Here is a 43,472-nt window from a genome sequence, read left to right on the forward strand (position 1 = left end):
ACTTCAGCAACTGCGGCGCCAGCAAAGGCAACCAGAGCAGTTGTTGTAAGAAGGATGCTTTTCATTGGATAATTCCCTCGTGTTTTTTGCATTCCCAAGAATGCCAGATGTTCTAGCATTGGAGACTAATTGCGCCCTAGCGCCCGCACACTCAAGATAAATGGGCCGGGCATGGGCGTCTTGCTGAAACATGATGCATCAAGGTCACACCCGGTTTTGCCCCATGACATCGCCGGAAATCCTTTGTATTTCATCGTTAATGTTGAATCCCCCCAATTAAAAAAGGACCTTCCATGCCCTTGGTTGACATTCAGGACCGTATCGCCGCCGCTTGTGCCAAAGCGGGCCGCGCCCCGGACGACGTCACCCTGATCGCGGTGTCCAAGGTCCAGCCTGACGCCCGTGTTGCCGCCGTACTGGATCAGGGCCACCGAGTCTTTGGCGAAAACAAGGTGCAGGAGGCGGCGGGCAAATGGCCCCGATTCCGCGAATCCTATGACGGGGTCGCCCTGCACCTGATCGGCCCGTTGCAGACCAACAAGGCGCGGCAGGCGATGGAACTGGCGCAGGCGATCCATACGCTCGACCGCCCCAAGCTGGCCCAGACCATCGCAAGGCTGGCGCAGGAAACGGGGCAATGCCCCGATCTGTTCATTCAGGTGAACACCGGCGAGGAAGAGCAAAAGGCAGGCGTGATGCCCGCCGGTGTCGATGATTTCGTGGCAGAGGCCCGCGCGCTGGACCTGCCCATTGTGGGCCTGATGTGCATTCCCCCGGTGGATGAAGAACCATCGCTGCATTTCGCCCTGCTGGCCAAGATGGCGGCGCGCAACGGCCTGACAGGTCTGTCGATGGGGATGAGCGCGGATTTCGAAAGCGCGATTGCGCTGGGGGCGACGCATATCCGTGTCGGCTCGGCGATATTCGGGGATCGGGTGGCGCCGTGACGGTGTATGATCCGCCGCAAGGCCCGCTGGTGATCCTGCATTCCGATCATCAGGTCCTGTTGGTGGATAAACCCGCCGGGCTGCTGTCGGTGCCGGGCAAGGGGCCGGACTTGACAGATTGCCTGATCGCCCGCGTGCAGGCAGTGTTCCCCGATGCGTTGCTGGTGCATCGACTGGACCGCGACACATCCGGCGTGATGATCTTTGCCATGGCCCCGCATGCGCAGCGCCATCTGGGCCTGCAATTCGAGAACCGACAGACCAAGAAAACCTATGTCGCCCGTGTCTGGGGTGAGATCGCCGAAAAGACCGGCACCGTCGATCTGCCGCTGATCGTGGATTGGCCGAACCGGCCCTTGCAGATGGTCGATCATGAAAATGGCCGTTCTGCCGTGACCGACTGGCGCGTGGTGCGCAAGGGCGGCGGCGAAACCCGTGTGCGGCTGATGCCCAAGACCGGGCGGTCGCATCAATTACGTGTGCATATGCTGGCGCTGGGTCATCCTATATTGGGCGACCCGTTCTATGCCACCGGGCAGGCGCGGGATCATCCGCGCCTGATGCTGCATTCCGAAACGCTGCAATTCCGCCACCCCGACGGTGGCCAGGGGATGCGGATCAGCGCGAAGTGTCCGTTCTAGGACAGGAACTGCTGTACGGCGGCAATCTCGCTTTGTGCGATGCCGTGGCCGCCGCTGTGCCAGTGCATCGTCACATCGGCACCTTGTTCGGTCAGATAGGTGACGAGTTGCTGTGTCAGATCCGGCGGGCAGATCGGATCGTTTTCGCCCGCTGTGATCAACGCACGCCGCCCCTTGAGGCAGCGTTGTGGTGTCGGCGTGAACGGGATCAGCGGATGCATCAGGATCAGGTCATCGACCAGATCACCCTGCATCATCGCGACCGAGGCGAGGATATTGGCCCCATTGGAATAGCCCAGCCCGATCACGCGGGTGGCGTGGGTCTGCGCCACTTCTCCTGCGATGAAATCGGCCATGGCATGGGTCCGCTCGCCCAGATCCTCCATGTCATAGACGCCTTCCGCCGCGCGTTTGAAATAGCGCGCCGCGCCATTTTCCGACACATCCCCACGGGGCGAGGTGACATGCGCGCCGGGGATCAGTTGTTCGGCGAAAGAATGAAACTGATCCTCTGACCCGCCGGTGCCGTGAAAGGTCAGGAACAGCGGTGCGCCCGCTGTCCCGGTCGTGCGTTTAACAATGTAACTCATATCATCCTTCCAATGGTTCCAGCAGGTGTTCCAGCTGCACACGCAGATGTTCATGCTGGCTGGGCAGCTTCAGCGCCTGTCCCAGATGTTCAGTATCTTCGTCACGGGCAAAACCCGGTTCATTCGTCGCGACCTCGAACAGCACGCCACCGGGGGTGCGAAAGTAGATAGCGTAGAAATAATCGCGGTCAATCACCGGGGTCACCTGATATCCGGTGTCCAGCAATGCCTCGCGCACTTCCAACTGCCGCGCACGGTTATCCACAGCAAAGGCGATGTGATGCACGGACCCCGCACCCTGCGCCGCGCGCGGGGCAGAGGAGGTGACTTCGATATCGATCGTGTTGGCGTCATTACCGCCGGGCACGATGAACCGGGTCACGTCGTTTTCGCTGTCCAGCTTTTCATAGCCCATGAAGCCCAGCAATTCTGCGCTGGCATCGCCGTCTTTCAGCCGCATGTCAGCGGAGTGGAAGCCCCGGATCGCGATGCTTTCGGTTACGCCGTTGCCGGTCCATGGGCTGCGGTCATCGTCGCGTTCGACCAGCGCGAACTGATCACCGTCGGGGCCGTTGAACAAGACGCGCTTTTCGCCAAATCGCGTGTCCTGCGACAGGGCGTCGGTGTCGAATGTCGCCAGCCGGTCCAGCCATGCCCCCGACGTTCCGGTAGGAATGCTGAAGGATGTGCGCCCGACTTCACCCGCGCCGGGACGACCGCGCCCGGCATTGGGAAAGGGAAAGTAGGTCATCACTGTGCCTGCCGACCCGGTCTCATCCCCATAGTAAAGGTGGTAAACATCGGGCGCGTCAAAGTTGACCGTCTGTTTCACCCGGCGCAGGCCCAGCACATTTGTGAAAAACGCATTGTTTTCGCGGGCAGAGCTAGCCAGCGATGTGACGTGGTGCAGTCCTTTGATTTGCTTGATCATGGCTTCTCTCCTAATCCATTGGATATTAGATAAAGAAAAACGCCGCGCACTAAATAGCAGCGGGCGCACCTGATTGGTGCGCCCTTGCACATGGGTTATTCAGCAGCCCAGTCAGAGATCGATTTGACCTCCAGAAATTCCTCGATTCCCCAGATGCCACCTTCGCGTGCGCGTCCGGACATCTTGACCCCGCCGAACGGTGCACCATCGCCGCGCGATTTGCCGTTCATCTCGATCATGCCGGCGCGCAGGGCCAGCGCCATGCGGTTGCGTTTGGCACCATCCTGCGACTGAACGTAATTGGTCAGGCCATAGGGTGTGTCATTGGCGATCTTGATCGCGTCTTCTTCATCCTCGAACGGAATGATCGACAGCACGGGGCCGAAGATTTCCTCGCGCGCGATCCGCATCTGGTTGCTCACATCGGCAAAGACGGTAGGGCGGACATAAAAACCACGGTTCATTCCTTCGGGCAGGCCGGGGCCACCGGCGACAAGGCGCGCGCCTTCGTCGATGCCGACCTGGATCATCTTTTGAATCTGGTCCCATTGTTTGCGGTTCACGACCGGGCCGATATGACGGCCCTCTTCCGACGCTGGACCTACGGCGATATTCTGGGCCACTTCGGCTGCGGTCTCGACGGCCTGATCATAGATCGACCGCTCCACCAGCATCCGTGTCGGCGCATTGCAGGACTGGCCCGAATTGTTCATGCAGCTCAGCACGCCGCGTTTCACCGCCTTGTCGTCCGCATCGGCAAAGATCACATTGGCCCCCTTGCCGCCCAGCTCCAGTGTCACCCGCTTCAGCGTTTCCGCAGCGGCCAGAGAGATGGCCTTGCCCGCACGGGTCGACCCGGTAAAGCTGATCATCTGCACATCTTCGTGGCGGGACAATTGGCTACCGACACCCATGCCGTCGCCGTTCACGAGGTTGAAAACACCCGCAGGCACGCCCGCATCATGGATGAATTCGGCAAATAGCAGCGATGACAGTGGGGCCTCTTCGGACGGTTTCAGCACCACGGTGCAACCAGCCAGCAGGGCAGGGATCACCTTGAGCGTGACCTGATTCATTGGCCAGTTCCACGGTGTGATCAGGCCAACAACGCCAATCGGTTCCATCGCGATCATGGCACCGGGGGCGTGGTCGCCCAAGGGCCTGATCCATTCGACCTGATCGAAGGCGTTCAGGAAATCATTCAGATGTTCAGGCAGGCAAGGGGCCTGTGATCTGCGTGCCAGATCAATCGGCGCGCCCATCTCAAGGCTGATCGCCTGCGCCATTTCCTCGGCGCGGGCCTCGTATTGGGCCAGAATGCCTTTGACATAGTCCGCACGTTTCGCCGGATCAGTCGCGGCCCAGGCCGGAAAGGCCGCGTTCGCCGCAGCGACAGCCGCGTCGGTATCGGCATGATCGCCCAAAGAAATGACGGCACAAACTTCCTCGGTCGAGGGGTTGATCACATCGTGATCGCGGGGCTTTGCGGGGGCGACCCATGCGCCGTTGATATAAAAATTGCGATGTTCGATCATGGTATTTCTCCTGCACTTTGGCAAAGGTGTGGCATCTGCCCCGCCACAGCGCAAGCGGCAGTGGCACAAGCGCCTGACCCTTCCTATGTAGGGCAGGTAACCCCGATATGAAGGAGCACCAAATGGGACTGCGTATCAACGACACTATTCCTGATCTGACGGTCGAAACGGATCAGGGCACGCTGGGCCTGCATGACTGGATCGGCGACAGCTGGGCGATCCTGTTTTCCCATCCCAAGGATTTCACGCCCGTCTGCACCACCGAATTCGGCGCTGTCGCGCAATTGGCCGATGAATGGGAAAAGCGTGGCACAAAGGTGATCGGCATCAGCATCGATGGTGTCGAAGACCACAAGAAATGGAAAACCGACATCGAAAGTTTCGCCAAGGCCAAGGCCGGTTTCCCCATTATTGCAGATGCCGATCTGGTCGTCGCCAAAGCCTTTGATATGCTGCCTGCCGACGCCTATCTTCCTGACGGTCGCACGCCAAATGACAGTGCCACAGTGCGGGCGGTGTTCATCATCGGGCCAGATAAAAAGCTGAAACTGTCGATGACCTATCCGATGAACGTGGGCCGCAACTTTGCCGAAGTGCTGCGCGCGCTCGACGGGTTGCAGACAGCGGCGGGCAATGGCGTGGCGACGCCGGCCAACTGGAACGTGGGCGATGACGTGATCATCCCGGCGACGGTCAGCAACGATGACGCCAAGGCGAAGTTTGGTGATTTCACCACTGTGCTGCCCTATCTGCGGACGACCAAGCTGTAACCAGACGAAAAGGCCCCGGACGTGATCCGGGGCCTTTTGCAGAACGGGCTGGGCTAGTAGGAATAGCTGATCGCGAACCCGATATAGGGGAAGACAGGAATATCGGACAGATCATCGTTGGCATCATTAATGCTGGCCCGCACGTCAGGATCGGTTTCATCCGACGAAACTTCCAGCGAGGATACGATCACACCGACGTCGCCGGAAAACGACCAGCCAGTGCCAAACGGATAGCTGAACCCTGTGGTGATCATCGGCGCGATGTCATTCTTGAAGCCGATCTCGCCGTCGTAGACTTCGCCTTCGTCGGTGAAAGTCCCTGTCAGCTCGGTATTGGAAAAGAAGACGCCGCCGGACACGCGCCACGGGTTTCCGAACGGATAGAAATCCGCCAATATCGCGAAGCCTCCCAGCTTGAGTGTGCCGTCCACGCTGAAATCATCTTCGTCGTAGGTGTCGTCGATCTTGACGCCGCCCATGACCATCGCACGCAGGCTCAGGTTCGGCTGAATTTCATATTCCCCATGCAGCGAATAGCCAAAGCTGGTCACACCCAGACCAAATGAGACATCGCTGAGATCCTGAGCTTGCGCAGTGGCAGCAATCGCACTTGCGGCGGCGGCCGCGAAAGTAACCTTTATACTCATTCTATACCCTCACAAAAAACTATGCTGACGCAGCGTCAGGCACGTCTTCAACCTAAGGATATTGTTGTGCGGATGTGTAGTGCGCAGGGTTGTGCCATGACGTTTCACGACGCGATGTCGTTTTCCGACAACACCCCCCAGACAACAACCTTGGAATGCAAACACCCGACCACAAGGGCCGGGTGTGAGTGGGCAGGTCCCGCAGGACCCGCCGCAGATGGCAGGGATTATTCCTCTGCCGCGTCTTCTTTGGCCATTTCCTGACCGGTGGCCTGATCGACCATCTTCATCGCCAGACGGACCTTGCCGCGGTCATCAAAGCCCAGCAGCTTGACCCAGACTTCCTGACCTTCTTTCAACACGTCCGAAGGATGGTTCAGGCGCTTGTTCTCGATCTGGGACACATGGACCAGACCGTCACGCTTGCCAAAGAAGTTCACGAAAGCGCCGAAATCAACCAGTTTGACCACAGTACCTTTGTAGATCTTGTTTTCTTCCGGCTCTGCCACGATCGAATAGATCATGTCATAGGCGCGTTTGATCGCCTCGGCATCGTTGGAGGCCAGCTTGATCACGCCGTCGTCGTTGATATCGACCTTGGCACCCGATGTTTCCACGATCTCGCGGATGACCTTGCCGCCGGACCCGATGACTTCACGGATCTTGTCGACAGGGATCTGCATGGTTTCGATCTTGGGGGCGTGGACGCTGAATTCCTGCGCGCCGGTCAGGGCTTTGCCCATCTCGTTCAGGATGTGCAGACGGCCAGCCTTGGCCTGATCCAACGCCTTGGACATGATTTCAGGCGTGATGCCTGCAATCTTGATATCCATCTGCAAGGATGTGATCCCGTTCTCGGTACCTGCAACCTTGAAATCCATATCGCCAAGGTGGTCTTCGTCACCCAGAATATCGGACAGGATTGCATAAGACCCGTCGTCTTCCATCACCAGACCCATGGCCACACCAGCGACAGGCGCCTTTAGCGGTACACCGGCATCCATCATGGACAACGAACCGCCGCAGACCGACGCCATCGAGGACGAGCCGTTGGATTCCGTAATCTCTGACACGATACGGATCGTGTAAGGGAAATCGGTCGGCGCAGGCAGCACCGCCTGCAACGCACGCCATGCCAGCTTGCCATGACCAATCTCGCGACGGCCGGGGCCTGCGACGCGGCCAACCTCGCCCACCGAATAGGGTGGGAAGTTGTAATGCAGCATGAAATTCGTCTTATACATGCCGGTCAGTGAATCGATCATCTGCTCGTCATCGCCGGTGCCAAGGGTGGTCACGACCAGACCCTGGGTTTCGCCGCGGGTGAACAGCGCCGACCCGTGGGTGCGCGGCAGTATACCGGTTTCCGACACGATCGGGCGGATCTGGTCAAGCGCACGGCCATCAATACGGCGGCCCTGTTTGACCACGTCACCGCGCAACACGGCAGATTCCAACTTTTTCAGCGCGGGGCCAAGGTTGCCATCAGCTTGCTGATCTTCGGTCAGGGCCGCGATGATATCGGCCTTGGCTGCGGAAACGGCGCTTGTGCGTTCCTGCTTGTCGGTGATCGCATAGGCGGCGCGCATCTTGTCTTCGCCTGCGGATTTGACGGCAGCGTAAAGATCGGAATAATCCTCTGACTGGAAATCAAAGGGTTCCTTGGCGCAATTTTCGGCCAGATCGATGATCAGGTCGATCACCGGCTGGATCTGCTCGTGTGCAAAGGTCACGGCACCCAGCATTTCTTCTTCGGTCAGCTCGTAGGCTTCGGATTCGACCATCATCACGGCGTCTTTGGTGCCGGCGACAACCAGATCAAGGCGCTGTTCCGGCTTCATGCGCAGGTTGTGCATGTCGTCGATTTCGGGGTTCAGGATGTATTCGCCATCCACAAAGCCCACGCGACAGGCGGCAATCGGACCCATGAACGGCGCGCCGGAAATCGTCAGCGCGGCGGAGGCTGCGATCATCGCGATCATGTCGGGGTCGTTGACGCCGTCAAAGCTCAGCACGGTACACATGACCAGCACTTCATTCTTGAAGCCGGGGACGAACAATGGGCGGATCGGGCGGTCAATCAGGCGGGATGTCAGCGTCTCTTTTTCGGTAGGACGCGCTTCGCGCTTGAAAAAGCCACCGGGCACTTTGCCGGCGGCATAATATTTTTCCTGGTAATGCACAGTCAGCGGGAAGAAGTCCTGCCCCGGCTTTTGTGCCTTTGCAAAGGTCACGTTGGCCATCACGCTGGTTTCGCCCAGCGTGGCAATGACCGATCCGTCAGCCTGACGGGCAACCTTGCCGGTTTCGAGTGTGAGCGTCTCTTCGCCCCACTGCATTGATTTTTTCACTTCGTTAAACATCATCATGTCCTAGTCGGGCCGCGGCCCATTTTGCGTAGGGGGCGTATTCCCCCTCATCCCTGTATCTTCTTTGTATCGGCGCTGGGATGCGGGCGCCGGGCTTCTCAAAGATGCTTGGGGCTTAACGGATATTGGCCTGTTTGGGAAGAGGGGCTAGGTTTCACCCCAGTTCAATCGCAGATCGGACCGAAAATGTTGAAGAAGATCGCCAAGGGCATCGGCGGCCTGATCATCGTCCTGGTGGCAATCGTCGGTTGCCAGCAAGTGCGCAATTCCGGCAGCGACCCAGTGCCGGATGCCGCGCCAGCCACGCTGCGACTGGCCACTTACAACGTGCATTACATCATTCTGGGGCGCGCAACCGGGCCATGGTCCATCGGGGATTGGGACAGGCGCAAGGGGCCGCTGGATATGGCGTTCAAGGCGGTGGATGCCGATATCATGGCATTTCAGGAAATGGAAAGCTTTGGCGGCAGGTCAGACAGCGACGTGAATCTGACGCTGGATTGGTTGTTGGACAACAACCCCGGTTATGCCGCCGCTGCGACAGGGCCGGTGGACCTGTTTCCGTCAACGCAACCGATCCTTTACCGCAATGGCAGGGTCGAGGTTCTGGATCAAGGCTGGTTCTTCTTTTCCGACACCCCTGATGTGATTTATGCGCGCACCTTCAACGGGTCTTACCCGGCCTTCGCATCCTGGGCGCAGTTCCGCGACCTGACCACTGGCGCGGTGTTTCGGGTGGTCAACCTGCACACCGATTACGCCAGCCTGTCGAACCGCCAGCGATCCATCGCGCTGGTCGCCGAAAGGATCGCGCCATGGGTCGCGGCGGGCGAGGCGTTATTCGTCGCGGGTGATTTCAACGCGCGGCTGGGGTCGCCGATCCAGCAGATATTGGGCGATCTGGGCGTGGAATATGCGCCGGTGCAAGGATCGACCTTCCATTTCAATCGTGGCTTCAACCTGTTCGGCGCCATCGACCATATCGGCTATGTCGGTGGGCCACGCCTTGCTGCTGGGCCTTTCGTGCTGCGCGAAAAGTTCGATGGCGAATGGCCGACGGATCACTATCCGGTGGCGGCGGATTTCACGTTCTGATCCGGGACATTTTTAGCGGCCCGCGCCGGTTAGTCGAGGAACGGTAGATCCGGAGGCAAGTCATCGTAGTCGTCGGTCACATCGGCAGCTTCCAGCGTGCGCCACACATCCTGTGCAAGCTCCGGGAAATGATTGACAGGAACAGGGGTACTGTCTGGTAAGGGGCTGATAAAAAGAAGGTTTGTATAAATGTCGTTGTAGCCAACGTGGATCTTGCAAATTCCGCGAAGTTGGTATGGGTAACTTACCATTTCTGTACATTCAAACATGTGAGACGGCAGCGTCGTCGATCCTCCATCAGGGTCGGGAAGATAAACATACATTGGACGACCGATCATACCGTCAGGACCAAGAAATCTATAGACCCCATAATTGGCTGAACCGATCCGTTCTTCACCTGTAAGTCGGTAAGAATTGGATATTCGCGCAACGCGACCTTCCCAACTAACCAAACTGTTAACGATGAGTCCCGACATCACCTTCACGCTCGACAGTCCCTCGACGCGTTTGGGGTTGTAGAAGAATCGCATAACTCTTCGCTCGGGTGTAGAACTCGGCGGCGCAGGTTGACAAACACGAAGAAGATATGGCCCGACCTGCGTAACAGCACCGTTTGGTTGATAAGTTTCAAGCCCTGGCGTGTATGGTAATCCCTCTGTGCACCAATCTGCACTAGGATCATAAGCCGTTGCCGCATCGTGAGGGTCTGCCATTGCCTGCGGTGCAACCGCCGCTAGGAATGCCGTTGCGAACATAGTCCGTATTGCACGCATGAGGCGCAGCTCTCCCGATCTCATCAACCAATGGATAGCGCCCAACAGAATGCGAACCAATAAAAAACGCCCACCAGATGGCGGGCGTTTTTGCTGTCACAGGCGTTTGCGCGGATTACCGGCGCAGGCCGAGGCGCTGGATCAGGTTCTGATAGCGCGCTTCGTCCTTGGATTTGGTGTAATCCAGCAACTTACGGCGCAAAGCGACCATTTTCAGCAGACCACGGCGACCGTGGTTATCTTTTTTGTGGGTTTTGAAATGCTCTGTCAGCGTCGCGATGCGGCTGGACAGGATCGCAACTTGCACTTCGGGCGAACCGGTGTCGCCTTCTTTGGTTGCGAATTCTTTCATGATCCGTGTTTTGTCTTCGGCAGTAATCGACATCGGGGTCTCCTTGTCTAAGGGGTGAATGGCACAAGCCGGGATGTCGTCCAGCAAGGCCCGTGGAGGTGCCGCCCGGAAAGATTACCGCGCGGATGGCTGCGCATAAGAGGATTCTGCCCAAAAGAAAAGCGATTTATACGCGCAGATAGGTAATCGCCGCCAGATCGGGCTGGGCAAAGTTGGTCAGTTTGGCAATCACTTCCCCATCGGCCAGCAGCAGGGTGCCTTCGTCGGAATGTTGCGTGGTCAGCACCGGCCTTTCGCCGGAATATTCAATTTCGATGATATCTTCGGCTGGATCGAAATCCTCGATATAAACATCCGTGCCGGGACGCAGGTTGAATGTATCAGCCTCGGTCCCCCCGTTGAGCACATCACCCGCGCCGCCCGACAGATAATCATCGCCCGCGCCGCCATTCAGATAATCACGGTCAGAATCGTCACGGTCGATCAGGATATCAGCGCCCGCCCCGCCAAACAGCGTGTCAGCCCCCGCGCCACCAACCAGCAGATCGTTGCCCAGCCCGCCCATCAGGCTGTCATCGCCTGTCCCGCCGAATAACTGGTCATCCCCGTCACCGCCGACCAGCAGATCATCGCCCGGCCCACCATAAAGAACGTCATCGTCGGTATGACCGTAAAGTTCGTCATCGCCATCGCCACCGTAAAGGATGTCATCCCCGCGGCCGCCATGCAGAATATCATCGCCCGCTGCGCCATGGATAATGTCGTCGCCGTCCCCGCCGTGGATATAATCGTCCCCGGCGCCGGTGCGGATCACATCGTCGTCGTCGCCCGCAAAGATCACGGTGTTGTCGTCGCTGATGTCGATCAGATCGGCGAGCGGGGCCTTTTCAGCCTCCGGCCTGTCCGGTTCATCCTCGGGCGTTGTGGGCGTGGCGGCGTTCACGGGCGTGTCGTCGCCCAACAAGGCCGCGCCCAGCGCAAATCCCATCAATCCCAAAATCGCCAACATCGTCGCACCCAACCAAACGTGAATCGTTCCCACATCCGTACTTGGCGGATGATACCATGGGCCGTTCCCGATCCGTTCCGAAAACGTAACGGCTGGTTAATTTGCGCTGAAGTAGGGCAGGAAGCTGTCGATCACGGCCTGCGGGTTTTCCTCCATCGCGAAATGGCCGGATATGCAGGAGGCGTCGCTTAACTGATCGACCCAAGGCTGCCAGAGCGCGGCGGGATTACCCGTCTGCGCCGGAAACCCACCTTGCGCCCAGAGAAAGTGCAACGGCACCGCGATCCTGCGCCCCGCCGCCTTGTCGGTATCGTCCAGCGCCCGGTCAAAACTGGCCCCGGCGCGGTAATCGGCGCACATCGCATGCAGATGCGCGGGATCAGCCGCCTGCGCGCGATAGCTGGCCAGCGCGGTATCGCTGAACACCGCCAGCGATTTGTCCAGGGTCCAGGATTGCAGGGTCCAGTCGATATAACTTGCAGGATCGGCCCCGATCATCCGTTCGGGCAGGGGGGCGGGCTGGGCCAAAAAGGTCCAGTGATAAGCCTTCAGCGCCAGATCGGCAGACCAATTGGCCCAGAAATCGCCAGTCGGGACGATCTCGATAATCCCCAGCCGGATGATCCGGTCGGGGTGGTCCAGAGCAAACCGATAGGCGACGCGCCCGCCGCGGTCATGGCCAAGGATATGCGCCCGTTTCAATCCAAGCTGATCCATCAGCGCCGCGATATCCGCCGCCATCTGCCGTTTGGAATAAGTGCTGTGATCCGCATCATCGGCGGGTGCATCGCTGTCGCCATAGCCGCGCAGGTCGGGGACGATGACGTCGAAATGGTCGGCAAAGGCGGGGGCGACCTTTTCCCAGCAATGATGGTTCTGCGGATAGCCATGCAGCAGGATCAGCGGCGTGCCTTTGCCTGCGCGATGCACCGACAGGGTGACATCACCACAGGTGACAAAAGATTGGATGAAATTGGCGATCATGCGGGGCTCCATATCTCGGGGCGCTGGGAATAGCTGACATAGAGAGGATGTCGCGGATGCCCGTCCTTGGTCAAGCCAAGCGTCAGCAGCGGCGTGCCGGTTCGACGCAACAGATCTGCCACCCAGCGCCCGCGCGCCAGATGTGCGCCATGCGTGCCCCAGGCCGCGATGATCTGGTCGGCCCAAGCGGCGGCGGCGATCAGCGTGGTATCGTTGGCAGGGCCGACAGGGTCCGCGGCACGGCGCATCGCGCGCGGATCGGTGTCGCGCCAGGCAAAGATATTGGTGACCCGAAACGCCCCGAACCCCAATGCGCGGGCGCGCCTTTCGCAGCGTTCGACGGTGGGGTCGTTCTGCAGCTCGGTCGCCTTGGACGGGTTCAGCATGACGAAGGTCAGGCGCTGGCCGCCGCTGTCCCAGATCCGGGTCAGATCATAGCGGTAGTTTTCGCAATCCGAGTATGTCGCGGTAGAGGCCGCCTGATCGCTGATATGCTGACGGATGATCATCGCGCTGACAGGTAAGGTGTATTCACATCCACCTTACGCGACAAACACACGGGTCGGGTGCAGTTCGCCGCCACGATAGCTGCCGATGGCGATGGCCTTGCCGTCATGGCTGGCCCAGACTTCCTCGCCATATTCGACCCCGCTCGCAATCACATTCGCCGGGTTGCCATTGCGCAGCTTTGCCACGCTTTCGGCCGGACAGCGGACCTCGACCAGATCGGCCAGACCCACCTCCAGCGGCAACAGATGCGCATCCAGTTCCGGGGTGCGCGCAATCGCATCCATCTGATCCAGCGTGATCCCGTCCGTTGCCTGAAACGGCCCCGACCAGATCCGGCGCAGCGACCGGACATGGGCCTTGCAGCCCAGCGCCTCGCCGAGATCGCGCGCGATGGACCGGACATAGCCGCCCTTGCCGCAGGTCATTTCCAGCACGACATGATCCGCATCGGGCCGGTCCGCCAGCAGCAATTCCTCGACCCACAAGGGCCGCGCCGCCAGTTCCATTTCCTCACCGGCGCGGGCCTTGGCATAGGCGCGCTGGCCATCGACCTTGACGGCGGAAAACTGCGGCGGGACCTGCATGATATCACCGACGAAGGCAGACAGCGCCGCCTTGACCGTTGCATCGTCAGGGCGCAGATCGCTGGTGGCGATAATTTCACCTTCGGCATCATCGGTATTGGTGGCCTGACCCAGACGGATGGTGAATTCATAGGCCTTCAGCGCATCCGTGATATAGGGGACGGTCTTTGTCGCCTCGCCCAAAGCCACGGCCAGCACGCCTGTTGCCTCTGGATCAAGCGTGCCTGCATGGCCTGCCTTGTTCGCCTCGAACGCCCAACGCACGCGGTTGACCACCGTGGTCGAGGTGATGCCCGCCGGTTTATCCACCACCAGCCAGCCTGAAATATCGCGTCCCTTGCGTCTGCGCGCCATGATCTGCCCCTTCATCTGCTGGCGGCTAGCTATGCGGACGGGCAGCACTGGTCAAGCGGATGCGGATCGCGCAAGGTGGCTGAACCGAAACGATGCAGGATCATCCGATGACGCCGACCAAAGACCCGCAGCCTTTGCTGATCATTGGTTGGTTGGAATGCATCAGCCTGCCCGCACTTGGCCTGCAGGATTTCGCGGTTAAGGTGGATACCGGGGCGAAAACCACGGCGCTGCATGCAGATGACATCGAAACCTTCCAGCGCGCAGGCATCAAATGGGTGCGGTTCCGCAGCCCCGACATTCCGGGCACGCCACCGCGCATCTGTGAATTCCCCGTCTTCACAAAGCGTGATATCACCAATACCAGCGGCACGCCGGAAACCCGGATCGTGATCCGGACCCCGATGATTCTTGCCGGACGCAAGTGGAAGATCGACATATCCCTGACTGACAGGGGCACGATGCGGTTTCCCCTGATCCTGGGGCGTCGGGCGCTTCGTCATAAAAACATCGCTGTTCATGCCAGACAATCCTATCTGGTCAGTGACAAGCCGCAATTTGAAAGCCCAGCTTCATGAAAATCGCCATGCTCGCCCGCAATGCCGAACTTTATACTCATCGGCGTTTGAAAGAGGCCGCCGAACAGCGTGGCCACACGCTTGATATCATCAACACCCTGCGGTGTTACATGAACATCGCCTCGCGCAGGCCAGAGGTGTATTATAACGGCGAAAAGCTGGTGGGCTATGACGCCGTGATCCCCCGGATCGGCGCGTCGGTCACGTTCTACGGCATGGCCGTTCTGCGCCAGTTTGAAATGCAGGGCGTGTTCCCGCTGAACGAAAGCGTGGGCATCGGGCGGTCGCGAGATAAACTGCGGTCGATGCAATTGCTGGCGCGCGACGGGATCGGCCTGCCTGTCACCACCTTCGCCCATGACCCGCGCCAGACCGAAGAAGTGTTGAAACTGGCCGGTGGCGCACCTGTCGTGATCAAGCTGCTGGAAGGCACCCAAGGGATCGGCGTGGTGCTGGCCGATACTGACCGTTCGGCAAAGTCGGTGGTCGAGGCGTTCCGCGGTGCGGGCGTCAACATCCTGCTACAAGAATTCATCAAAGAGGCGGGCGGCACCGACATCCGCGCCATCGTCGTGGGCGGCAAGGTCGTCGCCGCGATGAAACGCACCGGGGCAGAGGGCGAATTCCGGTCCAACCTGCATCGTGGCGGATCGGCGCAGGTGATCAAACTGTCGCCCGAGGAGCGGTCCACCGCGATCCGGTCGGCCAAGGCAATGGGGCTGAATGTCTGCGGCGTTGATATGCTGCGCGCCAATCACGGGCCGGTGGTGATGGAGGTGAATTCGTCGCCGGGCCTTGAAGGCGTCGAAAAGGCGACCGGGCTGGATATCGCCGGCAAGATCATCGAATATATCGAAAAGAACGCCAAACCCAACGCCACGAAGACCAAAGGCAAAGGATGAAGTCACGCCCTCCGTTTACGATTGCCGGCGAAGATGTTCCCGCCGGAACCCGCAAGACTGTCAATATCCCCGTCAGCACATTGTCGGATTACACGCCCGTCACCCTGTCCGCCCATGTGATCCACGGGCGCAGTGACGGGCCAGTCGTTTTCGTCAGCGCGGGCATCCACGGGGATGAGGTGATCGGCGTTGAGATCGTGCGCCGCCTGTTGCGCACCGGCACGCTGAAAAACGTGGCGGGGACGCTGATCGTGGTGCCGATCGTGAACACCTTTGGTTTTCTGAACCATTCGCGTTACCTGCCTGACCGGCGCGACCTGAACCGCTGTTTTCCCGGTTCGCCGCATGGGTCGCTCGCGTCGCGGCTGGCGCATATTTTCATGACCGAGATTGTGGAACGCTGTGTGCTGGGGATCGATCTGCATTCCGCCGCGATCCACCGCACGAATCTGCCGCAGGTCCGCGTGTCGGGCAGCAATGCCGAAACCATGCGCCTTGCGCGCGTGTTTGGCGCGCCGGTGATCCTGACCAGCGCGCTGCGCGATGGCAGCCTGCGGCTGGAGGCCAAGAAGAAAGGTGTCGACGTCCTGCTTTATGAAGCGGGCGAGGGGATGCGGTTTGACGAAATGTCCGTCCGCGCGGGGCTGGCGGGTATACTGCGGGTGCTGAAAGATGTCGGTCTCTTGCCCAAGGCGGGGATCGGTGCCGCCAAGGCGCAGCCCTTGGTTTGTTCCAACAGCCATTGGGTGCGCGCGCCCGCCGGTGGGCTTTTGCGGATGTTCAAGGCCGAAGGCGATGTCGTGGCGCTGGATGATCTGGTTGCGGCGATCTCTGATCCGTTCGGCGGCGGCGAGGTCGAGGTGCGCACCGCCTATGCGGGGATCATCGTGGGCCGCGCGGTGATGCCGATCGTGCATGAAGGTGACGCCTTGTTCCATGTTGCTGCCGTAAAATCCGCCGATGCGGCCGAGGCGGCAGTGGGTGATCTGGCCGCGCAGCTGGAAGAAGCGCCGCTTTTCGACGAGGATGAAATTATCTGACCAACCGCCCAAGATTTTTCTGGCAAAAAATCTTTTCCTGACCAAGAAAATTCGACCAAAATTTCTTGGCCTTCGCTCTTTGCGCGTTACCGGGCTTTAGCCGTCGTTGCCTTCCAGCACCTCCAGAAACGCGTCGCCGAAACGTTCTGCATGGCGGTCCCCGATCAGCCGGGTCAGATTGTCGATATCGGCGTTGCGCAATTGCGCGACCTTGGCCAGCATCGAGGCGGAGCAGGTCATTGGTTTATCCGCCCCATGCGGGCCGCGGATCAGCGTGTTTTGGGCGGCAAGCAAGCGGTCATAGATCAGCCCTTCATCGCGGCCAGCCAGTTTGCGGCGGCTGGGGTGCAGGTTTTCCGCCTCGCCTGCGATCACCTCCAGAAACGCCCTGCCATAGCTTTCCAGTTTCTTCGCGCCGACCCCACCGATATGGGCCATGTCATCGAGCGTCGCCGGGCGGCGTTCGGCCATTTCGATCAATGTCTTGTCGTTGAAGATGATATAGGCGGGGACACCGGCCTGTTCGGCCAGAAACCGGCGTTTGGCCTTGAGTGCGGAAAGAAGCGGCGCGTCATCTTCGCTGACCAACGTGTGGACCTTGGGACCAGAACCCTTGGCCGCGGTGATCGTGTCGCGGCGCAGCATGATCTGCGCTTCGCCGCGCAGGATCGGGCGGGCGTGGTCGGTCATGCGCAGCGCGCCATGCCGGTCGCGGTCCGGGCGCAGCAGGTCGTGGCCCATCATCTGCCGGAAAATCGCCTGCCATTGGCGGCGGTCGTAATCCTTGCCCACGCCATAGGTTGGCAGGCTGTCATGGCCGCGTGCCTTGATCTTGTCCGTGGGCTGGCCCAGCAGGATGTCGATCAGATGACCTGCGCCGAAATATTCATCTGTGCGCAAGGCGGCGGATAAGGCCATGCGCACGGGTGTCGTGGCGTCGAACACCTCTGCCGGTTTGTCGCACAGGTCGCAATTGCCGCAAGGCCCGGTCGTTTCGCCGAAGTAGGATAGCAGCGTCTGGCGGCGGCAATGCAGCGCCTCTGCCAGACCCAGCAGCGCGTTCAGGCGGCCATGGTCGGCAGCGCGCCTGTCGGCGGGGGCGAGCCCTTCGTCGATCTGCTGGCGACGATAGCGGATGTCGTCGGGGCCGAACAGGGTTAGCGTTTCGGCAGGCGCGCCGTCGCGCCCGGCACGGCCGATTTCCTGATAATAGCTTTCAATGGATTTGGGCAGATCGGCATGGGCGACCCAGCGGATATCGGGTTTGTCGATCCCCATCCCGAATGCGACCGTGGCGCAGACGATCAATCCGTCTTCCTGCTGGAACCGGCGTTCGACGATGCGCCTGTCCTCTGCCTCCATCCCGCCGTGGTAATGGCAGGCCGTATGCCCCGTCTCGCGCAACGCCTGCGCCAGCGTTTCAGTCTTGGCGCGGGTACCGGTATAGACGATGCCCGACTGCCCCTTGCGCGCAGCGGCAAAGGCCAGGATCTGCTGGCGCGGGCTGGCCTTGGCGGCAAAGGCCAGGTGGATGTTCGGCCGGTCGAACCCGTGCAGAAAGGTCGCGGGCTGCTGGCCTGCGAAGAGTTTCTGCACAATCTCGGCCTGGGTTTCGGCATCGGCGGTGGCGGTGAAGGCCGCCAATGGCACATCCAGCGCCTCGCGCAATTCACCGATACGCAGGTAATCGGGGCGGAAATCATGGCCCCATTGGCTGACGCAATGTGCTTCGTCCACGGCGATCAGGCTGACACCGGCGCGGTGCAGCATCTGGGTCGTGCCGCTGGCAGAAAGCCGCTCGGGTGCCATGTAAAGCAGCTTCAGTGTGCCCGCCTCCAGCGCGGCCCAGACGGCGTCTGTTTCCTCTTCGGTGTTGCCGGATGTCAGGGCACCGGCGCTGACCCCTGCCTCGCGCAGGCCGCGGACCTGATCGCGCATCAGGGCAATCAACGGGGAAATCACCACCGTCACCCCGTGGCGCATCAGCGCGGGCAGTTGGAAACACAGCGATTTGCCGCCGCCCGTGGGCATGATGGCCAACGTGTTCCGGCCGGATGCCACCGCCTCGACGATCTCTTGCTGGCCGGGTCGGAAGGCATCAAAGCCAAAGACATCGCGCAAAAGACTGGCAGCGGGCATGAAGCGGACCTGTATCTGGTTTTTATGATTGCCGGTATCAATCCCATAACCGGAATCGCTGAACAACCCGTTGCTTGGCAGAAACATGCAAAAGGCCGCCTTTGCGAACAAAGGCGGCCCAGCATGACAGGGAGACGTCAGAGTTTACCGGCCGATACGATAGGTTTCGGTGGCGACAACTTCGCCGTCGATCTTGAGCAGCGCGATCACGTCACGGCGGACCGGCGCGCCTGTATTGACGCGCACGTCGGCATTGGCGCCTTCGGACACATTCTGTGTGCCAAGCAGCGCGCCCTGCGTGCCGGTGTGATAGTCGTAAATCTCGACAACACCGTTTCCGGCTGCGCGGACGATACCCAGATCGATGGCACTGGTCGGCGTCTGGGCGCGTGGCAGTTCAAAATAGCTGTTGGCCGAAGCGACAGAGGCGGTGGATGCGAGTGTGACTGCGGCGATAGCGAATGCTTTGATAGACATATTACTGTTTCCTATTCAATTGGTTAACGGCGTATGAGACGCCGAAGGGACTGCGTGACAGCGTGTTGTTTCGCTGTCGGTGAAACAGAGATCGGCCCTTTCTGCGCATTCGGAAAGGGGGAACACGATCACGAAAAAGAGGCCAAATGTGATCGCTTTTCGTGCTTGTATTTAGGAGGTTCGTCCTATCTCGCCATTTATGTGCGATGACGCACTGAAATGCCACATGTTCTGTGCAGGTCGGGCAGGATCAAAACCGTGGATTTGGCGAGTTTCACTTCACCCGTTCACAAGTTAAAAATTCACCCAAGGCGATAATTTGCGATTATTTCAGTCCATTCGCGCCCGCGTGATCAAAAGCGGCCCAAACCGCCACCGCGCGCGCCGTTGTCATCGCCCGCAACTGCCCTTAACCCTGTCGTGAAACAGGAGAATCCGATGGGTGAAATCATTCTGGTCCGGCACGGGCAGGCCAATTCAGCCGCCAAGGACGAAGACAGCTATGACAAGCTGTCCGATCTGGGTCATCAGCAGGCCCGCTGGCTGGGTGATTATCTGCGCGACCGAGAAGGCCCATTTGACAAGGTGATCAGCGGCAGCCTGCGCCGCCACCGCGAAACCGCCGCCGGGATCGGTTACGCCGATCCGGTGATCGATCCGCGCCTGAACGAAATGGATTACTTCACCCTTGGCCGCGCCTTGCAGGATGTGCATGGCGTGCCGATCCCCGGCCCGGATGAATTTGCCGCCCATGTGCCGCAGGTCATGCAGGCCTGGCACCGCGCGGAAATCATGGGCGTGGAAACCTTTGCATCCTTTGAAACCCGCGTGACCGGCGTGCTGGCAGAGGCCGCGCGACCCGGTGTGCGCGTGCTTTGCGTGACCTCGGGGGGGGTGATCGGGATGATCATCCGCCATCTGCTGAACCTTGATCCGATGCGGATGGCGCATATCCTGCTGCCAATCATGAATTCTTCCGTCCACCGGGTGCAGGTCATCCCGCAAGGGCCTATTCTGGCCAGCTTCAACGCCGTACCGCATCTGGACATGCCCGACCGTGTCCATGCGGTGACGCATTATTAAAGGACCCCGGTCATGTTCACCCTGCATTACAGCCCCAACACCATATCAGTCGCCGTCGCCATCGCGTTGGAAGAATGCGCTATCCCGTATACTCCCGTCCTTGTGGACTTCGCCAAGGCGGCCCAGACGACGCCCGCCTTTTTGCAGGTGAATCCCAAGGGCCGGGTGCCGGTGCTCGAAACACCCGATGGCATCCTGACCGAGACCGGGGCGATCTTGGAATATATCGCGCCTGGTCTGGTGCCTGCCGATCCCTTGGCGGCGGCGCGGATGCGCGAAATTATGTATTATATCTGCGGCACGATGCATGTGAACCACGCCCATGGCCGACGCGGCGCGCGCTGGGCCGACGATGCCGCCAGCCATGCCGATATGAAACGCAAGGTGCCTGAAACAATGGCGGTGAGCTGCGCGCATCTGGAACAACTCTGGCATTTGCGGCCTGATGGCCTGACCATTGCTGATTTCTATCTCTATGTCGTTTTGACATGGCTCAATGGCGATGGGGTGGAGATTGAAAATTACCCGCAGCTTGCTGATTTCGCAAATCGGATGCGGGCGCGCCCGTCGGTGCAGGCGGTCCATGACAAGGGCATGCTTTGATGCCGCATCTCTGGGTTCGCGCGGAAAGCCGTCCACATGAAGAACGCGTCGGACTGACTCCGCAAGGGGCGGCCAAGCTGATCGCGGCGGGGTTCCGGGTGACGGTCGAGGAAAGCCACCAGCGGATCATCCCCGTCGCGGATTACGTCGTTGCGGGCTGCGACATCGCGCCGGAATTCGGTTGGCCCGATGCGCCTGTGAATGCGATCATCTTTGGCCTGAAGGAACTGCCCGACGATGGCGCCCCCTTGCGCCACCGCCACATCATGTTCGGCCATGCATATAAAGGTCAGCCAGCCGGGCAGGTGCTGCTGCACCGGTTCCGTGCCGGGGGCGGCACGTTGCTTGATCTTGAATATCTGACCGATGACGGCGGGCGTCGCGTCGCTGCCTTTGGCTATTGGGCGGGCTATGCGGGGGCGGCTGTGGCGCTGCTGTGCTGGATGGCGCAGCAACGCGGGCAGGTCGCCGGCCCCGTGCGCGCCTGCCCGTCTGCGGCGCATCTGCTGGGTGATCTGCAGGAAAGGCTGGTCGCGTTGGGCACAGCACGGCCCACTGCGCTGATCATCGGGGCGCTGGGCCGCGTGGGGACAGGGGCCGCGGATCTGTGTCAGGCGATGGGCGTGCCTGTCACCGGATGGGACATGGCCGAAACTGCGCATGGCGGGCCGTTCCCCGAAGTGCTGGCGCATGATATATTCCTCAACTGTATCCTTGCCCGTCCGGGCACGCCGGTTTTCGTGCCCATCAGTGCAAAAGTGGCGGCGCGGCGCCTGTCTGTGATCGGCGATATCGCCTGCGACCCCGACAGCGATTTTTCCCCGATCAAGGTTTATGACCGGACGACCGGCTGGGATGCGCCTGCCTTGCGGGTGCATGACACCCCTGTGCTGGATGTGACGGCGATCGACAACCTTCCGTCCATGCTGCCCGCCGAAAGCAGTGAAGATTTCTCGGGTCAGTTACTGCCCTATCTTCTGACGCTGGACGATCTGCAATCCGGTGTCTGGGGCCGCGCGCAGGACTGGTGCGACCGGGCCATGGTTTAGATCCGGCGATAAAGCGCATCCTCGACCGCGCTGCTGTCGATGCCCAATGCCTCCAGCCCGCTTTCCAGATGGTCGGCCAGATGCGGGGACCGTTTGAGGTAATTGGCCGTGGGCGTATCCGCTTGCAGCAGCGCGGTGCGGAAAGCCTCTGCCAGATCATCCGGTTCGAATGTGCCGCGCCCGATCCAGAAGACAGCAACAAGCCCGGCCTGTTCGTCTTCGTTCAGGCGGTCAACGAAACCGTCAAACTCATTTTCGGCGCGGTCGAGTTCACGGGCGAGGATGATAACCTCGGCGACCTTGTCAGATGAAATCGGCAGCATGTCGGATCTCCTTTGCACCAGCCTTGTCGTATCATAGCACGAAAGGACTTGATCTGGCGCAAGGGTTTGCGGCTATTTTGCGCCGAACAGGCGGTAATACATCCAGTCGGGCATGAATTGCGACAGACGGAACACCCATGAAAACATCATCGGGAAACTTTTCTTGAACACATCGGTGGTCATGTGTTCGAACACTTCTTTCGCGGCTTCCTGCGGTTCCATGATGAAAGGCATCTTGAAATCGTTCTTGTCGGTCAGCCGTGTCTTAATGAAACCGGGGTTGACCAACTGGACCTGCACGCCGGTATTGCGCAGATCGGCCTGCATGGATTCTGCCAGCGCCATCATCCCGGCCTTGGACGCGCTATAGCCGATGGCACCCGGCAGGCCCCGGAACCCCGAGAGAGAGCCGACCAGCACGATATGCCCGGCATCGCGCGCGATCATATCCCTGATCACCGATCCCACGACACGGGACGCACCAAGGAAATTCACCTCGCCCATCATATCGGCTTTTTCATTGTCCCAGTCCTGCGATTTCATCGGCCAGTAAACGCCCGCCAGATAAACCACGCCGTCGATCTGCCCGACCTCAAGCGCGGCTTTTTCAACTGCCGCCCGGTCAGTCACGTCGACGGTGACATAGCTCGCCTTGCCAGGTAAATCCTCGATCAGGTCTTGCAGACGATCCTCGGACCTGGCGGAAACGACCAATTCTGCCCCTGCACGGCTGAGGCAAAAGGCAACTTCACGCCCCAACCCTTCGCTTGCGCCGACAATCCAATATCGTTTTCCCTGCCAGTCTTTCACGTCATTCTCCTGCATAGGCCCGGTCGCGGGGCCGCATTGTGGCGACCAGTTCCGCCACCTTGATCCCGCATTTGCGGAACTGGCTGCGGTTCATGATCGATCCGTTTGATGTCAGATACATCCAGTCTGTAACATCAAGCGCGTGACCACCAGCCTCTTTGGGCAGTTTTATCCGGTAGTGCAGCACTACGGCAGACCCCTGCTGCTGGCCCGAACCCGTGCCGATGACATCGGGCGCCTCGGCCTTGATCGTGCCGTCACTGGACAGCGTCAGGGTCCAGCAACGTTCCTGTCGCAGCCCGCTGTCATAGCGGAATTTTTCGGTCATCGTGCCGACATCGCCGTGCCACGACGCCTCGAAATCGGCAACGAACCGCGACACGACCTTGCCGGTGGGGCCATACATCACGCCTTCACAGATCAGCGGGCCGTTAAATTTTTCGCGGATGTCAAAGCATGGCCCGTCAGCGTAATCGCCCGGCCTTTGCGCGATAAAGGATGCCAGACGCGTCCGGGCGATCACGGCCAGCAGCACCAGCAGCGCCCCGATCACCATCCAACCAAGAACCGACATCCCTTATTCCTTCAGCTTGGTCCCGATCAGCAAGCCAATCGCCACCAGTTTCAACAGCGACGGCACCAGCGCGTAAAGCAGCGTCAGCGTGGTCAGCGCCTGATCGGGCAGGTCCGTCGCACCTGCGGCAAAGCCTGACCTTTCCAGCAGCGGCAACAACACCACGGCGGCAAAGGCCAAGGTGAATTTATTCACCAGTGACCAAAGCCCGAAACCCTGCCCGCCATTGGGTGAAATGACCGCCATGCGTTTGGCGAACATCGCAGGCATCAACGTCAGGTCCGCCCCGATCGTTCCGCCACTTAATACGCAGATGATCGCGAAGGGGATCACATCGCCTGTCGATAAACTCAGTGTATAGCCAAAGGACGCTACGGCCAGCACCATCGCCGCCAGCAGAACGGGTTTTTCCCCGAAACGGCGCGCCAGTGCGGACCACAGCGGTGATGACAGGGCTGCGGCAAGGAAGAACAGCACGAGCAGCGCGCCTTCCCACCCCGGCGCGCCCAGTCTGCTTTCGACGTAGAACAGGAACAGGGTGGATGACACGGCAAGTGGCGTGGCATTGACCAGCGCGAGGATCAGCAAACGCCGCGCAATTGGGTCAGCAATGATGTCGCGAATATGCGATGGGTCCTGCGTGACCCGGCCTTTCCATTCCGGCCACATGAAAAATGCGGCGATCAGCGTAACGATGGCAAAGCCATAGGCGAAGATCGCAAAAGGATTGCCGGTCACATCCATCAGCAGCGTGGGGATCACCGCAGCGATACAGACCCCCAGCAAGGCCCCGCTTTCGCGCCACGCGGCCAGCCGCACATGCCCGCCTTCGGCATGGCCCACCTTGCTGATGCCCTGCGCATAGAAATTGATCGTCAGGAAACTGAACGCGGTGAACAGCCCGGTGATCGTCAGCCCGAACCACCAGATCGGCGCGATGGGTGGGGCCACGGCGAACAGGCCCAGCATTGACAGGGCCAGCGCCAGGGCGGTCAGTGAGATCGCCAGCTTCTTGGCTGCGCGCAATCTTTCGCTGATCCAGCCCAGCACGGGGTCCTGCACCACGTCGAACAGGCGCAGGCCGAACAGCACGGCCCCCAATGCGGTCAGGCTGACGCCATAGGTATCGGCGTAATATTTCGGGGCATAGATATAGATCGGCAGGCCCGCGCCTGACAGCACCGCAGCGAACAGGCTATAGGCGGGCAACCTTTCGGTCAGGGCTTTCACCGGCTGACCTCGTCGCGCGGTGGGGCGGGTTGCGACCGGAAAGTCGCGCCTTTCCACCACAGTTTGACCGCCTGCCAGTGGATCAACGCAAGCACCCGGCGCGACCCGAACGGACGGCGGAACACGGCGCGGATGATACTGCCATTGCTGATCGGGCGCCGTGCGCCGGTCAGCGTGGCGATCAACCCGCCGTTGCCACGGCTGTAGTCGATCCAGATACCAATGCTGCGGGGCTGGATATCGAAACGGAAAACATAGCCGCCCTCTATCGGCTGAAAGGGCGACACATGCATAAGCTTGGTCGCCGCAAGCGTTTCCGCCTTTGTGATCGCCCGTCCGTCCGCGCGGCGGCACAGATAGGAATGGCGGTCCCCGAACGTATTGCTGACCTCCGCAATGATCGTGGTCAGCCCGTCCGCGTCGTAACACAGCCAGAACGATACCGGGTTGAACACATGGCCCAGCACACGCGGCTGCGCCAAAAGCATGATCCTGTCAGGCGGCGGCACATCATGCGTCTGCAGCACGTCACGCACCCACGCAGCCCCGCGCCCCTGTTTGGGTGGTCCGCCATGGTCGCTGTCATGCAGTGACATCAGATTGCTTGAATTGCGACCGAACAGGCGCGGCGTGGCCAGATCGGCCTCTGCATCCAGCAGCACGTAATCGATGGAATAGCGAAAGGCGTTCTTCGTCGCCCCGCGCCGCCCGTGATAGGTTTCACCCGCGATATGATGGACCTGCGCAGTCACTCTGCCGCGATCGCCATGCGGTCCGGCGCGTTCAGCCTGCCGACCACGTCAAGCGCGCTGGACAATCCATCCTCGTGAAAGCCGTTCTTCATCCATGCGCCACAGAACCACGTCCGGTTGGTGCCGTTCATCGCAACCGCGGCTTTCTGCGCGGCCAGCGCGGCAAGGTCATAGACCGGATGATGCAAAGTCACCTCGTCCCAGATCAATTCCTCGCTGATCTGGCGGCGGGTGTTGAGCGTGACCATCAGGTCATCGGCCTTCAGCCAGGGTTGCAGCGAATTCATCCAATAGGTCAGATCGATCTCGCCGCCCTGATGATCCACGTCTTCTGAATAGACCCAGGATGACCAGACCTGACGGCGCTTTGGCATGATCGATGTGTCGGAATGCAGCACCACCCGGTTCGGCTGATAGCGGACCGCGCCCAGCATCTTGCGCTCTGGCTCTGACGCGTCGGTCAGCATGGCGAGAGTCTGATCGGAATGGCTGGCAAAGATTACCTCGTCGAAATGTTCCCAATCGCCGCCCTTTGCTTTCACCTCGACCCCGCCCGGATTGCGGCGCACACCATTGACAGCGGCACCAAGGCGCAGTTCCACGCCGCGCTTTTCCATATCCGCGCCAAGGCGGGACACATAGGCCTGCGATCCGCCATCCACCGTGTACCATTGATGCTGGCCGGTCGCGCCCAACAAAGCGTGATTGTCGAAAAACGTCATCATCGCATGGGCGGGAAAATCAAGAATCTTTTGTTTGGGCGTCGACCAGATCGCGCCGGAAAACGGCAGCAGATAATGATCGCGGAAATAATCCGACAGACGCAATTTCCGCAGTAACCCGCCGATGGTCAGGCTCTGATCCTGACTGGCAGCCAGCCCGTGCTTGTTGAAATGCAAGATATCGCGGACCATCCGCAGGAACCGCGGATTGCCCGCATTGCGGCGCTGCGCGAAAAGGGCGTCCAGACTGGCCAGACCATATTCCATCCGCCCGCCACCGAAAGATGCGCCAAAGCTCATGTTGCTTTTGACGACCGGCACGGCGAGATGATCGAACAGCGCCGTCAGATGCGGATAATTGGCGTAGTTGAACACGATAAACCCGGTATCGACCTGCTGATCGCCGTTTTTGCCCGCCATCCGTGTGCGGGCATGGCCGCCAAGCCGGGTCTCGGCCTCGTACAGAACCACATGATGATCGGTGGCCAAAGCATGGGCTGCCCCCATACCCGAAATGCCTGCGCCGATGACGGCGATCTTTTGCGGCACACAGGCCCCGGGTCGTAAAAATGTCACTGGCTACTCCTGCTGCCTCATGCGGTTCTTCTTAGACACGTTACGTAGCGCGAAATATGTCGGATCACGCAAAAATCTTTTGCGGCCCTGATCCAGCGCCAGACGGGCGGCGTAATAAACACATGTTGAACGAAACACTTACCTTTGCGAAAGCTGATGCAGTTGTGGTGATGCCTGTCTATGCTAGGGCAAGCACAACGCGAAAGCGGAGCATGGGGGCAAGGCAAGTGACGTCAGAGGCAACGACCAAACGGATGGCTTGGGTGAATCAGGTCGCCGCCGTACGGGATCGTCAGGACAAGGCGGCTTTTGCCGAATTATTCGCCTATTTCGCCCCGCGGGTGAAATCGTTCCTCATGAAATCGGGGGCCAGCCCGGATCTGGCCGAAGAATGCGCGCAAGAGGTGATGGTCACCCTTTGGAACAAGGCCCATCTGTTCGACCCGTCCAAGGCGAGTGTGTCCACTTGGATATTCACCATCGCCCGGAACCGCCGGATCGACATCCTGCGCAAACAAAAGCGGCCCGAGCCGGAAGATTTGCCCTGGGGCCCCGAAGCAGAGCCTGATCAGGCCGACGCGATGGGCCTCCAACAGGAAACGGAACAATTGGGGCAGGCGCTTGCCGCTTTGCCCGCGGAACAAAGAGCACTGATCCAGCGCGCCTATTTCGGCGAGTTGAGCCATAGCGAAATTGCCGCCGAAACCGGTCTGCCGCTGGGCACGATCAAATCAAGGATACGGCTGGCGTTGGAACGCTTGCGCCACACAATGAAGTGATATGACGATGAACAAGATCAAACACCATCTGACAGATGCCCTTTTGATGGGCTATGCCGCCGGCACCCTGCCGGAAGCCTTCAATCTGGTGGTAGCGACCCATATTTCGATGTGCGACACCTGCCGCGCTGCCCTTGCCGAATTTGACGCCGTGGGCGGCGAGGTGATGGTGGACACCGATCCTGTCGATATGGCCGAGGATGCTCTGGCCCAGGCGATGGCCCGGATTGGCACCGGCGCGCCTTTGCACAAGCCGCAGACCAAATCCGTTACGGGGCTGTTTCCCGCGCCCCTGCGGGACTATGTTGGCGGCGATCTGGAACATGTGACATGGCGCCGCGTCGGTGGCGGTGTCAGCCAGATGGTGCTGCCAACGGCGTCGGGTGCCAGCGTGCGCCTGCTGCGTATTCCTGCGGGCACGGCGGTGCCGGATCACGGGCATCGTGGGCTGGAACTGACGCTGGTTCTGCAGGGGGCATTCGTTGATGAAACCGACCGTTTCGCCGCAGGTGACATCGAAGTCGCGAACGAGGATCTGAACCACAAACCTGTGGCAGAGGCGGGGATGGATTGCATCTGTCTTGCTGCAACCGACGCGCCCCTGCGGTTCAACGGTCTGGTGCCGCGTCTGGCGCAACGGTTCATCGGGATTTGACAGGTAAGGTGGGTCTTGACCCACCCTAGGTCTGCGGCGGGGTGATCGGCAGTGGAGCCTCTTCGGGGGCAATCTCGGCAAAGTCGAAATTATCCAACCTGTTGGCGCGTTTTCCGGCTTTTTCGGCAGATATCTTGATATCTTCCAGGTCCTTCGCCGCCTGGCCGAAATGCCGGTCCAGATTGCCGACGCGGGTGACCAGCCGGTCCACATCCCCGCCCAGCAGCGACAATTCCTTACGGATCGCCCCCGCCTGTTCGCGCATCCGCGCATCTTTCAGGATCGCGCGCATCGTGTTCAGCGTCGCCATGCAGGTCGTGGGCGATACGATCCAGACGCGGGCATCGAAACCGGCGCGCACCACCTCTGGCAGGCGGGCGTGCAATTCGGCGTAAACCGCCTCTGACGGCAGGAACATGATCGCGCCATCGGCGGTTTCGCCTTCGATGATATAGCGGTCCGAGATATCCTTGATATGCTTGCGCACCGCATTCCCCAAATCACGCAGGGCGATTTTCTGCAAATCCTGCGTTTCGGCACGCGCCAGCGCCTCATAGGATTCAAACGGGAATTTCGCGTCGATCACGATTGGGCCGGGCGGATTGGGCAGATGCACCAGACAATCCGCGCGCTTGCCATTCGACAGCGTGGCCTGCAGGGTAAAACTATCAGTGGGCAGGGCCTTGGACACGATATCGATCAGTTGGATTTCCCCGAACAACCCGCGCCTTTGCTTGTTCGACAGGATATCCTGCAAGGACAAGACATCACCTGACAGCTTTTCGATATTGGTCTGTGCGCGATCGATGGTGGCCAGACGTTCCTGCAATTCCGTCAGGCTTTTGGTGGTCTTCTCGGAACTCCCCGTCAGGGTTTCCTTCAGCCGTTCATTCATTTCCGCCAGCGAATGCGCCGATTTCAGCGCGTTGTCGGCCAGCCGTTCGGCGACCTGCGCCTGTACCTGCGCGAGCCGCGTTTCCATCGTCTGGATCACGCGGACCTGCGCATTGGCCTGCGCATCGCTGACGGTCTGGATATTACCTGCGAGCTGGTTCTGCCCCTGCGCCAGCCCGATCATATCCTGCGACAGCCGCCCGACCTGATGGGCGACATAATCCACCGCCTCGCCCGATTTGCCGGCGCGCCGCAGCGTCGTGATCAGCAGGATCACGATCAGCAACAGCGCCGCCATTGCGCTCAGCACCATCAGCACGACAGGGTCGCTGAACGCGTAAATGTTTTCACCAATCTGGATCATGTGCGGCCAAACAGCCTTTCAATATCGGAGAGTTTCAGTTCCACATAGGTCGGTCGTCCGTGGTTGCATTGCCCCGAATGCGGCGTCGCTTCCATTTCACGCAAAAGCGCATTCATTTCCGCCGCCTGCATCCGCCGCCCCGTGCGGATCGATCCATGGCAGGCCACCCGGCTCAGGATCGCCTCGATCCGCGCCTGCACGCCGGCGCTGTCGCCCTGATCGGCCAGTTCGTCCAGAATATCGCGCAGCATGGCGCTCGCGTTGACCTCGCCCAGAATCGCAGGCGTTTCGCGCACGGCGATGGCATTGCCGCCAAAGGGTTCAATCGTCAGGCCCAGCCGGGCCAGATCATCCGCTATATCCAGCAGCGCTGCCGTTTCATGGTCCGACAATTCCACGATCTCGGGGATCAGCAGCGCCTGTGCGGCGACCCCATTGGCGGCCATCTGCGCCTTGAGCTTTTCATAAACCAGTCTTTCATGCGCAGCATGACCATCGACAATCACGATGCCGGTGGCGGTCTGGGCGATGATGTAATTTTCATGCAGCTGCGCGCGGGCGGCCCCCAGCGGCAGATCGGCGCTGTTGTCATCCATCGGCGGCTCGACCCGGCCTGACGGCAGTTCTGCAAATCCCGGTGCCTGCGCCTGAAACGTCATCGACCGGGCGCTGAAACTTGGGCGATCCATCTGATAGACGCGCGGTGTGGTGGTCTGCGGCTGCATCGCACCCAGCGTCGCATCGCCCACAGTGGACGAAGCCCGATGCCCGGCCCCCGCCAAAGCATGCCGCAACCCAGACACGATCAGCCCGCGCACCACGCCGGGATCGCGAAACCGCACCTCTGATTTCGCGGGATGCACGTTCACATCGACCAGCGTGGGATCGCAATCCACGAACAGGGCCGCAACAGGATGCCGGTCGCGCGACAGCACATCCATATAGGCGGCGCGCAAAGCGCCCAGCAGCATCTTGTCACGTACAGGCCTGCCGTTCACAAACAGGAATTGCGCCACCGCCGCCCCGCGCGAATAGGTCGGCAAGGCGGCATAGCCGGTCAGGTGAAACCCGTCGCGTTCGGCGTCAATCCGCAAGGCATTTTCGGCAAAATCGCGCCCCAACACAGTTTGCAACCGTCCGTGCAACGCATCGAACATATCGCCGGTCTGCGCGTCGGCGCGGAACACGACGCGGTTATCCCCGCCGGATGCATCACGCAGGATGAAGGTCACGAAAGGTTCCGCCATCGCCAGCCGCTTGACAACATCTGCCACCGCCTGCGCTTCTGCCCGGTCGGTGCGCAGGAATTTCAGCCGGGCGGGCGTGGCGTAGAACATATCGCGCAATTCCACGACTGTGCCGCCGCTCAACGCGGCAGGGCGCACATCGCTGACGCGACCACCGGACACGGCGATGCTGTGCGCAGCGTCTCCCGCCGTGCGGCTGGTGATCAGCAAACGCCCGACAGCACCGAGCGAGGCCAAAGCCTCGCCCCGGAACCCGAATGATGTGATATTCAGCAGGTCAGACCCATCGATCTTGGACGTCGCATGGCGCGACAGGGCCAGCGGCAGATCATCCGCCGCCATCCCGCACCCATCGTCGCTGACGCGGATCAGGGTCTTGCCGCCATCGGCGATCACCACCTCGACCCGTGTCGCGCCCGCATCAACGCTGTTTTCCACCAATTCCTTGACGGCAGAGGCGGGGCGTTCCAGCACTTCGCCTGCCGCGATCCGGTTGATCGCGGCTTCGTCCAACTGCCGGATCACCGGACGGGGCTGTATCTGGGGGGCGGGTGTATTCATCCCACAAGCTATAGCAGATTGCTGCGATTCTGCGAGAGGGTTTAAGGCGTCGCCTCCAACCCCTCGGGCCGCCCCACGACCACGAAATGCAGGTCGTCGGGTTGCAGCAGTTCACCTGCGACGCGGTTCACCTCTTCCAGCGTGACAGCCTCGATATAATCGTTCCGGTTGATCACATAGTCTGGCGGCAGGTCGATCATCTGCATGCCGACCATGATCGTCGCAATCGCGGCATTGCCGTCGAAGCGCAACGGATATTCGCCGGTCAGATAGGTCTTGGCGGCGGCCAGTTCGTTTTCGGTCAGGCCTTCCTCCGCCATCCGCGCCCATTCATCGCGTGTGACCTCAATCGCCTCGGCGATGGTCGCGTTGGAGGACGCGACGCTGCCCAGGACCATTTCCGCATGGAACATCGGCGCCAGATAGCTGCCGATGCCATAGGTCAGGCCGCGCTTTTCACGCACCTCTGTCATCAGGCGGGACTGGAATCCGCCCGCGCCCAGCACATGGTTCATGATATAGGCGGCAAAGAAATCAGGATCGTCGCGTTTGATGCCTTCATGGCCGAACAGGGCAAAGGATTGCGGATTGTCGAAATCGATCACCGTGACGCCACCGGGCAGGCCGAAATCCACATCCTGAGGCAGGGGTGGCCCCTCGGCTGGCAGATTGCCCAGCAGGGCATCCAGCATTGGGCCGACCTGTTCCAATGTCACATCACCCACGACCGACACATAAAGCCGGTCGCGCGTCAGCGTGTTGCGATGTGCTGTGATCAGGTCCTGCTGCGTCAGGGCGCGCACACTGTCCGCCGTGCCATCCAGCGGCGTGCCGTAGGGATGATCCCCAAAAGCCGCCGCATTCAGCGCCGCATTGGCAATGCTGCGCGGGTTCAGCGCATCGCTGGCGATGCTGGCCAGAACCTGCGCGCGGACGCGGTCCAGCGCGGGCTGGTCAAAGCGGGGATTGATCAGCGCCTGTTCCAGCAGGGCCAAGGCCTCCTCCTGATTTTCGGTCAGGAATTGTGCGGAAATGCTGATTGTGTCGTCGCTGGCGCGAAAACTGTATCTGGCGGCCAAAGCCTCGCGCGCGGTCTGAAATTCCTGCGCGTCCAGATCACCGGCCCCTTCTTCCAGCAGCGCAGCCATCAGGTTGATCGCGCCGCGTTTGCCGGACTCATCAAGCGAGGCCCCACCGCGAAACCGGATTTCCAGCGCGACAAAGGGGATACTGGGTTCCTCAACCACCCAGGCATTGATCCCGCCGGGGGATGTGATTTCCTGAATTTCAATCTCGGCATGTGCGGCGCTGGCCAGCAAGGCAAACCACAGGGCTGTCAGAATACGCAGCATCAGCGTGCCTCCTCTTGGTTGGCGACGACCCAGCCGGTCACAGCCTGATTGCGGTTGAACAATTGCGCTGCCGCATCCTTGATCTGTTCGGGGGTGACCGATTGCATGATATCGGGCCATTGCTGCACGTCCTCCACCGTCAAGCCAGAGGACAGGGCCGCCCCATAGCGCCGCGCCAGCCCTTGTGTGCTGTCCAGCGCATAGATTTCAGAGGCGCGCAATTGGGTGCGGATCGCGTCCATGCGGGCAGGATCAATCTCGTTCTCCATAAAAGCGGTGATGACATCGTCCATCGCCGCCTCGGCCTCTGACAGTGTCACACCATCGCTGGGGACCACCGCCAGTGAAAACGTGGTCTGATCCAGCGACATGCCCGAATAGGACGCGCTGGTCTGGATCGCGGTCTGGCTGTCGAATTGCAAGGCACGCCCGAGATCAGAGGTAAAGGGCGAACCGCCCAGCAGCTCTGCCAGATAGACCAGCGCCGCCGCCTGTTCCTGCGCGCCGCTGTCGCGTGGCGGGGCCAGATAGCTGCGCACCAGATAGGGCTGGCTGACGCGCGGGTCAGTATAGGTGATACGCCGCTCGGCGCGCTGGGGCGGTTCAATCGGGCGGATGCGGTCGGGCAGATCCGCCCTTGCGGGGATCGGCCCGTAATATTGCTGCGCCAATGCCAGCACCTCGCCCGGGTCCACATCACCGGCGACGACCAGCACGCCATTATTGGGGGCGTAATGCTGTGCGTAGAAATCCAGCAATTCGGTCATATCAAGCTGTTCAATCTCATGCTGCCAGCCGATGATCGGGATGCCATAGCGGTGGTTCTGATATTGCGCCGCCATGAATTGTTCGCGCGCCACGGCGCCGGGGTTGCTTTCGGTGACCTGATTGCGTTCTTCGAGCACCACGCGGCGTTCAAAAGTGATGTCATCCTCGGTCAGGGCAAGATTGTTCATCCGGTTGGATTCCATCTGCATCATCAGTTCCAGCCGGTCCGACGCAATCCGCTGGAAATAGGCGGTATAGTCGAAACTGGTAAAGGCGTTGTCATTGCCGCCATTCGCCGCGACGACCTGCGAAAATTCGCCGGGGGCCAGCACATCGGTGCCTTTGAACATCAGGTGTTCCAGAAAATGCGCGATCCCGGATTGGCCTGCCGGTTCATCGGCGGACCCGACCTTGTACCACATCATATGCACCACCACCGGGGCGCGGCGGTCTTCGATCACCACGACCTCCAGACCATTGTCGAGCGTTTGGGTCGTCACCTGATCGGCCTTGGCAGTCATTGCCAGCGCAATCAGGAAAAAAGCGGCGAAAAAGCGTGTCATGGGACCCCGGCGGTTTGATTGATCAAGCGACAAGCTACGCCCCTCGCGCCGATGTTCAAGCCGCCATACGCGGTTGTGACACAGTGGCTATTGCGGCGCAGCGATCCGGCGGGGGCGCGGGTTCGCAAGATTGGTCTGACCGGGGGTCGGCGGCGGCAAATCCAGCGTGGGCGGCGTCTGCAGCGGGTTCGCGGTGACAAGTGACAGTTCTGCCGGGCCGACAGTCGCCGTGCCAAAGTCACGGACTGATCCGTCATTCCTGCTACAGGCCGCCAGCAAAGCAAGGGCAATGATACAAGTAAGAAAGGCGCGCATGCGATATCCTCTTCGCTTTGTCCCAGATGATTACCGCATGCACCGCCTTAGGTCACGCGCGTTTCTTGCCATCATCCGCCAGAAAGGCCAACCCGATGGCCCCTGCGAAAATCGCCACATCGGCAACATTGAACGCATAGGGGTTGTTGATCCCGCAGCACGACATGTTCAGAAAATCCGCCACTGCGCCATAGATAAACCGGTCAACGACATTGCCAAGTGCCCCGCCGATCAGGAAACCCCCGGCGATATAGGTCCATTTCGACCCGCCGGTGCGGTTCAGCCACCAGATCACACCCGCGCTGATCAAAAGCGCGACGGCGATCAGCGCCCAACGCATGTCATAATCGGCGAACAGGCCGAAATTTACGCCCCGGTTCCACGCCATGCGGAATTCGATGAAGGGTGGCCAGACCTCGATGATCCCGCTTTGCGTGTTGATCAGGCCCAGCCAATGGACGACGAAATACTTGCTGATCTGGTCGATCAGAAAGACCCAGAAACCGGTCCAGAACATCAGGCGCATCGTGGTCCCCTCAATGCCGGAAATGGCGCATGCCGGTAAAGACCATGGCAATGCCAGCCTCATCCGCTGCGGCGATCACTTCGTCGTCGCGCATCGAACCGCCGGGCTGGATTACGCAGGTGGCACCGGCGGCCGCCGCTTCCATCAACCCGTCGGCGAAGGGAAAGAACGCGTCTGACGCCACGGCAGACCCGATGGTCAGCGGCGCATCCAGCCCCATCGCCTCGGCCATGCGTTCGGCCTTTTTCGCGGCGATCAGGGCAGAATCCAGTCGTGACATCTGGCCCGCGCCCACACCCACGGTGGCGGCATCCTTGACATAGATGATGGCGTTGGACTTCACATGTTTGGCGACTTTCCACGCGAACAGCAGGTCCTTCATCTGCGCATCGGTGGGCGCGACCTTGGTCACGACCTTCAGGTCATCCACGCCGACATAGCCGGTGTCCTTGTCCTGCACCAACATACCGCCCGCGACCTGACGATAGGTGGTGATCGGCGCTTTTACATCGGGCAGACCGTCGGTGGTCAGCAGCCGCAGGTTTTTCTTGGCGGCAAAGATCGCCTTGGCCGCATCAGACGCTCCCGGTGCGATCACGACTTCGGTGAAAATCTCGACGATGGCCTTGGCCGTCGCTTCGTCCAGCGGCTGGTTCAGCGCGACGATCCCGCCAAAGGCAGACGTCCGGTCGCAGTCAAAGGCGTGTCGATACGCCTCCAGCAACGTCGCGCCGCGTGCGACACCGCAGGGATTGGCATGTTTGATGATCGCCACGGCCGGGCCATCCGCGGGATCGAATTCCGCGACCAGTTCAAAGGCGGCATCCGTGTCGTTGATGTTGTTATAGGACAATGCCTTGCCCTGATGCTGCAGGGCGGTCGCGACGCCGGGACGGTTCGTGCCATCGGTGTAAAACGCCGCGCGCTGGTGGCTGTTTTCACCATAACGCATGGTTTGCTTGAATGTGCCGCTGAACGACCGGCGGCGCGGGGTGTCGGTGTTGATCGCCCCGGCCATCCAGGTGCTGACCGCAGTGTCATAGGCCGCCGTGCGGGCATACGCCGTCTGCGCCAGCCGCTGCCGCAGTGCCAAAGTGGTCTGCCCATCATTGGCATCCATTTCCGCCAGCAGCGCCTCATAATCCTGTACATCGGTGACGACCGCGACAAAGGCGTGATTTTTCGCGGCAGACCGGATCATCGCCGGGCCGCCGATATCGATATTCTCGATACAGGTGTCGAAATCGGCACCTTTGGCGACGGTTTCCTCGAACGGATACAGGTTCACGACCAGCAGGTCGATCGGCCCGATATTATGTTCCACCATCGCGTCGCGGTGGCTTTCCAGATCACGCCGCGCGAGCAAGCCGCCATGCACGACCGGATGCAGCGTCTTGACACGGCCATCCATCATTTCCGGAAAACCGGTGAAATCGGACACATCGCGCACCTCAAGCCCCGCGTCGCGCAGGGCCTTGGCGGTGCCGCCGGTGGACAGCAATTCGACCCCGCGTGCGGCCAACGCATGGCCGAGGTCAATCAACCCGGTCTTGTCTGAAACAGAAAGCAGCGCACGGCGCAGGGGGGCATGGTCGGTCATCGCATTCCTCTAGGTCTGATAAGCCTTGTCCAGCGGGTCGGCGCGGGCCAGATCCCGCACGGCAAGCGGGGTATCCTCGGCCTTTGCCAGCGACCACCTGACGCGCGTCGCATAGGCCAAAGCGCTGCCGGATAAAACCACCTGTTGCGCACTGCGCGGCTTTAATTGCCCGTTTTCAAGATAAACCGACGGGCTGACCGTCATCTGCGCCGCCCCGTCATGGTGAAACATCCAGATCTCACCGGATTTCAGCCACAGTGATACGGCGCTGTTGTCACGGGTCAGCGCACAGGTCACGTCAGGATGCAGATGGAACCGGATCGAGAAACCGATGCCAGCGCGCAGGGTGCGGTCAAAGACGCGGTCGAACTGCGCCTCGTCCTGCGGGCCAAGTGTGGTCAGCAGATCCTCTCCGGTCAGGGCGCGGCCATCGGCGGACAGGTTCAGCATGCGCGCATGGGTCAGGCCGTGACTGCGCTGATAGCCGTTATGCGACAGATCAAGCCTGCGCCCGGTGGGGTCCGCCGACACCTCGGCGCGGACGGTGCCGGGCACGTCGCTTAGCCATTCTTCCCGCGTCTGGCCCAGATTGGACGAAGACACGCCGTCCAGCCCCAGTGTCGAATGGCTTGGCGTGGCGCGGCTGGCGCGCCGCCATTCATCGCCGAACCGCGCGCCCGATCCGCAATTCACGATCAGCGGCCGCCGGCCCGATGTCAGTTCCAGCCCCAGGGTGCTGGCATGGGCATCGACGGATGCCACACCCATCGGCGGCGCTGCGGCATCGACGATCACGCTGCTGCGCGCGGCGATCAGTCTGGCATAGCCCATCGGTGTCACATGCGTGGCCGGGGTCTTGACCCCGGATGCGGCCAGCGCCGCGTCCAACTGGCCATCCCCACCGCGCCCGCCGCCATGAAACCGCGCGAGGCCACCATCTACATGGCGCAACCCGCGCAGGACAGGCACGATGCGCGCGATCGTGTCCGATATCCGCGCTGGCACCGGGCGCCCTGCGGCGGTCAGCATCTGCTGGCTGGTCGTCAGATCGCCCAGAATCGCCAGCAAGGTCGCGGGATTGCGCGTGGGGATACCGCCTGTCGCATCAATCTGGCTCTGACAGGCCACGGCCAGGGCCTTGACCGCCCCATCGACCGGCGCGGCCATGCCATCCAGCATCAACCCCGCATGGATCACCCCTGTGAGCGTCGCGATGTCATCCCCGCCGCGCTGCCAGCGCCGACCAAGGAAACGCGCCTGCCGCGCAAGGCTCTGCATGAAAGCGTCGACCGTCCGCTTATCCTGCCCGCGCAGCAGAAAATCGCTATGGCTGATCCATGCGCCCAGCCGCTTCGCGGTGATCCGGGCCTGCCAGCCGGGGCCATCGCCCGCGCCATAACGCTTGATCCAGTCAAAGACCCAACCCTGCGCCCTTGCACGCGCGGGTTCGGTGCCAAGGGCTGCCAGATCATCCAGCCAGTCGCAGCCATGCGCCGTTGCGGCGATGACGGCATCATTGGGGGCGATATCCCAGACCGACAGGGCAGGGTGGCTGAACCGCCGCCCGGAAAACAGGAACTCTCCCGCGATCAATTGCTGCCCCTTGACCACCAGCCCGATGCGCCGCGGCTCTGGCGGCATGGTAAACGCGGTCGTCACTCTGGCGCGCCCCGCGCGGCGCGCATGGTGACGATCAAGATAGGCGGCCAGTCGGTCCCGCCATGTGGTGGATTGTGCCATTGGCTGCGGCCTTGGGGTTGTGGGCGGGCTGCCCGGATTCCGGCAGACCATAGAAAAGCAATCCGGTGCTGTCACGCGGCCTTTGTCAGAACGGCGATATAGAACCCATCCATGCCACCCAGCTCAGCCCAGTGATCCGGGCGCAGGCGCAGACCGCCTTCGTCGGTGGCCCATGCGGGATCAAGGCCGGACAGGGTGACAGGGGTGATTTTCAGCCATTTATGGCGGGCCAAAGCCTCTTCTACCTGCACCTCGCCTTCGTCGGGCAGCAGCGAACAGGTGCAATAGACCAGCCGCCCGCCGGGGCGCAGCAGCGTCAGGGCATGGTCAATCAGCGCCTCTTGCTGCGCGATCAGCGCGCCGAAGTCGGACCCGTCCTTGGCATAAGGCAGATCCGGGTGCCGCCTGATCGTGCCGGTCGCCGAACAGGGCGCATCCAGCAGGACCGCATCAAAGCCCCCCTGCGTATAGTCAAACGCATCGCTGACGACAGTCCGGGCGGTCAGCCCGGTGCGGGCCAGATTCTCGCCCAGCTTGACCATCCGCTTTTCCGACAGATCAACGGCGGTGACATCGGCCCCGCCAGCGGCCAGTTGCAGGGTCTTGCCCCCCGGCGCGGCGCAAAGATCCAGCACACGCAGCCCGGCAACATCGCCCAGCAGTTTGACCGGCACGGCGGCCGCGGCATCCTGCACCCACCAGCCCCCGGCATCATACCCCGGCAGGCCGGACACCTGCCCCGCCTGCGCCAGACGGACCGATCCGGTCGGCAGCACCACACCGCCCAGCGCATCAGCCAGCGCCTGCGGATCACCCTTTGCGGTCAGATCCAGCGGTGCACCGGCGAAATGCGCGGCCTCCATCCCCGTCACCGCGTCGCGCCCCCAGGCGGCGACCAGCGGCTGGCGCAGCCAACCGGGTGTCAATGGCACGGCGCGTTTCGCCCAGGCGTCGGGCCCTTCATCGGCGATCCGGCGCAGCACGGCATTGGTCAGGCCCTTCATCGTCTGGCTGCGCTTGTGGCGGGCGACAAGCTCGACATAGGCATTGACCACGCCATGCGCAGCCTCGCCCTGCACCAGTTCGATCACGCCCAGCCGCAGCGCGTTCATCACATGATCGGTGGGGGGTTTTTTCAGATATGGTTTCAGCATCCGGTCGGCGCGGTCCAGCCCGCGCAACGCATCCGTCGCCAGCCGCTGCGCGCGGGCGCGATCATCCGGCGCAAGCTGCGCCAGCGCACCGCCTGCGATCAATTCGGGCATCAGGCGGCCCTCGGTCGTGATCTGCATCAGCAGATGATGGGCGCTGCGGCGCGGCAGCAAGCCGGTTTGGTCCATGGGGTCACTCTTGAAGCTGGGTCCCAGCGGCGTATATGAATCCATGACCGCCGACAAGGAGAGCGCCATGAGCGATGATCACCCCGCCGACCTGCCCCCCGCCGCCAAACGCGCCTTGGCCGAGGCAGAAGCGCGGCGCAAGATCGCCAAACCCGATCTGCCGCGCGAATTGGGTGGGCGCGACGGGCCTGAACCCGTGCGATACGGCGATTGGGAGAAAAAGGGCATCGCCATAGATTTCTGACGCGGTCCCCGGCCTGTGAACCACATTATGTTGCGGCCACACCACGTTGCTTATGATAAGTTTTTTGCGCAGTTGCTCTGCACAGCCGGTTCAGCCTTACTGCGATCAAAACAAAACGTTTGAGCGCAAGGGTTGAGCAGTGTGATGGTGAACAAAATTGTGGCCTTGGTGGCCTGTCTAGCGCTGGCCGGATGTGGTTTGCCGCGCGGTGCCGGTTTCCAGTCGGAAGTACTGGCCGCCGCCAATGCCAATACTGCGGCAGAGGGTGAAACACCCGTCTATGATTTTGCCGTTTATCCCGTGACGCGTGCCACCTTGCCGATGCTGCGCAGCTGGCCCAACCGGAATGTGCAGCAATTCGCGTGGTTTAATGCCGTCGCACAGCCTGCGTCACTGCTGATCGCGCCGGGCGATACCGTGCAGCTCACCATCTGGGATGCCGAAGAAAACTCGCTCCTCGCGGGGACCGGGCAACGCGCGACCCCCTTGCAACAAACCAGCGTCGGGTCCGATGGCCGTATCTTTGTGCCCTATATCGGGGAAATGCGGATCGCGGGCATGTCGCCCGAATCGGCGCGCGCCCGGATCGAAGAAGAACTGGTGCGCACGATCCCCTCTGCGCAGGTGCAACTGGTGGTCGAGGCCGGACGCAGCAATTCCGCAACCATCACCGACGGTGTGGGAGGTGTGGGCGTTTACCAGCTTCCCGACCGTAATTTCCGCGTGCTCGACCTGTTGTCGCTGGCGGGCGGGGCCAATCCGGCATTCGTGAACCCGCAGGTGCGGCTGACGCGCAGCGGACAGGTTTACGGCGTGTCGCTGACACGCCTGCTGGAACAGCCACAGCTTGATGTCGCCGTGCAGGGTGGCGACCGGCTGCGCGTCGTGTCGGATGATCGCAAGTTTCTGGCGCTGGGGGCGACCGGGTCACAGTCGCAGTTCGATTTCCCCTCAGGCGACCTGACCGCACTAGAGGCGATGGCCCTGATCGGCGGCGTGTCCGCTGCCTCGGCCAACCCCAAGGGCGTGCTGATCCTGCGTGAATACGACTTTGCCGAAGTCCGCGACGGCGTCTCTGGCCCGCCACAGGAACGGATCGTCTTTACGATTGACCTGACCACGGCGGATGGGCTGTTTTCGGCAGGCAAATTTCTGATCCAGGATGGCGACCTTGTCTATGGCACCGAAAGCCCGCTGGGTGTTGCCCTGACCGCGGTCCGCGTGGCGACAACGCTGCAATCCATCGCGAACTAGGCCTAGAACAGGGAAATATCATCGGCGAATGCCGCGAAATCGGTGACGCCATTGATCCAAAGGATATCGCCCGCGCCAAAGTCGATTATGGCGCGGTCGTTTTCCCACTGGCCATGCACCAGCAACAGATCCGCAGCCGATGTCAGCCCGGTCCACAGCCGCGCATCCAGAATGATCCGGTCAATCCCCTGGTCGAAATCAAGGATCTGATCCTCGCCCTGACTGAAAAAAAACGTATCCGCCCCCGCCCCACCGATCAGCACATCATTGCCGCGCCCCCCGGCTAGCCGGTCGTCGCCGTCGCCGCCGATCAGCAGGTCATTGCCGTCACCAGCGCGCAGATCATCATCGCCCCCGCCGCCGATCAGGATATCCGCCCCGTCACCCCCGATCAGCACGTCATTCCCGCCGCGTCCGATCAACAGGTCATCGCCGCCGTTGCCGATCAACGTATCGCCGCGATTTCCCGCGATCAGCGCGTTTTCAGCGGCCCGCCCGATCAGCGGACCCGCGGCACCGGACCCGACGACCACCGCACCATCCTGCGCCGGTTGGCCCTGCAAGACGCTGCGCAGGTCGGTGATATTGCCGCTGGTAAGCGCGCGATATCCGCTCAGCAGCGAATAGGGCCCGCCCGGATCGGCGGCAGGCGGTGCGTCAGCGCCCGTCAGATCAGGCGGCGGTCTGTCTGGGCCTGCAAAACCCGGCGTCAGTACTTCGGGCAGGCGCGACCCGCCGCCCAGCACATCCGCATTGGTCAGCAGCCGGTAATCTATCGGCGCGCCATCGGCGCTGTGAATGATCAGATCCTCGTCACCATATTGAATCCGCATCCCCGTCGCGGTCATGCTCATGGTCAGCTGGCTGATGTCGCGCAACATCGGCCAAAGCGACAGGTCCAGCCGATCCTCGCCCAGCGTGAAATCGGTGATGATATCCAATACGCCGTCGAGGGACAGGATGAACAAGTCCGCGCCCGCCCCGCCGGTCATCACATCCGATCCGGCCCCGTCGCGCAGGATATCATCGCCGTTTCCGGCCATGATCACATCATCGCCTGCGCCGCCCAGCAGAATATCATTGTCGCCGGTGCCTGCCAAACCGCCGCCCGCCTGATCCGCGATCCGCGTCTCGCCCGCAGGGACGGTGTCCAGCCGCACCTGGGTGACGCCCGGTTCGCTGCTGCTGGCGACAAAGATATCCAACCCGCCACCGCGCCCGCGCGCCGCGATGGTGCTGACATTGTCCAGCCCGATGCTAGTGGTATCCGCGATATGCGCAAGCGCCACCAATTGCCCGCCCGGCAGCAGGGTAAAGACAGATATCCCGTCATCCGCCCCGCCCGCAATCACATAGCTGCGCCCGCCTTCGGTCACGATATCCAACGCCGTCACCCCGCCAAAGCGGGTGTGGCTTGTATCCAGCAGATGGTCGCGGATGATCAGATCGCCCAGCGGCCCGATCTCGATCACGCTCAGGCTGTTGCTGCCCGCGGCGGCCAGCACGAGATAAGTGATCCCGTCCACCACCGCCGTGCCCAGCGCCGTGGGTGCCGCGATCCACAGGTTGTCCTCGGGCGACAGTGTTGCGGTTTGCGCCAACCCGCCGCCGGGTTCGGTCTGCCAAAGGGTCAATCTGTCGCTCACCTGTTCTGCCGTGACGATATAGCTGCCCGCCATCGTGATCGCAGCGACCGGTCCGTTGGTTGCGATCTGGTCTGCCTGCCCGGCAAAGGTGCCATTCACGTCGAACTGCAGCGCCGCGATGCCAGCGGTGCCAGCCATGCCACCATAGACGATCTGCCCGCCATCCGCTTGCGCGACAGCCAGCCCGTGCTGAAATCCGGCAAGGACCGGCAGCGTTTCCAGCACCTGAAATTGCCCGTTGATCAGGCCCACCTGCTGATATGCGCCATCCGCGCCGCCCCCGATCAGCAGCGACAGACCGCCCGCACCCGTCAGCGTGACGATGGACCCGGTCCCGCCCGGCAGATCGCCCCCCTCAAGCGCCAGCATGGCACCGCTGGTGATCGCGGGACCGGCGATATCCCAGCTTTGCAGCCTTCCGTCATGGCGGGTGATGCTGAAAAGCACATCCACCCCACCTGTGCAGATGATCTGCAAATCCGTGATCCGCGAATGACCCGCGTCATCTGGCGTCGTCAGATGGCGGATCGGCGTGAATATTGACATCTTCCATCCCCCCCCAGGATCGGCCTTGTCGATGTCTAAAGGGTCGCTGACAGGCGTGCCGGTCAGATGGCCGTATTGCGGCAGCCGCATGGCGTTTGGCAAGGATTTCATTCAATTGCGCTGCACTTG

General features: G+C 61.1%; 43 protein-coding genes. 14 read left to right on the plus strand and 29 right to left on the minus strand.

Annotated features, from left to right (window positions below; translation table 11 throughout):
• The first annotated feature begins 293 nt into the window (after positions 1–293).
• Positions 294–947: a YggS family pyridoxal phosphate-dependent enzyme gene (locus tag ACK4TM_RS04895; protein WP_409697605.1), complete on the plus strand. Its 654-nt coding sequence runs from the start codon at positions 294–296 to the stop codon at positions 945–947.
• The gene (locus tag ACK4TM_RS04900; RefSeq protein ID WP_409697608.1) at positions 944–1,588 is read left to right on the plus strand and encodes a pseudouridine synthase; all 645 of its coding nucleotides are present in this window, start codon (positions 944–946) and stop codon (positions 1,586–1,588) included. The genes ACK4TM_RS04895 and ACK4TM_RS04900 overlap by 4 nt, the downstream gene beginning before the upstream one ends.
• Here the strand turns inward: ACK4TM_RS04900 and ACK4TM_RS04905 are convergent.
• The 3 genes from ACK4TM_RS04905 to ACK4TM_RS04915 form a co-directional block, all read right to left on the minus strand.
• The gene (locus ACK4TM_RS04905; RefSeq protein ID WP_409697611.1) at positions 1,585–2,178 is read right to left on the minus strand and encodes an alpha/beta hydrolase; all 594 of its coding nucleotides are present in this window, start codon (positions 2,176–2,178) and stop codon (positions 1,585–1,587) included. The two genes, ACK4TM_RS04900 and ACK4TM_RS04905, sit on opposite strands and share 4 nt — an antisense overlap.
• Before the next feature lies 1 nt (position 2,179).
• Positions 2,180–3,109 (minus strand): VOC family protein, encoded by a 930-nt coding sequence (locus tag ACK4TM_RS04910; RefSeq protein ID WP_409697614.1) that lies wholly within the window; start codon positions 3,107–3,109, stop codon positions 2,180–2,182.
• Between the two features lie 95 nt (positions 3,110–3,204).
• A complete protein-coding gene (locus ACK4TM_RS04915) occupies positions 3,205–4,644 on the minus strand; it encodes an aldehyde dehydrogenase family protein (protein ID WP_409697617.1) in 1,440 nt (479 codons plus the stop codon).
• Positions 4,645–4,766: 122 nt separating this feature from the next.
• Here ACK4TM_RS04915 and ACK4TM_RS04920 point away from each other — a divergent pair, with 122 nt between their 5' ends.
• Entirely contained in the window at positions 4,767–5,414 is a 648-nt protein-coding gene (locus ACK4TM_RS04920; protein ID WP_409697620.1) for a peroxiredoxin, read from the plus strand.
• Between the two features lie 53 nt (positions 5,415–5,467).
• On the opposite strand, the gene ACK4TM_RS04925 is transcribed toward ACK4TM_RS04920, so the two are convergent.
• Entirely contained in the window at positions 5,468–6,061 is a 594-nt protein-coding gene (locus ACK4TM_RS04925; protein ID WP_409697623.1) for a hypothetical protein, read from the minus strand.
• Between the two features lie 227 nt (positions 6,062–6,288).
• A complete protein-coding gene (gene pnp, locus ACK4TM_RS04930; RefSeq protein WP_409697626.1) occupies positions 6,289–8,424 on the minus strand; it encodes a polyribonucleotide nucleotidyltransferase in 2,136 nt (711 codons plus the stop codon).
• 192 nt (positions 8,425–8,616) lie between these two features.
• On the opposite strand from pnp, the gene ACK4TM_RS04935 reads away from it, so the two are divergent.
• Positions 8,617–9,525: an endonuclease/exonuclease/phosphatase family protein gene (locus ACK4TM_RS04935; protein WP_409697629.1), complete on the plus strand. Its 909-nt coding sequence runs from the start codon at positions 8,617–8,619 to the stop codon at positions 9,523–9,525.
• Between the two features lie 29 nt (positions 9,526–9,554).
• Here ACK4TM_RS04935 and ACK4TM_RS04940 read toward each other — a convergent pair whose 3' ends face one another.
• From ACK4TM_RS04940 to truB, 6 genes are all read right to left on the minus strand, one after another.
• Positions 9,555–10,238 carry a hypothetical protein gene (locus tag ACK4TM_RS04940; protein WP_409697632.1) on the minus strand — a complete coding sequence of 228 codons (684 nt, stop codon included), beginning with the start codon at positions 10,236–10,238 and terminating at the stop codon, positions 9,555–9,557.
• A gap of 175 nt (positions 10,239–10,413) precedes the next feature.
• Complete coding sequence (gene rpsO, locus ACK4TM_RS04945) at positions 10,414–10,683, minus strand: 30S ribosomal protein S15 (protein WP_409697635.1); 270 nt, start codon at positions 10,681–10,683, stop codon at positions 10,414–10,416.
• A gap of 133 nt (positions 10,684–10,816) precedes the next feature.
• Positions 10,817–11,659, minus strand: a complete 843-nt coding sequence (locus tag ACK4TM_RS04950; protein WP_409697638.1) for a calcium-binding protein — start codon at positions 11,657–11,659, stop codon at positions 10,817–10,819.
• A 96-nt stretch (positions 11,660–11,755) separates the two neighbouring features.
• Complete coding sequence (locus ACK4TM_RS04955) at positions 11,756–12,643, minus strand: alpha/beta fold hydrolase (protein ID WP_409697641.1); 888 nt, start codon at positions 12,641–12,643, stop codon at positions 11,756–11,758.
• Entirely contained in the window at positions 12,640–13,152 is a 513-nt protein-coding gene (locus ACK4TM_RS04960) for a DUF1643 domain-containing protein (protein WP_409697644.1), read from the minus strand. The genes ACK4TM_RS04955 and ACK4TM_RS04960 overlap by 4 nt, the downstream gene beginning before the upstream one ends.
• A gap of 33 nt (positions 13,153–13,185) precedes the next feature.
• Positions 13,186–14,091, minus strand: a complete 906-nt coding sequence (truB, locus tag ACK4TM_RS04965; protein ID WP_409697648.1) for a tRNA pseudouridine(55) synthase TruB — start codon at positions 14,089–14,091, stop codon at positions 13,186–13,188.
• A gap of 107 nt (positions 14,092–14,198) precedes the next feature.
• Between truB and ACK4TM_RS04970 the strand changes: the two genes are divergently transcribed.
• Genes ACK4TM_RS04970 through ACK4TM_RS04980 form a run of 3 tightly spaced genes read left to right on the plus strand, consistent with a single transcriptional unit; the run spans position 14,199 to position 16,611 of the window.
• Positions 14,199–14,669, plus strand: coding sequence for an ATP-dependent zinc protease (locus ACK4TM_RS04970; RefSeq protein ID WP_409697651.1), 471 nt, complete (start codon positions 14,199–14,201; stop codon positions 14,667–14,669).
• Entirely contained in the window at positions 14,666–15,571 is a 906-nt protein-coding gene (gene rimK, locus ACK4TM_RS04975) for a 30S ribosomal protein S6--L-glutamate ligase (RefSeq protein WP_409697654.1), read from the plus strand. Before ACK4TM_RS04970 ends, rimK begins: the two co-directional genes overlap by 4 nt.
• Entirely contained in the window at positions 15,568–16,611 is a 1,044-nt protein-coding gene (locus tag ACK4TM_RS04980; RefSeq protein WP_409697657.1) for a succinylglutamate desuccinylase/aspartoacylase family protein, read from the plus strand. The genes rimK and ACK4TM_RS04980 overlap by 4 nt, the downstream gene beginning before the upstream one ends.
• Before the next feature lie 96 nt (positions 16,612–16,707).
• On the opposite strand, the gene recQ is transcribed toward ACK4TM_RS04980, so the two are convergent.
• On the minus strand, positions 16,708–18,750 hold the full coding sequence (gene recQ, locus ACK4TM_RS04985) for a DNA helicase RecQ (RefSeq protein ID WP_409697728.1): 2,043 nt from the start codon (positions 18,748–18,750) through the stop codon (positions 16,708–16,710).
• Between the two features lie 144 nt (positions 18,751–18,894).
• On the minus strand, positions 18,895–19,227 hold the full coding sequence (locus tag ACK4TM_RS04990; protein ID WP_409697660.1) for a hypothetical protein: 333 nt from the start codon (positions 19,225–19,227) through the stop codon (positions 18,895–18,897).
• Between the two features lie 438 nt (positions 19,228–19,665).
• Between ACK4TM_RS04990 and ACK4TM_RS04995 the strand changes: the two genes are divergently transcribed.
• The 3 genes from ACK4TM_RS04995 to ACK4TM_RS05005 are packed head-to-tail and all read left to right on the plus strand — an operon-like array spanning position 19,666 to position 21,962.
• Positions 19,666–20,310, plus strand: a complete 645-nt coding sequence (locus ACK4TM_RS04995; protein ID WP_409697663.1) for a histidine phosphatase family protein — start codon at positions 19,666–19,668, stop codon at positions 20,308–20,310.
• Positions 20,311–20,322: 12 nt separating this feature from the next.
• Positions 20,323–20,913, plus strand: coding sequence for a glutathione S-transferase family protein (locus ACK4TM_RS05000; RefSeq protein ID WP_409697666.1), 591 nt, complete (start codon positions 20,323–20,325; stop codon positions 20,911–20,913).
• Positions 20,913–21,962, plus strand: a complete 1,050-nt coding sequence (locus ACK4TM_RS05005; protein WP_409697668.1) for a saccharopine dehydrogenase — start codon at positions 20,913–20,915, stop codon at positions 21,960–21,962. Before ACK4TM_RS05000 ends, ACK4TM_RS05005 begins: the two co-directional genes overlap by 1 nt.
• Here the strand turns inward: ACK4TM_RS05005 and ACK4TM_RS05010 are convergent.
• The 6 genes from ACK4TM_RS05010 to ACK4TM_RS05035 form a co-directional block, all read right to left on the minus strand.
• Entirely contained in the window at positions 21,959–22,285 is a 327-nt protein-coding gene (locus tag ACK4TM_RS05010; protein ID WP_409697671.1) for a DUF3775 domain-containing protein, read from the minus strand. The two genes, ACK4TM_RS05005 and ACK4TM_RS05010, sit on opposite strands and share 4 nt — an antisense overlap.
• 72 nt (positions 22,286–22,357) lie before the next feature.
• On the minus strand, positions 22,358–23,095 hold the full coding sequence (locus tag ACK4TM_RS05015; protein WP_409697674.1) for an SDR family NAD(P)-dependent oxidoreductase: 738 nt from the start codon (positions 23,093–23,095) through the stop codon (positions 22,358–22,360).
• 1 nt (position 23,096) lies between these two features.
• On the minus strand, positions 23,097–23,669 hold the full coding sequence (locus ACK4TM_RS05020) for a DUF3833 family protein (protein ID WP_409697677.1): 573 nt from the start codon (positions 23,667–23,669) through the stop codon (positions 23,097–23,099).
• 3 nt (positions 23,670–23,672) lie between these two features.
• On the minus strand, positions 23,673–24,899 hold the full coding sequence (locus ACK4TM_RS05025; protein ID WP_409697680.1) for an MFS transporter: 1,227 nt from the start codon (positions 24,897–24,899) through the stop codon (positions 23,673–23,675).
• Positions 24,896–25,651 (minus strand): DUF1365 domain-containing protein, encoded by a 756-nt coding sequence (locus ACK4TM_RS05030; RefSeq protein WP_409697683.1) that lies wholly within the window; start codon positions 25,649–25,651, stop codon positions 24,896–24,898. Before ACK4TM_RS05030 ends, ACK4TM_RS05025 begins: the two co-directional genes overlap by 4 nt.
• Positions 25,648–26,949: an NAD(P)/FAD-dependent oxidoreductase gene (locus tag ACK4TM_RS05035; protein ID WP_409697686.1), complete on the minus strand. Its 1,302-nt coding sequence runs from the start codon at positions 26,947–26,949 to the stop codon at positions 25,648–25,650. The genes ACK4TM_RS05030 and ACK4TM_RS05035 overlap by 4 nt, the downstream gene beginning before the upstream one ends.
• A gap of 254 nt (positions 26,950–27,203) precedes the next feature.
• Between ACK4TM_RS05035 and ACK4TM_RS05040 the strand changes: the two genes are divergently transcribed.
• Both ACK4TM_RS05040 and ACK4TM_RS05045 read left to right on the plus strand, forming a co-directional pair.
• Positions 27,204–27,728 (plus strand): sigma-70 family RNA polymerase sigma factor, encoded by a 525-nt coding sequence (locus ACK4TM_RS05040; protein ID WP_409697731.1) that lies wholly within the window; start codon positions 27,204–27,206, stop codon positions 27,726–27,728.
• A 7-nt stretch (positions 27,729–27,735) separates the two neighbouring features.
• On the plus strand, positions 27,736–28,383 hold the full coding sequence (locus tag ACK4TM_RS05045; RefSeq protein ID WP_409697689.1) for a ChrR family anti-sigma-E factor: 648 nt from the start codon (positions 27,736–27,738) through the stop codon (positions 28,381–28,383).
• A gap of 25 nt (positions 28,384–28,408) precedes the next feature.
• On the opposite strand, the gene ACK4TM_RS05050 is transcribed toward ACK4TM_RS05045, so the two are convergent.
• The 9 genes from ACK4TM_RS05050 to ACK4TM_RS05090 form a co-directional block, all read right to left on the minus strand.
• Positions 28,409–29,641, minus strand: coding sequence for a DNA recombination protein RmuC (locus ACK4TM_RS05050; RefSeq protein ID WP_409697692.1), 1,233 nt, complete (start codon positions 29,639–29,641; stop codon positions 28,409–28,411).
• Complete coding sequence (mutL, locus tag ACK4TM_RS05055) at positions 29,638–31,449, minus strand: DNA mismatch repair endonuclease MutL (RefSeq protein ID WP_409697695.1); 1,812 nt, start codon at positions 31,447–31,449, stop codon at positions 29,638–29,640. Before mutL ends, ACK4TM_RS05050 begins: the two co-directional genes overlap by 4 nt.
• A 41-nt stretch (positions 31,450–31,490) precedes the next feature.
• Positions 31,491–32,801 carry a M16 family metallopeptidase gene (locus ACK4TM_RS05060; protein ID WP_409697698.1) on the minus strand — a complete coding sequence of 437 codons (1,311 nt, stop codon included), beginning with the start codon at positions 32,799–32,801 and terminating at the stop codon, positions 31,491–31,493.
• Positions 32,801–34,132, minus strand: a complete 1,332-nt coding sequence (locus tag ACK4TM_RS05065) for a M16 family metallopeptidase (RefSeq protein ID WP_409697701.1) — start codon at positions 34,130–34,132, stop codon at positions 32,801–32,803. The genes ACK4TM_RS05060 and ACK4TM_RS05065 overlap by 1 nt, the downstream gene beginning before the upstream one ends.
• A gap of 87 nt (positions 34,133–34,219) precedes the next feature.
• Entirely contained in the window at positions 34,220–34,447 is a 228-nt protein-coding gene (locus tag ACK4TM_RS05070; protein WP_409697704.1) for a DUF3035 domain-containing protein, read from the minus strand.
• A gap of 52 nt (positions 34,448–34,499) precedes the next feature.
• Entirely contained in the window at positions 34,500–34,973 is a 474-nt protein-coding gene (lspA, locus tag ACK4TM_RS05075) for a signal peptidase II (RefSeq protein WP_409697707.1), read from the minus strand.
• A gap of 10 nt (positions 34,974–34,983) precedes the next feature.
• Complete coding sequence (gene purH, locus ACK4TM_RS05080) at positions 34,984–36,573, minus strand: bifunctional phosphoribosylaminoimidazolecarboxamide formyltransferase/IMP cyclohydrolase (protein WP_409697710.1); 1,590 nt, start codon at positions 36,571–36,573, stop codon at positions 34,984–34,986.
• Between the two features lie 9 nt (positions 36,574–36,582).
• Complete coding sequence (locus ACK4TM_RS05085; protein WP_409697713.1) at positions 36,583–38,313, minus strand: heparinase II/III family protein; 1,731 nt, start codon at positions 38,311–38,313, stop codon at positions 36,583–36,585.
• A gap of 71 nt (positions 38,314–38,384) precedes the next feature.
• Positions 38,385–39,653, minus strand: coding sequence for an RsmB/NOP family class I SAM-dependent RNA methyltransferase (locus ACK4TM_RS05090; protein WP_409697716.1), 1,269 nt, complete (start codon positions 39,651–39,653; stop codon positions 38,385–38,387).
• Between the two features lie 67 nt (positions 39,654–39,720).
• Here ACK4TM_RS05090 and ACK4TM_RS05095 point away from each other — a divergent pair, with 67 nt between their 5' ends.
• Together ACK4TM_RS05095 and ACK4TM_RS05100 are read left to right on the plus strand one after the other, a co-directional pair.
• On the plus strand, positions 39,721–39,897 hold the full coding sequence (locus ACK4TM_RS05095) for a DUF1674 domain-containing protein (protein ID WP_409697719.1): 177 nt from the start codon (positions 39,721–39,723) through the stop codon (positions 39,895–39,897).
• A 144-nt stretch (positions 39,898–40,041) separates the two neighbouring features.
• Positions 40,042–41,151 (plus strand): polysaccharide biosynthesis/export family protein, encoded by a 1,110-nt coding sequence (locus ACK4TM_RS05100; RefSeq protein ID WP_409697722.1) that lies wholly within the window; start codon positions 40,042–40,044, stop codon positions 41,149–41,151.
• A gap of 2 nt (positions 41,152–41,153) precedes the next feature.
• Here ACK4TM_RS05100 and ACK4TM_RS05105 read toward each other — a convergent pair whose 3' ends face one another.
• Positions 41,154–43,343, minus strand: coding sequence for a calcium-binding protein (locus ACK4TM_RS05105; protein ID WP_409697725.1), 2,190 nt, complete (start codon positions 43,341–43,343; stop codon positions 41,154–41,156).
• Between the last annotated feature and the right edge of the window lie 129 nt (positions 43,344–43,472).

The organism is Yoonia sp. (assembly GCF_046292185.1).
Classification (GTDB): domain Bacteria; phylum Pseudomonadota; class Alphaproteobacteria; order Rhodobacterales; family Rhodobacteraceae; genus Yoonia.

Bases quoted from the DNA above. Each gene is read 5' to 3' on its own strand.
- ACK4TM_RS04935 (WP_409697629.1), top strand. From the start codon at position 8,617: ATGTTGAAGAAGATCGCCAAGGGCATCGGCGGCCTGATCATCGTCCTG.
- ACK4TM_RS05090 (WP_409697716.1), bottom strand. From the start codon at position 39,653: ATGGACCAAACCGGCTTGCTGCCGCGCCGCAGCGCCCATCATCTGCTG.
- ACK4TM_RS05065 (WP_409697701.1), bottom strand. From the start codon at position 34,132: ATGACACGCTTTTTCGCCGCTTTTTTCCTGATTGCGCTGGCAATGACT.
- ACK4TM_RS04970 (WP_409697651.1), top strand. From the start codon at position 14,199: ATGACGCCGACCAAAGACCCGCAGCCTTTGCTGATCATTGGTTGGTTG.
- ACK4TM_RS04910 (WP_409697614.1), bottom strand. From the start codon at position 3,109: ATGATCAAGCAAATCAAAGGACTGCACCACGTCACATCGCTGGCTAGC.
- ACK4TM_RS05005 (WP_409697668.1), top strand. From the start codon at position 20,913: ATGCCGCATCTCTGGGTTCGCGCGGAAAGCCGTCCACATGAAGAACGC.
- ACK4TM_RS05105 (WP_409697725.1), bottom strand. From the start codon at position 43,343: ATGTCAATATTCACGCCGATCCGCCATCTGACGACGCCAGATGACGCG.
- ACK4TM_RS04950 (WP_409697638.1), bottom strand. From the start codon at position 11,659: ATGTTGGCGATTTTGGGATTGATGGGATTTGCGCTGGGCGCGGCCTTG.
- ACK4TM_RS04980 (WP_409697657.1), top strand. From the start codon at position 15,568: ATGAAGTCACGCCCTCCGTTTACGATTGCCGGCGAAGATGTTCCCGCC.
- ACK4TM_RS04955 (WP_409697641.1), bottom strand. From the start codon at position 12,643: ATGATCGCCAATTTCATCCAATCTTTTGTCACCTGTGGTGATGTCACC.
- ACK4TM_RS05095 (WP_409697719.1), top strand. From the start codon at position 39,721: ATGAGCGATGATCACCCCGCCGACCTGCCCCCCGCCGCCAAACGCGCC.
- pnp (WP_409697626.1), bottom strand. From the start codon at position 8,424: ATGTTTAACGAAGTGAAAAAATCAATGCAGTGGGGCGAAGAGACGCTC.
- ACK4TM_RS04895 (WP_409697605.1), top strand. From the start codon at position 294: ATGCCCTTGGTTGACATTCAGGACCGTATCGCCGCCGCTTGTGCCAAA.
- ACK4TM_RS05060 (WP_409697698.1), bottom strand. From the start codon at position 32,801: ATGCTGCGTATTCTGACAGCCCTGTGGTTTGCCTTGCTGGCCAGCGCC.
- lspA (WP_409697707.1), bottom strand. From the start codon at position 34,973: ATGCGCCTGATGTTCTGGACCGGTTTCTGGGTCTTTCTGATCGACCAG.
- ACK4TM_RS05010 (WP_409697671.1), bottom strand. From the start codon at position 22,285: ATGCTGCCGATTTCATCTGACAAGGTCGCCGAGGTTATCATCCTCGCC.
- ACK4TM_RS05085 (WP_409697713.1), bottom strand. From the start codon at position 38,313: ATGGCACAATCCACCACATGGCGGGACCGACTGGCCGCCTATCTTGAT.
- ACK4TM_RS04960 (WP_409697644.1), bottom strand. From the start codon at position 13,152: ATGATCATCCGTCAGCATATCAGCGATCAGGCGGCCTCTACCGCGACA.
- ACK4TM_RS05100 (WP_409697722.1), top strand. From the start codon at position 40,042: ATGGTGAACAAAATTGTGGCCTTGGTGGCCTGTCTAGCGCTGGCCGGA.
- ACK4TM_RS05050 (WP_409697692.1), bottom strand. From the start codon at position 29,641: ATGATCCAGATTGGTGAAAACATTTACGCGTTCAGCGACCCTGTCGTG.
- ACK4TM_RS04925 (WP_409697623.1), bottom strand. From the start codon at position 6,061: ATGAGTATAAAGGTTACTTTCGCGGCCGCCGCCGCAAGTGCGATTGCT.
- rimK (WP_409697654.1), top strand. From the start codon at position 14,666: ATGAAAATCGCCATGCTCGCCCGCAATGCCGAACTTTATACTCATCGG.
- recQ (WP_409697728.1), bottom strand. From the start codon at position 18,750: ATGCCCGCTGCCAGTCTTTTGCGCGATGTCTTTGGCTTTGATGCCTTC.
- ACK4TM_RS05040 (WP_409697731.1), top strand. From the start codon at position 27,204: ATGGCTTGGGTGAATCAGGTCGCCGCCGTACGGGATCGTCAGGACAAG.
- ACK4TM_RS04990 (WP_409697660.1), bottom strand. From the start codon at position 19,227: ATGTCTATCAAAGCATTCGCTATCGCCGCAGTCACACTCGCATCCACC.
- mutL (WP_409697695.1), bottom strand. From the start codon at position 31,449: ATGAATACACCCGCCCCCCAGATACAGCCCCGTCCGGTGATCCGGCAG.
- ACK4TM_RS05020 (WP_409697677.1), bottom strand. From the start codon at position 23,669: ATGTCGGTTCTTGGTTGGATGGTGATCGGGGCGCTGCTGGTGCTGCTG.
- ACK4TM_RS05070 (WP_409697704.1), bottom strand. From the start codon at position 34,447: ATGCGCGCCTTTCTTACTTGTATCATTGCCCTTGCTTTGCTGGCGGCC.
- ACK4TM_RS05045 (WP_409697689.1), top strand. From the start codon at position 27,736: ATGAACAAGATCAAACACCATCTGACAGATGCCCTTTTGATGGGCTAT.
- ACK4TM_RS04920 (WP_409697620.1), top strand. From the start codon at position 4,767: ATGGGACTGCGTATCAACGACACTATTCCTGATCTGACGGTCGAAACG.
- ACK4TM_RS04940 (WP_409697632.1), bottom strand. From the start codon at position 10,238: ATGGCAGACCCTCACGATGCGGCAACGGCTTATGATCCTAGTGCAGAT.
- rpsO (WP_409697635.1), bottom strand. From the start codon at position 10,683: ATGTCGATTACTGCCGAAGACAAAACACGGATCATGAAAGAATTCGCA.
- ACK4TM_RS04915 (WP_409697617.1), bottom strand. From the start codon at position 4,644: ATGATCGAACATCGCAATTTTTATATCAACGGCGCATGGGTCGCCCCC.
- ACK4TM_RS05000 (WP_409697666.1), top strand. From the start codon at position 20,323: ATGTTCACCCTGCATTACAGCCCCAACACCATATCAGTCGCCGTCGCC.
- ACK4TM_RS04905 (WP_409697611.1), bottom strand. From the start codon at position 2,178: ATGAGTTACATTGTTAAACGCACGACCGGGACAGCGGGCGCACCGCTG.
- truB (WP_409697648.1), bottom strand. From the start codon at position 14,091: ATGGCGCGCAGACGCAAGGGACGCGATATTTCAGGCTGGCTGGTGGTG.
- purH (WP_409697710.1), bottom strand. From the start codon at position 36,573: ATGACCGACCATGCCCCCCTGCGCCGTGCGCTGCTTTCTGTTTCAGAC.
- ACK4TM_RS04995 (WP_409697663.1), top strand. From the start codon at position 19,666: ATGGGTGAAATCATTCTGGTCCGGCACGGGCAGGCCAATTCAGCCGCC.